Origin of the sequence: Pseudomonas sp. NPDC087346 (assembly GCF_044744235.1) — a bacterium.
Classification (GTDB): Bacteria; Pseudomonadota; Gammaproteobacteria; order Pseudomonadales; family Pseudomonadaceae; genus Aquipseudomonas.
This window is the reverse complement of sequence record NZ_JBIUXX010000016.1, coordinates 1-47,868: the sequence shown is the minus strand read 5'-3', so window position 1 is coordinate 47,868 and position 47,868 is coordinate 1. Positions and strand designations below refer to the sequence as shown.

The 47,868-nt window shown below is 52.8% G+C and carries 49 protein-coding genes and 2 pseudogenes; 23 read left to right on the top strand and 28 right to left on the bottom strand.

From position 1 onward, the window contains the following. Positions 1-182: 182 nt before the first annotated feature. Positions 183-1,703: a nucleobase:cation symporter-2 family protein gene (locus ACIOZM_RS12405; protein ID WP_401213880.1), complete on the bottom strand. Its 1,521-nt coding sequence runs from the start codon at positions 1,701-1,703 to the stop codon at positions 183-185. 255 nt (positions 1,704-1,958) lie between these two features. Between ACIOZM_RS12405 and ACIOZM_RS12400 the strand changes: the two genes are divergently transcribed. Both ACIOZM_RS12400 and ACIOZM_RS12395 read left to right on the top strand, forming a co-directional pair. Continuing rightward, on the top strand, positions 1,959-2,243 hold the full coding sequence (locus ACIOZM_RS12400; protein ID WP_401214026.1) for a BrnT family toxin: 285 nt from the start codon (positions 1,959-1,961) through the stop codon (positions 2,241-2,243). Positions 2,244-2,246: 3 nt separating this feature from the next. After that, entirely contained in the window at positions 2,247-2,573 is a 327-nt protein-coding gene (locus ACIOZM_RS12395) for a BrnA antitoxin family protein (protein WP_401213878.1), read from the top strand. Positions 2,574-2,576: 3 nt separating this feature from the next. On the opposite strand, the gene ACIOZM_RS12390 is transcribed toward ACIOZM_RS12395, so the two are convergent. Next, the gene (locus ACIOZM_RS12390) at positions 2,577-3,404 is read right to left on the bottom strand and encodes an arylamine N-acetyltransferase (protein ID WP_401213875.1); all 828 of its coding nucleotides are present in this window, start codon (positions 3,402-3,404) and stop codon (positions 2,577-2,579) included. Positions 3,405-3,504: 100 nt separating this feature from the next. Then, the gene (locus ACIOZM_RS12385; RefSeq protein ID WP_401213872.1) at positions 3,505-4,299 is read right to left on the bottom strand and encodes an exodeoxyribonuclease III; all 795 of its coding nucleotides are present in this window, start codon (positions 4,297-4,299) and stop codon (positions 3,505-3,507) included. A 127-nt stretch (positions 4,300-4,426) separates the two neighbouring features. Between ACIOZM_RS12385 and ACIOZM_RS12380 the strand changes: the two genes are divergently transcribed. Beyond that, positions 4,427-5,014 carry a GNAT family N-acetyltransferase gene (locus ACIOZM_RS12380; protein WP_401213869.1) on the top strand — a complete coding sequence of 196 codons (588 nt, stop codon included), beginning with the start codon at positions 4,427-4,429 and terminating at the stop codon, positions 5,012-5,014. Positions 5,015-5,098: 84 nt separating this feature from the next. Next, a complete protein-coding gene (locus ACIOZM_RS12375; RefSeq protein WP_401213867.1) occupies positions 5,099-5,398 on the top strand; it encodes a hypothetical protein in 300 nt (99 codons plus the stop codon). Positions 5,399-5,614: 216 nt separating this feature from the next. Here the strand turns inward: ACIOZM_RS12375 and ACIOZM_RS12370 are convergent, their stop codons facing one another. Next, positions 5,615-7,183, bottom strand: a complete 1,569-nt coding sequence (locus tag ACIOZM_RS12370) for a diguanylate cyclase (protein ID WP_401213864.1) — start codon at positions 7,181-7,183, stop codon at positions 5,615-5,617. A gap of 299 nt (positions 7,184-7,482) precedes the next feature. Beyond that, a complete protein-coding gene (locus ACIOZM_RS12365; RefSeq protein WP_401213861.1) occupies positions 7,483-8,148 on the bottom strand; it encodes a ribonuclease T2 in 666 nt (221 codons plus the stop codon). A gap of 164 nt (positions 8,149-8,312) precedes the next feature. On the opposite strand from ACIOZM_RS12365, the gene ACIOZM_RS12360 reads away from it, so the two are divergent. Then, positions 8,313-8,798, top strand: a complete 486-nt coding sequence (locus ACIOZM_RS12360) for a hypothetical protein (RefSeq protein ID WP_401213859.1) — start codon at positions 8,313-8,315, stop codon at positions 8,796-8,798. Between the two features lie 3 nt (positions 8,799-8,801). Here the strand turns inward: ACIOZM_RS12360 and ACIOZM_RS12355 are convergent, their stop codons facing one another. Continuing rightward, positions 8,802-9,656: a LysR substrate-binding domain-containing protein gene (locus ACIOZM_RS12355; RefSeq protein WP_401213856.1), complete on the bottom strand. Its 855-nt coding sequence runs from the start codon at positions 9,654-9,656 to the stop codon at positions 8,802-8,804. A gap of 102 nt (positions 9,657-9,758) precedes the next feature. Here ACIOZM_RS12355 and ACIOZM_RS12350 point away from each other — a divergent pair, with 102 nt between their 5' ends. From ACIOZM_RS12350 to ACIOZM_RS12325, 6 genes are all read left to right on the top strand, one after another. Next, positions 9,759-10,400 carry an FMN-dependent NADH-azoreductase gene (locus ACIOZM_RS12350; protein ID WP_401213853.1) on the top strand — a complete coding sequence of 214 codons (642 nt, stop codon included), beginning with the start codon at positions 9,759-9,761 and terminating at the stop codon, positions 10,398-10,400. Between the two features lie 90 nt (positions 10,401-10,490). Next, entirely contained in the window at positions 10,491-12,188 is a 1,698-nt protein-coding gene (locus ACIOZM_RS12345) for a copper resistance system multicopper oxidase (protein ID WP_401213851.1), read from the top strand. Between the two features lie 2 nt (positions 12,189-12,190). Further along, complete coding sequence (locus tag ACIOZM_RS12340; RefSeq protein ID WP_401213848.1) at positions 12,191-13,060, top strand: copper resistance protein B; 870 nt, start codon at positions 12,191-12,193, stop codon at positions 13,058-13,060. 32 nt (positions 13,061-13,092) lie between these two features. Continuing rightward, the gene (copC, locus tag ACIOZM_RS12335) at positions 13,093-13,467 is read left to right on the top strand and encodes a copper homeostasis periplasmic binding protein CopC (protein ID WP_401213846.1); all 375 of its coding nucleotides are present in this window, start codon (positions 13,093-13,095) and stop codon (positions 13,465-13,467) included. A gap of 3 nt (positions 13,468-13,470) precedes the next feature. Then, positions 13,471-14,331: a copper homeostasis membrane protein CopD gene (gene copD, locus ACIOZM_RS12330; protein ID WP_401213844.1), complete on the top strand. Its 861-nt coding sequence runs from the start codon at positions 13,471-13,473 to the stop codon at positions 14,329-14,331. 60 nt (positions 14,332-14,391) lie between these two features. Continuing rightward, positions 14,392-15,177 carry a transporter substrate-binding domain-containing protein gene (locus tag ACIOZM_RS12325; RefSeq protein ID WP_401213842.1) on the top strand — a complete coding sequence of 262 codons (786 nt, stop codon included), beginning with the start codon at positions 14,392-14,394 and terminating at the stop codon, positions 15,175-15,177. 147 nt (positions 15,178-15,324) lie between these two features. Here the strand turns inward: ACIOZM_RS12325 and ACIOZM_RS12320 are convergent, their stop codons facing one another. The 3 genes from ACIOZM_RS12320 to ACIOZM_RS12310 all read right to left on the bottom strand — a co-directional run bounded on the left by ACIOZM_RS12320 (position 15,325) and on the right by ACIOZM_RS12310 (position 16,835). Continuing rightward, on the bottom strand, positions 15,325-15,540 hold the full coding sequence (locus ACIOZM_RS12320) for a hypothetical protein (protein ID WP_401213839.1): 216 nt from the start codon (positions 15,538-15,540) through the stop codon (positions 15,325-15,327). Positions 15,541-15,656: 116 nt separating this feature from the next. Beyond that, the gene (locus tag ACIOZM_RS12315) at positions 15,657-16,355 is read right to left on the bottom strand and encodes a hypothetical protein (RefSeq protein WP_401213836.1); all 699 of its coding nucleotides are present in this window, start codon (positions 16,353-16,355) and stop codon (positions 15,657-15,659) included. Between the two features lie 117 nt (positions 16,356-16,472). Then, on the bottom strand, positions 16,473-16,835 hold the full coding sequence (locus ACIOZM_RS12310) for a DUF6124 family protein (protein WP_401213833.1): 363 nt from the start codon (positions 16,833-16,835) through the stop codon (positions 16,473-16,475). Positions 16,836-17,273: 438 nt separating this feature from the next. Between ACIOZM_RS12310 and ACIOZM_RS12305 the strand changes: the two genes are divergently transcribed. After that, entirely contained in the window at positions 17,274-17,822 is a 549-nt protein-coding gene (locus ACIOZM_RS12305; RefSeq protein WP_401213830.1) for an AAA family ATPase, read from the top strand. A gap of 29 nt (positions 17,823-17,851) precedes the next feature. Here the strand turns inward: ACIOZM_RS12305 and ACIOZM_RS12300 are convergent, their stop codons facing one another. The 6 genes from ACIOZM_RS12300 to ACIOZM_RS12275 form a co-directional block, all read right to left on the bottom strand. After that, positions 17,852-18,514, bottom strand: a complete 663-nt coding sequence (locus ACIOZM_RS12300) for a hypothetical protein (protein ID WP_401213828.1) — start codon at positions 18,512-18,514, stop codon at positions 17,852-17,854. Positions 18,515-19,169: 655 nt separating this feature from the next. Beyond that, positions 19,170-19,850, bottom strand: a complete 681-nt coding sequence (locus tag ACIOZM_RS12295) for a TerC family protein (protein WP_401213825.1) — start codon at positions 19,848-19,850, stop codon at positions 19,170-19,172. 169 nt (positions 19,851-20,019) lie between these two features. Next, the gene (locus ACIOZM_RS12290) at positions 20,020-21,297 is read right to left on the bottom strand and encodes an OprD family porin (RefSeq protein WP_401213822.1); all 1,278 of its coding nucleotides are present in this window, start codon (positions 21,295-21,297) and stop codon (positions 20,020-20,022) included. Between the two features lie 247 nt (positions 21,298-21,544). Further along, positions 21,545-22,933 (bottom strand): MmgE/PrpD family protein, encoded by a 1,389-nt coding sequence (locus tag ACIOZM_RS12285; protein ID WP_401213819.1) that lies wholly within the window; start codon positions 22,931-22,933, stop codon positions 21,545-21,547. A 13-nt stretch (positions 22,934-22,946) separates the two neighbouring features. After that, positions 22,947-24,359: a Na+/H+ antiporter NhaC family protein gene (locus tag ACIOZM_RS12280; protein WP_401213816.1), complete on the bottom strand. Its 1,413-nt coding sequence runs from the start codon at positions 24,357-24,359 to the stop codon at positions 22,947-22,949. Positions 24,360-24,670: 311 nt separating this feature from the next. Further along, entirely contained in the window at positions 24,671-26,053 is a 1,383-nt protein-coding gene (locus ACIOZM_RS12275) for a M20 family metallopeptidase (RefSeq protein ID WP_401214023.1), read from the bottom strand. A 152-nt stretch (positions 26,054-26,205) separates the two neighbouring features. Here ACIOZM_RS12275 and ACIOZM_RS12270 point away from each other — a divergent pair, with 152 nt between their 5' ends. Next, entirely contained in the window at positions 26,206-27,135 is a 930-nt protein-coding gene (locus ACIOZM_RS12270) for a LysR family transcriptional regulator (protein ID WP_401213813.1), read from the top strand. Positions 27,136-27,169: 34 nt separating this feature from the next. On the opposite strand, the pseudogene ACIOZM_RS12265 reads toward ACIOZM_RS12270, so the two are convergent. Together ACIOZM_RS12265 and ACIOZM_RS12260 are read right to left on the bottom strand one after the other, a co-directional pair. Continuing rightward, positions 27,170-27,686: pseudogene (locus tag ACIOZM_RS12265) on the bottom strand (DNA adenine methylase); the annotation flags it as partial. Beyond that, positions 27,681-28,281, bottom strand: a pseudogene (locus ACIOZM_RS12260) (site-specific integrase); the annotation flags it as partial. The pseudogenes ACIOZM_RS12265 and ACIOZM_RS12260, both read right to left, overlap by 6 nt. A gap of 794 nt (positions 28,282-29,075) precedes the next feature. Here ACIOZM_RS12260 and ACIOZM_RS12255 point away from each other — a divergent pair. Both ACIOZM_RS12255 and ACIOZM_RS12250 read left to right on the top strand, forming a co-directional pair. Next, a complete protein-coding gene (locus ACIOZM_RS12255) occupies positions 29,076-29,369 on the top strand; it encodes a plasmid mobilization protein (protein WP_401213810.1) in 294 nt (97 codons plus the stop codon). Beyond that, positions 29,366-30,520: a relaxase/mobilization nuclease domain-containing protein gene (locus ACIOZM_RS12250; protein WP_401213807.1), complete on the top strand. Its 1,155-nt coding sequence runs from the start codon at positions 29,366-29,368 to the stop codon at positions 30,518-30,520. The genes ACIOZM_RS12255 and ACIOZM_RS12250 overlap by 4 nt, the downstream gene beginning before the upstream one ends. Here the strand turns inward: ACIOZM_RS12250 and ACIOZM_RS12245 are convergent. Both ACIOZM_RS12245 and ACIOZM_RS12240 read right to left on the bottom strand, forming a co-directional pair. Further along, the gene (locus tag ACIOZM_RS12245; protein WP_401213806.1) at positions 30,513-30,977 is read right to left on the bottom strand and encodes a hypothetical protein; all 465 of its coding nucleotides are present in this window, start codon (positions 30,975-30,977) and stop codon (positions 30,513-30,515) included. The two genes, ACIOZM_RS12250 and ACIOZM_RS12245, sit on opposite strands and share 8 nt — an antisense overlap. Beyond that, complete coding sequence (locus ACIOZM_RS12240; RefSeq protein WP_401213804.1) at positions 30,974-31,633, bottom strand: hypothetical protein; 660 nt, start codon at positions 31,631-31,633, stop codon at positions 30,974-30,976. The genes ACIOZM_RS12245 and ACIOZM_RS12240 overlap by 4 nt, the downstream gene beginning before the upstream one ends. A gap of 100 nt (positions 31,634-31,733) precedes the next feature. Between ACIOZM_RS12240 and ACIOZM_RS12235 the strand changes: the two genes are divergently transcribed. Then, on the top strand, positions 31,734-31,973 hold the full coding sequence (locus ACIOZM_RS12235) for a hypothetical protein (RefSeq protein ID WP_401213801.1): 240 nt from the start codon (positions 31,734-31,736) through the stop codon (positions 31,971-31,973). A gap of 89 nt (positions 31,974-32,062) precedes the next feature. Here ACIOZM_RS12235 and ACIOZM_RS12230 read toward each other — a convergent pair whose 3' ends face one another. After that, the gene (locus ACIOZM_RS12230; protein ID WP_401213799.1) at positions 32,063-32,188 is read right to left on the bottom strand and encodes a hypothetical protein; all 126 of its coding nucleotides are present in this window, start codon (positions 32,186-32,188) and stop codon (positions 32,063-32,065) included. A 62-nt stretch (positions 32,189-32,250) separates the two neighbouring features. On the opposite strand from ACIOZM_RS12230, the gene ACIOZM_RS12225 reads away from it, so the two are divergent. Beyond that, positions 32,251-32,676, top strand: a complete 426-nt coding sequence (locus ACIOZM_RS12225) for a hypothetical protein (RefSeq protein WP_401213797.1) — start codon at positions 32,251-32,253, stop codon at positions 32,674-32,676. Here ACIOZM_RS12225 and ACIOZM_RS12220 read toward each other — a convergent pair. Further along, the gene (locus tag ACIOZM_RS12220) at positions 32,665-33,111 is read right to left on the bottom strand and encodes a hypothetical protein (protein WP_401213794.1); all 447 of its coding nucleotides are present in this window, start codon (positions 33,109-33,111) and stop codon (positions 32,665-32,667) included. The two genes, ACIOZM_RS12225 and ACIOZM_RS12220, sit on opposite strands and share 12 nt — an antisense overlap. 175 nt (positions 33,112-33,286) lie before the next feature. Here ACIOZM_RS12220 and ACIOZM_RS12215 point away from each other — a divergent pair, with 175 nt between their 5' ends. From ACIOZM_RS12215 to ACIOZM_RS12205, 3 genes are all read left to right on the top strand, one after another. Next, positions 33,287-34,267 (top strand): hypothetical protein, encoded by a 981-nt coding sequence (locus tag ACIOZM_RS12215; RefSeq protein ID WP_401213792.1) that lies wholly within the window; start codon positions 33,287-33,289, stop codon positions 34,265-34,267. Between the two features lie 68 nt (positions 34,268-34,335). Further along, positions 34,336-34,677 carry a hypothetical protein gene (locus ACIOZM_RS12210; protein ID WP_401213790.1) on the top strand — a complete coding sequence of 114 codons (342 nt, stop codon included), beginning with the start codon at positions 34,336-34,338 and terminating at the stop codon, positions 34,675-34,677. Continuing rightward, positions 34,664-35,323: a hypothetical protein gene (locus ACIOZM_RS12205; protein ID WP_401213787.1), complete on the top strand. Its 660-nt coding sequence runs from the start codon at positions 34,664-34,666 to the stop codon at positions 35,321-35,323. The genes ACIOZM_RS12210 and ACIOZM_RS12205 overlap by 14 nt, the downstream gene beginning before the upstream one ends. Before the next feature lie 2 nt (positions 35,324-35,325). Here the strand turns inward: ACIOZM_RS12205 and ACIOZM_RS12200 are convergent, their stop codons facing one another. The 7 genes from ACIOZM_RS12200 to ACIOZM_RS12170 all read right to left on the bottom strand — a co-directional run bounded on the left by ACIOZM_RS12200 (position 35,326) and on the right by ACIOZM_RS12170 (position 45,320). Next, the gene (locus ACIOZM_RS12200) at positions 35,326-37,692 is read right to left on the bottom strand and encodes a phage tail protein (protein WP_401213784.1); all 2,367 of its coding nucleotides are present in this window, start codon (positions 37,690-37,692) and stop codon (positions 35,326-35,328) included. Between the two features lie 33 nt (positions 37,693-37,725). Beyond that, positions 37,726-38,526: a phage BR0599 family protein gene (locus ACIOZM_RS12195; protein ID WP_401213781.1), complete on the bottom strand. Its 801-nt coding sequence runs from the start codon at positions 38,524-38,526 to the stop codon at positions 37,726-37,728. Next, complete coding sequence (locus ACIOZM_RS12190; RefSeq protein WP_401213779.1) at positions 38,483-40,015, bottom strand: hypothetical protein; 1,533 nt, start codon at positions 40,013-40,015, stop codon at positions 38,483-38,485. The genes ACIOZM_RS12195 and ACIOZM_RS12190 overlap by 44 nt, the downstream gene beginning before the upstream one ends. Beyond that, positions 40,012-40,953 (bottom strand): hypothetical protein, encoded by a 942-nt coding sequence (locus ACIOZM_RS12185; protein ID WP_401213777.1) that lies wholly within the window; start codon positions 40,951-40,953, stop codon positions 40,012-40,014. The genes ACIOZM_RS12190 and ACIOZM_RS12185 overlap by 4 nt, the downstream gene beginning before the upstream one ends. After that, positions 40,950-41,822, bottom strand: a complete 873-nt coding sequence (locus tag ACIOZM_RS12180) for a hypothetical protein (RefSeq protein WP_401213775.1) — start codon at positions 41,820-41,822, stop codon at positions 40,950-40,952. Before ACIOZM_RS12180 ends, ACIOZM_RS12185 begins: the two co-directional genes overlap by 4 nt. Before the next feature lie 35 nt (positions 41,823-41,857). Continuing rightward, positions 41,858-44,605, bottom strand: a complete 2,748-nt coding sequence (locus ACIOZM_RS12175) for a phage tail tape measure protein (protein ID WP_401213772.1) — start codon at positions 44,603-44,605, stop codon at positions 41,858-41,860. A gap of 307 nt (positions 44,606-44,912) precedes the next feature. Continuing rightward, entirely contained in the window at positions 44,913-45,320 is a 408-nt protein-coding gene (locus ACIOZM_RS12170; protein WP_401213769.1) for a hypothetical protein, read from the bottom strand. 105 nt (positions 45,321-45,425) lie between these two features. Here ACIOZM_RS12170 and ACIOZM_RS12165 point away from each other — a divergent pair, with 105 nt between their 5' ends. Genes ACIOZM_RS12165 through ACIOZM_RS12155 form a run of 3 tightly spaced genes read left to right on the top strand, consistent with a single transcriptional unit; the run spans position 45,426 to position 47,770 of the window. Beyond that, positions 45,426-45,773, top strand: a complete 348-nt coding sequence (locus ACIOZM_RS12165) for a hypothetical protein (RefSeq protein ID WP_401213768.1) — start codon at positions 45,426-45,428, stop codon at positions 45,771-45,773. Beyond that, entirely contained in the window at positions 45,767-46,384 is a 618-nt protein-coding gene (locus ACIOZM_RS12160) for a histidine phosphatase family protein (protein ID WP_401213766.1), read from the top strand. Before ACIOZM_RS12165 ends, ACIOZM_RS12160 begins: the two co-directional genes overlap by 7 nt. A 9-nt stretch (positions 46,385-46,393) precedes the next feature. Beyond that, a complete protein-coding gene (locus ACIOZM_RS12155) occupies positions 46,394-47,770 on the top strand; it encodes a hypothetical protein (RefSeq protein WP_401213763.1) in 1,377 nt (458 codons plus the stop codon). Positions 47,771-47,868: the final 98 nt, after the last annotated feature.

The window sequence follows — 47,868 nt, the reverse complement described above, 5'->3', positions numbered from 1 at the left end:
TAAATATCCTGGTTATTTTTTGCCCCCCCCTAAAAAAAAAAAAATCGCCCGCGTGCCCCAGACCCACCCCTAAAATGTTACCCCTTTATGTGCTGCGGCACGCTGCGATCTTTTGATCTTGACCAATGAAAAAGGCCGATCTGCATTTCTGCAGATCGGCCTTCTTTCACTCAGTACAACCGTCAGACGTGCTCACTGCTCTTCGCATGAACCTTCGGCGCACCGTGCCCGTGATCGGTATCCACCTCGACCACCGGCACTTCATTGCCATCGCAGTCGTGCAGCTTGCCGTCGCTGAAATAGTCGCCTTCGCGCAGCGCCGCCAGATCCTGATAACGCAGCACCCGTTCCGCCGCCTCGGCAAACACCGACTGTTGATTCGAGTTGCCAAGCGTGAAGTGGTTGAACGTCAGGTTCAGCACGATCGCCATGATCGCCGACGAGCTAATGCCCGAATGGAAAATGGTCGCGAACCAGCTCGGGAAGTGATCGTAGAAGTTCGGCGCGGCAATCGGGATCATGCCGAAACCGATGGAGGTCGCAACGATGATCAGGTTGACGTTGTTACGGTAATCAACCTTGGACAGCGTACGAATACCGCTCGCCGCCACCGTACCGAACAGCACGACGCCAGCACCACCGAGCACCGAAGTCGGCACCGCGGCAATCACCCGGCCCATGAACGGCAGCAGGCCGAGAATCACCAGGAACACACCGCCAGTCGCCACCACAAAACGGCTCTTGATCCCGGTCACCGCCACCAGCCCGACGTTCTGGGCGAAGGCGCTTTGGGTGAACGAACCGAAGATCGGCGCGATCATGCTCGACAGCATGTCCGCACGCAGACCGTTGCCCAGACGCTTGGAGTCGACCTTGGTGTCGATGATTTCACCGACCGCCAGAATATCCGCCGAAGTCTCGACCAGCGTCACCATGACCACGATGCACATCGACAGGATCGCAGCGAAGTGGAACGTCGGCATGCCGAAGTGGAAAGGTGTAGGGAAACCGAACATCGGGCCCTGAGTCACGGTGGAGAAATCCGCCATGCCAAGGAACACTGCCACCACCGTGCCGATCACCATGGCCAACAGGATCGACAGACGCGAGATGGTCGAGCTGCCGATTTTGCTCAGCAGCAACACCAGCACCAGCGTCAGTGCCGCCAGACCGATGTTTTCCATGCTGCCGAAGTTATCGGCGTGGCTGTTGCCCCCCATCGCCCAGCGTGCGGCCACTGGCATCAGCGTCAGGCCGATGGTGGTGATCACGATGCCGGTCACCAATGGCGGGAAGAATTTGGTGATTCGCGAGAACACCGGGGTTATCAATAATCCGATCAGCGAGGCCGCTATCACCGCGCCAAGGACTGACTGAAAGCCACCCTCCCCGCCGCTGCTGACGATGGCCACCATCGTCGCCACACCCGAGAACGAAACACCCTGCACCAGCGGCAACTGACATCCGAAAAACGGCACTCCCAGGGTTTGCAGCAACGTCGCCAGCCCCCCTGCAAACAGTGAAGCGGCAATCAACAAACCAATGTCCGCCGGCGACAGCCCGGCTGCCTGACCGATGATCAGTGGCACCGCGACGATACCGCCATACATGGTCAGAACATGTTGCAGGCCGTAAGCCATATTCGCGCCGACCCCGAGATTTTCGTCCTCGGGCCGTTGGTGTGAAAGATGGGGCGTTTTCATGGTGGGGGGTTCCCTGGTTTTTTGTTATGCGCACACTGTATGCAAGAGTCACAACAAATGTCCATAGAGTTGTATACAACTTATCGGTCACATTATGGATAGTTAGCCACCCAACCTTCTATCCCGGCGCTTCCATCCCCCACAAATCCGGCAATACATCTGTGCCGGGCAGTGCTTTTTATCCCACCAGGCTGAAGTGTTCATGGCGACCAGCGGTGCAGTCGCGCTCTTTTTTATACATATAAAGTATGCATAATTAAGTCATTCGACATTCAGTTCGACAAAAGCAAGAACGCTGCCAACAGACTCAAGCACAAAGGCGTGAGCCTTGCAGAGACCGAACCGGTATTTCACGACGAACGAGCACTGACCCTTGAGGACAATGACCATGACGAGCAGCGCTGGATCACCCTTGGCCTTGATGGCAAGGGACGTTTGCTGGTCGTTGCGTACAGTTATCGCGAACCGAATGTTGTGCGAATCATTTCCGCGCGCGTCGCTACACCGAGCGAACGGCGCCAATATTTTCTGGAGGCTTGAACGATGAAAGACCAGTACGACTTCACCGATGCCAAGCGTGGCGCTGTGGCATCCGCCAAGGGCAAGACCCGCATCACCATCATGCTCGACGACGCGGTTATCGACGCGGCGCGCACGGTGGCGGAAAGCGAAGGTTTCGGCTATCAGACGGTGATCAATAACACCCTGCGCCGCGCCCTGCTCGATAACGCGAATGCGCCGGCTGAACCGGAGCGAAGCGGCAAATTTATTCCAGGCATCACCGCCGCCGACCTCAAAAGCCTCGAAAAGAAATTGTCGGCAGCGGTCGGCGAAATCCGTCGAGTGTTGGAGCCCGACGCCAAGCCTTAAGCGTCAGGCGACGCTGATAAAACGTTCGAGCGACTGGCGCACCGCTGGAAGGTTCGGCACGCGAAGCCCGAACTCGCGCTCCAGCACTTCAATCAGTGCCTGGACACTCGTCAGCTCACGACGCTCGCTTTCGGCACCGATCCGGTGGATCGCGAAGCTGCCGTTGTTCAGCGTCCGCCGCCAGCCGTCGCCGGTGCGTGCGACCATCAGGCGTTTGGCGAACGGCGAGTCAGGATGGGTCGAGACGTACCAGTTGCCGATGGCGTAATCGATGTCTTCCTGCCGTTGCAGATCGAACAGGTACATCGACCGCCATTCACCGGCCACGTTGGCGCGCAGCATGTAGCCGTCGGCCTGCTTCTCGATGCGATAAGGTTCGTGTGGTGTCGCTTGCTCGGCCTCGGTATCCAGAAGCAACGGCGCGGTAGGCACCATGCCACCGAAACCGACGTCGGTGATGTAGCGCACGCCGTCGATCATCACCAGACTCAAGCGATGAGTGCGAGCGGTCCAGGTGCCTTCAGGCTGGGCCATGACCACGCGCCCGCTGATGCCGCGTGCATCGAAACCGAGTTCCTGCAACAGCGCCAGAAACAGGCTGTTGAGTTCGTAGCAGTAACCGCCGCGACCGTCATACAGGACTTTCTGCTCCACCGATGGCAGATCGATCGGCACCGGCTGACCAGTGATCGTCGAAAGATTTTCGAAGGGAAACACGCCCGTGTGGCGCAACTGCAATTGACGCAAGGTTTCAAGTGTTGGCGCCGGGGGAGTTTCGAATCCCAGACGTTGCAGGTACAAGCTTGAATTGGTCAAGCGTGGTTCGCTCATTGCTCAGTCCCTTCGCATGTGACTGCGGATCGCTCCGCCAATGGCCGACATGTATACGGGATCAGGCATTGCTGCCGACAATTGATTTCGCCAATCAGCCCTATCGCCGCTTGCGCGAACCGATGCGAATCCAGGTCGGCGCATGGTCACTGGCATGCGGTTCGTTGCGCACCCAGGCGTCTACTCCGGCCCCGTGCAAATAAGGGCTCAATGCCGGATTGAGCAGTAAATGGTCGATGCGCAGTCCGGAATTTTTCTGCCAGTGCTGGCGGAAATAATCCCAGAAGGTGTAGAGCCGATCTTCGGGATACAGATGCCGTAACGAGTCGGTCCAGCCTTGATCGAGCAAGCGCTGATAACACTCGCGGCTCTCCGGTTGCAGCAACGCATCCTTGAGCCATGAGCGAGTGTTGTAGATGTCCATGTCGGTGGGCACCACGTTGTAATCGCCAGCCAGCACCACCGGGTGATCGCTGCTTTGCAAGTCCTTGGCGTAGGCGATCAAGCGTTCGAACCACGCCAATTTGTAATCGAACTTCGGCCCCGGTTGCGGGTTGCCATTGGGCAGGTAAAGGCAACCGACCAGCACGCCGTGCACCGCCGCTTCCAGATAACGGCTTTGGCTGTCGTTGGGATCACCCGGCAAACCGCGTCGACTCTCCAGCGGTTGCGCATCCCGCGCCAGGATCGCTACCCCGTTCCAAGACGGCTGCCCCTGCCAGATCGCACCGTAACCGGCGGCTTCCAGCTCAGCGGCGGGAAAGGCGCTGTCCACCGACTTCAACTCTTGCAGGCAAGCGATGTCCGGTTGCTCGCGCTTGAGCCATTCCAGCAGGTTCGGCAAGCGTGCGCGCAGACCGTTGACGTTGAAGGTGGCGATCCGCAGGTTTTTCATCGGCTGACGCTCCTGTCGGTGGGTGTGAAAATTCTGACCTGTAGCCGCTGTGGTGGTTGCATTGGATCAACTCGCTGCGGCGTAATAGTCGCTCGCCATTTGCCCGTACTGCCGAGAATCTCAGTCCATGCACACCACGCTCGAAGGCCAGGGCATTATTCTGCGCCCGCTTGAATATTCCGACGCCGACGCCCTGCTTCACGCTGCCGCCGATGGCGAATTGTGGAACCTCACCGTCACCGTCGTGCCTTCTGCAAACACCATCGACAGCTATCTGAAAAAAGCTCTGGATGGCCGCGAGGCCGGCACGGTGACGCCGTTTGTCATTGTGTTGCAGGATAGCGGCGAAGTGATCGGTTCGACCCGTTTCTGGAAGATCGACCCGCTTAACCGCAAGCTGGAAATCGGCAGCAGCTGGATTTCGACACGCTGGCAGAAAACCTTCGTCAACACCGCCGCCAAATACCTGATGCTGCGCCACGCCTTCGAAGTGCTCGATTGCGTGCGGGTGCAGTTCACCACTGACGAAAACAATCAGAAATCACGCCATGCAATCCTGCGCCTCGGCGCGCAACAGGAAGGCATTGTCCGTCACGAGCGGATCATGCCGGATGGACGCAAGCGCAACTCGGTGCGGTTCAGCATCATCGATGATGAGTGGCCGCAGGTTCGCGAGGGACTGGAGCAGAAACTGGCGGCGTTCGACGCACGCTAGACCGACCGTTTGTCAGCCGACCGGCACCAAGCTTTGTGGGGGTCAGACAAATGTCAGGTAACCAGCCCTTTCTGGAGACTTACCATGACATCTCGTAAATTGACTTCGCTCTTGCTTGCCGGCCTGCTGGCGACAGCCTCGGTCGGCGCTTTTGCTGCCAATGACAGCACTGATGCAACGGGCACCAAATCCGGCGCAACCAGCGGCTCGACCATGCCACCGGACAGCACCCCCGGCGCGCCGAAGGGCGGCGACAGCTCCGATGGCGCGGGCTCGGGAACTGGCACTAACGGCGGCAGCATGGGATCTGGCTCGGGGGCCGGCGGTGGCACCGGTTCGGCAGGTGGTGGAACTGGCGGCGCGGGGGGTGGCACTGGCAGCTGAACGAACAAGAGCAGGTCATGGTGATAGCTGTGGCCTGCGGCCAACCTCATGCGTCGGATCAGCCACTATCTAGGGCGACTGATCTGACGCTTTCGCGGGCAAGCCCGCTCCCACAGTGTCCGTGGTGTGAGCGAAAGTTTTACCAACACCCTGAAAACCTGTGGGAGCGGGCTTGCCCGCGAAGGCGTCAGCACATTCAACAACTATGTCGCCTGATCAACGATCCGAACGCATCAGCTCGGCAAAACCACCGTCCATCGACAGCACTGCAGCGCGATTGCGCCCAGCATTTTTGGCTTGATACAACGCAGCATCAGCGCGCTGGATAAACACTTCCAGACTGTCATTACCGCTCGGAATGAACGAATAGCAACCCAGGCTCACCGTCAGATACCCGGTCGGTGAACCACTGTGAGTGATGTGCTTGTCCATGACGCTGCGGCGAATCTGCCCGGCAATCGCCAGCGCGCCATTGATGTCGGTATCCGGCAACAACACCGCAAACTCCTCGCCACCATAACGCACCGCCAGATCTGCCTTGCGTTGACAGCAACCCTTCACCACTTGCGCGACCTGGGTCAGGCAATGATCGCCCGCCACATGTCCGTACGCATCGTTGTAACGCTTGAAGAAATCGATATCGAGCATGATCAGGCTCACCGGGCTCGACTGCCGTGCACCACGGGCAAACTCGACTTCCAGCGAACGCTCGAACAGCCGCCGATTGGCCAGCCCGGTCAGGCTGTCGTGAGTCGCGATCTGCTCCAGCGCCAGTTGGGCCTTGCGCAGGTTTTTCTCGATCCGCTCACCATCCCGCACCTGATGAATGAACACCCAGCCGAACAAACCGACACCGAGAATCACCAAGGCAATAATCACGCTGGACTGAAATGCGCGCTCGTACCACCCCTTGAGAATCGTGTCCCGCGATGACGCAGCCGCGACCACCAAAGGGTATGAACCCAATTGCCGATAACCGTAAAGCCGCACAATGCCATCGACCACCGAGGTGATCATCGCGGTGCCGGAAGTCGCTTGGGGCAGCAGCTCCCGATAAATCTTGCCTTGCGCCAGCGACGAGCCGATCAACGCTTCATCGAACGGCCGACGGGCCAGCAGCGTGCCGTCGGTCAAGCCGAGGAACATGATGCCGTTGTCATCGAGGCTGAAGCTTTTGAAGAACTGATCGAAGTACGACATCTTGATCCCGGCCATCAACACGCCCTGGAAGTTGCCGAGGCGATCGTTGATGCGTTTCGAGATGGGAATGATCCACTCGCCGTTCTCGCGGCTGCGGATCGCCGGGCCGATGTGCGCCACGGTCGAGACGTTCTGCTGATGGAACTTGAAATACTCGCGGTCGGCCACGCCATTGCCACGCGGCAGATCAGTGAATGACGTGATTACCCACTGGCCCTGCTGATCAAACAGGAACATCCCGTGCAACTGCTCCAATTGCTGCACACGACGGGCGAAGGTCTGCTGCAAGCGAGGCTTCTGCCCGGCGCCATAACCATCGTCCTGAATCCAGTCAACCAGGCTGGTCAGCACCAGATCGGCGGCGAGAAACGTGTCCTCCGCCTGCTGCCCCATCGCCCGGGTCAGGTTGGCGGAAGCCATTTGCGCAGTGGCCAGATCCTGGCGTCGCGACTGCTCCAGTTGCAGATACAACAATCCGAACAGGCACAAACATACCGCAACGATAAACAGCGCTGCCGCTTTACGCAGTGGCAGGCGTTTTAGCGTGCCGGGGGCCTGATGCGGATCGTGCGTGGGGATAGGCAAAAACATGTCCTGGGCAGGTGCGTCCGGGGTCGCAGCCCCAAGTCCTTACTTTTCGTGAGCGTAGCCCACCGGGGTGTTCACGGCAAACCAGCGCCGATGGCACATCCCAACCCAGTTGATATCGGCGCGCACCGGATTTGGATAACGGTGGCGCAGTGATTTATTTTCACTCAGAAAAACTGTGGCGAGGGAGCTTGCTCCCGCTGGACTGCGCAGCAGGCCTTTCTTTTTGAAAGAAGGGCCGCTTCGCGCCCCAGCGAGAGCAAGCTCCCTCGCCACAGGTCACGCACTTAAGTGGATCAACGCGACGGTGGAACCCGGATATCCCCTGCCCGGCATTGGGTTTTCACGCCTTTGCCGCACGCGCCAAACTGCAGATCCTTGCCCATGCACACGCGCACTTCCGACAGTTCCGGGCCGCTGCAGATCACCGCGATGCCGTCTGCTGGAATCCCCGGGTTGCTTTTTCGAAACAGGTCGGCGATTTCCTGTGCTTCAAAGTAATACGAGGTGCTGAACGGTTGCAGTTCCTCAGGGATGTTTACTGCTGCGACGGCTTTGTCGGCGGCGTCCAGATAGCCCATCGCGCCGAGGCCGCTGCACGTGCCGTGCTTGGACCATTCGTGATCGAGCAGTTTCTTGGTCGGGAACAGCGTCAGGCCTTTGCTGGTTTCAGCAGCCGACAGCGTGGTCAACGGCGGGCAGGATTCCGGCCAGCCGCCGTTGGCGTATTGCGGCCACAAGCCGTGCAGCACGAAGCCGTAGCCCTTGCCGGAGCACTGGGTATCGTCCTTGTGCGTCAGACAGAAGGTCGGCGACCACGACAGCGTCAGCAGGTAGTAATCAAACACCCCCGGCACGGCATCCGCTTGCACCTTGCTGGCATTCGACTGACGCGCCGAACTCATACCGATGCTGCCGACCGTCAGCGCAATCAGCGCCATAATTGTAAAAAGTTTTTTCATCCTTCCCGCTCCTTGGGACGCCTGCGTCCGTGGTTTTGGTTCCTGACCAGACTTGGCCAGCGCTGATTTGGACACGCTTTTGTTGCAGGCGCATGACGTAAGGCAAAGCGTACCGTGTTGAAAGGTCTACGATTAATAGGCAGACATCAACAAAGGAATCCGAAATGAGTAAAGCAGACGAACTCGCCGCGAAGCTCAAGCAAACCCGGCAAACCCACGCGGACGAAATCACCTGCGCCGAGCTTGAGATCGACTGCTGGCCCGCACAAGTCTACGACCTGTACCACCGCATCGAAGCCTGGCTGCAACCGGTGACCGAAGTCGGACTGAAGATTCGGCGAAATCCTACGCATGTTTGCGAGTTCTCCCCCGACGGTGAAAGCCATAACTACGCCATCGATCAACTGGTCATCGAAGCCAATCAGCACAGCCTGACTTTCGATCCCATTGCGCGATTCACCGAAGACGGTGCCGGACGCGTGCAGATCAACTTACCGGGCAAGGACACTTCGCTGCTACGTACGGTCGATGAGCATGGCGAAAGCCATTGGTGGTTACAGTCGATCGAACCCGGACCACAACTGGATGCCATTGCGCTGACAGAAAACAATCTGTTGCTGTTGATAGAAGAAGGCCTCGGTCTGCAATAAGGATTACTGCCGTCGCACCGAGCAATAATCGATGATCACCTGCGACACGGCGGCGATCATCTGCGGGTCGGCATGGGTGGCGGTATACAAACGAAACTGCACATCCGGCAAGGCTGGCAAGCCCTGCTCCGCCCCCAGTGCTGCCAGCCCCTGACCGAGCTGACTGGCGGCCATCGGCGCCACGGCAAATCCGGCCAATGCGGCGGCGCGCAACCCGGCGGTACTGCTGCAAAGCATGGCTGTGCGCTGGGTAATTCCGGCCTGGGCCAAGCGAGTCAATGCAGCCTCGCGATACGGACAAGGCTCGGGGAACAGCGCCAGCGGTAACGGCGTCGGCAATTGCATCAGCGGTTGCGCCGACCACGCCCACACTAGCGGTTCCTGCCATAACAACAGCCCCGGCTCGCGGGACTCGCACATTGAGCCGATCACCAGTTCCAGATCGCCCTGCTTCATCTGGTTCAGCAGCGTCCCGGGAATGTTCACCTGTACATCGAGTTCCATCCCCGGATGCAACGCGGCGCACTCCTGCAAGGCGCGTAACAGCCGCGCCTCGACAAAATCCTCAGAGACACCGATGCGCACCCGCCCCTGAAACGGTGTCCTCGTGAGCTGCGCCCAGGCATCGCGGTGCAACGCCAGAATCGTCCGCGCATAAGCGATCAGGCGCTCGCCATCCGGCGTGAGCTGCTGCGAACGCGTGGTGCGCTTGAGCAGTGGTTTGCCGATCTGTTCTTCGAGGCGCCGCAGATGGCCGCTGACCGCTGATTGCGTCAGGTGCAGTTTTTCCGCGGCGCGGCTGAAGCCGTCCTCGTCGACCACGGTGACAAAGGTCTTGAGTAGCAGAGCATCAAACATAGTTAGTTATGTGATCAATGGCCGGTTTATTTACGATTTATAGTGAGAAGCGAGCTATGTTGCAATGCCCGGCATTCCCAACCGAACGCCGAGAACTCTGACATGACCACCCTTCTGCACATCGAATGCTCGCCACGCAAACAGCGCTCCGCCTCACTGGAAGTCGCGCGCAGCTTCATCGAGCGCTATCAACAGAACCACCCGCAAACGCAGGTCGAAACGCTGGACCTGTGGAATATGTCGCTCGCCGATCTCGACGAAGAAGCGATGAACGCAAAATACGCCGTGCTCGCCGGCACGCCCCTGACCGCGACGCAACAAACGGCCTGGGGCCAGCTCAAAGCCCTCGCCGCCCCGCTGTATCGCGCCGATGTGCTGGTGCTATCGGTGCCGCTGTGGAATTTCAGCATCCCGTACAAACTCAAGCACTTCATCGATCTGGTGTCGCATCAGGACATCCTGTTCAGCTTCGATCCGCAAAGCGGGCTGCAAGGTTTGCTGGTCGGTAAAACCGCCGTGGTCGCCTACGCCCGCGGGCTGGATTATTCCGCGCAGTCGAGCACACCGGCCGAACGCTTCGACTTTCAAAAACCGTTCGTGGAAGCCTGGCTGAACTTCATCGGCGTCCAGGATGTGCACGCGCTGTTGGTTGAGAAAACCATTCTGGGCAATGAAGTGGATCGCGATTCACGGTGGGCAGCTTCGCTTCAGGCACAGCATCTGGCGGACAGCCTCACGCGCTGAAACTGTCAAAACTGTAATCCGCCCCTCAGCCAACTGAAAGCTGCCGGCCATTAGCCTCCCCGTCATGGATCAAACGGGGACTTTCAGCGCATGCACTTCAACACTTCAAGACGCACCTTCGTCAAAGGGCTGGCCGCTGGCGGCTTGCTCGGTGGCCTCGGGCTGTGGCGGGCGCCGGTCTGGGCGCTCGATGCGGCGGGCCAGTTGAATGAGCTCAACGGCACACAGTTCGAGTTGTTCATCGGCGAAACCCCGGTCAACTTCACCGGCCAGCCCCGCACCGCGCTGACCATCAACGGCGGCGTCCCCGGCCCTTTGCTGCGCTGGCGCGAGGGCGACACCGTGACGCTGCGGGTGCGCAATCGACTGAAGGACAGCACGTCGATTCACTGGCACGGCATTTTGCTGCCGGCGAACATGGACGGCGTGCCCGGCCTGAGCTTTCACGGCATCGAGCCGGGCGGCGTCTACGTCTATAAATTCAAGGTGCGGCAGAACGGCACCTACTGGTATCACAGCCATTCCGGGTTGCAGGAGCAGGCCGGCGTCTACGGCCCGCTAGTGATTGATGCCAAAGACCCGGAGCCGTTCCACTACGACCGCGACTATGTGGTGATGCTCAGCGACTGGAGCGATGAGGACCCGACCAGTCTGATGAAGACTCTGAAAAAACAGTCGGATTACTACAACTACCACAAGCGTACCGTCGGCGACTTCATCCATGACGTCGGCGAAAAAGGCTGGGGCGCCACCGTCGCCGACCGCACGATGTGGGCGGAAATGAAGATGAACCCCACCGACATCGCCGACGTCAGTGGCGCCACTTACACCTTCCTGATGAACGGCCACGCCCCCGATAGCAACTGGACCGGCCTGTTCCGTCCCGGCGAAAAACTGCGTCTGCGGCTGATCAACGGCTCGGCCATGACCTATTTCGACATACGCATTCCGGGTTTGAAAATGACCGTGGTCGCGTCTGACGGCTTGCACGTCAAACCGGTGACCGTTGATGAATTGCGGATTGCCGTGGCCGAAACCTATGACGTGATCGTCGAGCCCGACGCCGAGGCTTACACCCTGTTCGCCCAAGCCATGGATCGCACCGGGTACGCTCGTGGCACCCTCGCCACCCGCGCCGGACTGGCAGCGCGGTTGCCGCCACTGGACCCGCGCCCGTTAGTGACCATGGACGACATGGGCATGGGCGGCATGGATCACGCATCGATGGACATGAGCGCCATGGACCACTCCACCATGGGCCCGATGCAGTCGCACCCCGCCAGCGAAACCGACAACCCGCTGGTGGACATGCAAGCCATGAGCACCGCGCCGAAACTCGACGACCCCGGCCTCGGCCTGCGCAACAACGGTCGCCGCGTGCTGACTTACGCCGACTTGCGCAGCACCTTCGAAGACCCGGACGGCCGCGACCCGAGCCGCACCATCGAACTGCACCTGACCGGCCACATGGAGAAATTCGCCTGGTCGTTCAACGGCATCAAATTCTCCGACGCCGAGCCCCTTCGCCTCAAGTACGGTGAGCGGATTCGTCTGGTGCTGGTCAACGACACGATGATGACCCACCCCATTCACCTGCACGGCATGTGGAGCGATCTGGAAGATGAAAACGGTGACTTTCAGGTGCGCAAACACACCATCGACATGCCCCCGGGCACCCGCCGCAGTTACCGGGTAACCGCCGACGCGCTCGGTCGCTGGGCCTATCACTGCCATCTCCTCTACCACATGGAAATGGGCATGTTTCGCGAAGTGCGGGTGGAAGAATGATCATGACTCGAAACTCAGCGTTTTCCCTGCTGCTGATCGGCAGCTCTGCGCTTGCCGCCAATGACATGCAAGGCATGGATCACAGCCAGATGCCCGGCATGGATCACTCGGCGATGCAAAGCATGGACGACGGCATGATGCAGCCCGCCGCACCGACCGAAAGCCGCACGCCGATCCCGCCGCTGACCGACGCCGACCGCGCAGCCGTGTTCACCAGCCCCGGTGGACATCAGGTGCACGACAGTGCCATCAACACCTACTTTCTCGCTGACAAACTCGAATGGCAGGACGCCGACGATGGCGGCGCTCTGGCCTGGGATTTGTCCGGCTGGATCGGCGGTGACATCGATCGTCTGTGGCTGCGCTCCGAAGGCGAACGCAGCAACGGCAAGACCGAACACGCAGAAGTTCAGGCGTTGTGGGGCCACGCGATTTCGCCGTGGTGGGATGTGGTCAGCGGCGTGCGTCAGGACTTCAAACCCGGCGCGCCACAAACCTGGGCCGCGTTCGGTTTGCAGGGCATGGCGCTGTACAACTTCGAGACCCAAGCCACGGCGTTTATCGGTGAAGCAGGCCAGAGCGCCGTGCGGCTGGAAGGCGACTACGACATTCTGCTGACCAATCGGCTGATCCTGCAGCCGACCGCCGAACTCAACGTCTACGGCAAAAACGACCCGCAACGCGGCATCGGTTCGGGTCTCTCGAACACCGAGGCCGGCCTGCGCCTGCGTTATGAAATCCGCCGCGAATTCGCGCCCTACATCGGCGTGACGTGGAACCGAAGCTACGGCAACACCGCCGACTACGCCCGTGAAGAAGGCGAGGATCGCAGCGAAACGCGCCTGGTCCTCGGCGTGCGTTTGTGGTTCTGAATCCCCATCAAAAAACAACACAGAGGTCTTGCATGCGCACGTTGAAAATCACCCTCGTCCTCGCCAGCGGATTGCTCCTGAGCACGCTCGCCCAAGCCCATCCAAAACTGCTGTCATCGACCCCGGCCGAAGGCGCGGACGGTGCCGCACCAGAGAAAATCGAGCTGCACTTTTCCGAGAACCTGACGACCCAGTTTTCCGGGGCCAAACTGGTGATGACCGAGATGCCCGGCATGGCGCACTCGCCGATGCCGATGAAAGCCAAAGTCAGCGCCGGCAGCGATCCCAAATCCATGCTCATCACCCCACTCGCGCCACTGCCCGCCGGCACTTACAAAGTCGAATGGCGCGCGGTGTCTGCAGACACTCATCCGATCACCGGCAACGTCACGTTCAAAGTGAAATAAGCGATGGGCGAACTGATCAACATCATCCTGCGTCTGGCGTTGTATGTGGATTTGCTGCTGTTGTTCGGGGTGGCGTTGTTCGGGGTTTACAGCTTTGAACGAGGTCTTCGGTTCAAGCCGATGTTGCGCGGGATGGCGTTGATCGGTGCGCTGCTGTCGGTGGCTGGATTGCTGTTGATGACCAGCGCCATGAGCGGAGAAACCGAGTTCACCGCGCTGTGGCCGCATCTGCAAATGATGCTGTTTGAGACGGATGTCGGACTGGCGTGGACAGTGCGGATTTTGGCGTTGATCGTTGTGATGATCCGGCCAGGATTGTGGATCGCGTCAAGTGCCAGCGCAGTCGCCCTCGCCTCGCTGGCCTGGAACGGTCACGGCGCAATGGACGAAGGTGTCTTGCACTTTCTCAGCGACATTTTGCACTTGCTCGTGGCGGGCGCGTGGCTGGGCGCCATGCTCGCACTGGTGTTGATGGCGCGAGGGCTGGTTGATGAAACGCGTATTCGTCTGCTCGCTGATGCGGTCAAACGCTTCGAATGGGTGGGTGCTTTTATCGTAGTAATCCTGACCGTGAGCGGCGTAGTGAATTACCTGTTCATCGTCGGCCCAAGGCTGGATGACGTATTGCTCGGCACCTACGGAATACTGCTGGCGATCAAGGTTTTTCTGTTTGCCGGGATGCTGGTGTTGGCCGCGTTGAATCGCTTTCACCTTGGGCCGTCATTGCAGCAATCGTTGCGCGATGGACAGCATGCCGTCGCGGCGAACGCTCTACGCCGAAGCGTTCTGGCGGAGCTGGCGATTGCACTGCTGATCATCGCTTTGGTGGCGTGGCTAGGCACGTTGAGCCCGGACGCGGGATGACAGCCGGGAAAAGCTTTCACTACACTGGGCCCACCTTCCCTTTCGATAAGCCCGATCTCAATGACAATTCAAAAAAGCACATTGATCTTCTGCGGCCTGCTGACATTGGCCAGCGCTGCACAGGCGCAAGAAGCGCCATCCCATCTCGATAGCATCCAGCAACAAGGCCAGCTTCGCGTTTGCACCACCGGTGACTACAAGCCCTACACCTTCAAACGCACCGACGGCGATTTCGAAGGCATCGACATCGAGATGGCGCGCTCGCTGGCCGACAGCCTCGGGGTCAAAGTCGAATGGGTGCAGACCACCTGGAAAACCCTGATGCCGGACATGCAGGCCGGCAAATGTGACATCGGCATGGGCGGGATCTCGGTGACGCTGGAGCGGCAGAAAAAGGCCTACTTCAGCAACACCCTCGACGTCGACGGCAAGATCCCGCTGGCGCGCTGCGCCGAGCAGAGCAAGTACCAGACTGTCGAGCAGATCAACCAGCCGAATGTGCGACTGGTCGAACCGGCCGGTGGCACCAACGAAGCCTTCGTCCACGCCTACCTGCCCAAGGCGCAACTGGCCCTGCACGACAACGTGACGATCTTTCAGGAACTGCTCGACGGCAAGGCCGACGTGATGATCACCGACGCCTCGGAAGCGCGCTATCAACAGAAACTCAAACCCGGTTTGTGCGCGGTCAATCCGGAGCAGTTCATGCAGTACGGCGAGAAGGCTTACCTACTGCCGCGTGATGACATCAGCTGGAAAATGTACGTCGATCAGTGGCTGCATTTGAGCAAGGTCACTGGCAAGTATCAGAAAGTCATTGGCGAATGGCTGGCGGTGCCCCAATAACCATTATTAACCCAGTGGCGAGGGAGCTTGCTCCCGCTGGACTGCGCAGCAGGCCCCAGCTGTTGAAGTTAAAGGCAGGGGCCGCTTCGCGACCCAGCGGGAGCAAGCTCCCTCGCCACAGGTTATTTGTTCTTCAGCCATTCAATATCAGTCGTCATGCAACATCCCGGAACTGTACTGATTAAGGCTGCTACCAATACTGTTGCCACCGAACTTAAGCGTATTGGCATTGCTACGCCCTTCCGGCGACTGGCAATCCGAGGAAAAACAACTGGTGGTGGTCAAACCACCGGAGCCCGAACAGGCGCTCAATACCGATACAGCTGCAGCGATCAACAGCACTTTTACGACATTGGCGCTCATGGCACGGCTCCCCTTGGATGAAACACGACGATCTTGTGTCAACATCCTAGGCCTGCGCCGCACACCGCAACATGAAACTTTCGCGCTCGACAGCGCGGGTTCAGGTCGGCCAGTCGTTACTCGTTCATATCCTTGATCAGATAGCTACCGGCAATCTGCGAAACGCCAGTCAACGCCGTACGCAGCAACTCCGGCTCGGTGCGATAACGCAACGGCTCGTAACCATAGGTGTTGGCACCATTGAACGGGGTGATTGGCTCGTTACGCTGCCAGATCAACTCGCCGCCGCGCTTCATGGCAGCGTTTACAGCAATCGTCGGATACACCACGCTGCTGAAACCTTGTGTCAGAGAAAACCCCCAACTGATAACGGTCAACTTGATCTCGGCATCGGCCGGCTCGTTTTCAGCAACGATCTTGAAACGACCACTGGCAGCCAGTTGATCCTCGAAACTCTTTTTGACCAACTTGCCCAGGTCGATATCAGCGCTTTCCATGTTGTACAGAATCGCCTCAACCGTAGACATCGACGCCAGATCCCCTGCCTTCAAACCGGCCGCAAACCCGGCGCCGCCCAGCGCTGCTGTACCCACCTTCCCCGCACCAGCCGCCAGTCCGACGCCGGTACCAAGACCGGCGCCTACCGCCGCGCCCCATGCTTGTTCACGACCCATGTAAGTCATTTCCTTGGTACTCCACGTTACCGGGAGGACCTTCACCGTGTGGATTTGCGTACGGTATTCGGGTTTGAACTTCTGGTTGGCGCAGCCTGCGAGGAACAGAACAGCGAACATAACGACGACTAGTTTTTTCATGAGCAACTCAAGATGCAAAAAAGGTATGCGTAAGTTGTCGTCACTGTGAGGAAATTCTGAAGAAAAACTCCCCGTGCATGGCAGCGGCCGGAGCATCTGCCAAGCAAGGGTTTGCGCTTAAGTTTTAAGTTCGACGTTATCCAGTGCCTGATTCACGGCCAACTCTCCCAACATCACGACTTGCGCGATGCCTTGCAATGTCTTGCGGTGCGAGACGTCCAGCAACGCCGCAAAATCACTGAGCATGACGGTGGCCGATCCCAGGGATTCACTGGCATTGGCGAGCAGGGCTTCGGTGTCGCATTTCGGGTTGGCGAGGAACATCGGTTCGGGGACGTTGGTGCTGGCCATAATTGAGCTGGCCGGGGCGAGATAGTGGTCGAGGGCGCGTTCGGCGGCTTCGTGGAGTTTTTTCGAATCGATGGATTCGTAGGGGGATGTGGGGTCTGTTTCTGGGGGATTGGGTGTTGGTTTGAACATGGTGTAACTCCTGACGGATGAACGAAAAGGAGCCATCACTCTCGCTACCAAACGAAGGGTGGAGGCCATACGCAGGTTGGTAGACCGGTCGTCAGGAACCCCGGCGCATCCGAAGATGCCCCGCGCATGACCACCATAAAACAGGGGCGAGAAAAGCCACTGCAAGACAGTAGTCTTGTGCTTCTGACGGAAACGGGCTACCAAACCCGATCACTGTTTTTCAGTGACCAGAGAACAATAAAACCCGCGCCCTAGACGCACAAGCCGGCGGATTCTGTCTTACGTGTAGGGGGTGGCGCAAGCCGTTGTAGGCAAGAGATGGCAACGACAGGCTTCATTTAAACGACAGCAAGTTTCACCGTTTAAAACTCACAATCCGCCTTTAACCGAACCTGCAAAACCTGCACAATCGCCGACTTTTTGCGACAAGAAGTCCCCATGCAACGGATTGTAATTCTCGGCAATGCCGGCAGCGGCAAATCCACACTCGCCCGCCAACTCGGCAAACGCCTGAACCTGCCCGTCGTACACCTCGACACGCTGTTCTGGGAACCCGGCTGGATCGAACCTGACGCTGAACAATTCCGCGCCCGAGTCCGCGACGCCGTCAGCCCGGACACCTGGATCTGCGAAGGCAACTACGCCCGCCGCACCTTCGACCTGCGCCTCCCCCGCGCCGACCTCATCATCTGGCTCGACACCCCACGCCTCACCTGCCTTACCCGCGTGATCAAACGCAGCGTAATGAACCGCCCTCGGCCTGATCTTGCAGCTGGGTGCTCAGAGAAGCTGGATCGGGAGTTTTTGACGTTTTTGAAGTTTGTCTGGACGTTTGATCGGGATTATCGGCCGGGGATTGAGGCGGTGCGGTTGGCTGTGGGGGCGCAGGTCCCGGTGGTGCGGTTGCGAGGGAGTGAGCAGATTGGTGCGTTTCTCGATGGTTTTTCCGTAGCGATGCAGACCTGCGTTGAAAAAGCCCCGCAATAACGGGGCTCAATACACAAAAAGAGCCGATTCTAGAACGATTCGACTGGCTTCTTGGCTTGTTCAATCAGCTTGTTTTCATCAAGTTTCGGAAACGAGAACTTGATCATGATGGTTAAATCTTCACCTTCGCCACTGACAATCAAATCTGCACCCCGGACGTTTGCTGGCGCGGCCTTCATCAAAGCAGGAACACTGGTTGCGCCCTTTATCGATGCAGCCCCTTCAACAAAGGAGTAGGTCAAATCGTTGGCGTTTAAAGCAACACTTTCATAGTTCGTGAGTTTGGCGGTGTATTCGTCCCTGCTTTTTGATTTGGCTGCGAGGTCGATGAGATCCAGAATGGATTTCCCATCAGTCAACGCAACAAGACCAAAACTCTTGGCAAGAGCACCGATCGCACGACCGAACAGGTCACGATCATAAGGGGCGAATAGCGTCACCATCATCAACTTGTCACCGCTGAAAACCAGGCCGGCGGTAAACTTCTGATCAATAAAATCTACGTCATCAATACACCTGGCGGTCGCGCCTACATCCGCCGAGCAGTCATAGAAACCACCGGCTTCGGTGTAGCTCGCAATGGGGGTGTCGTACGCGTAACTCTTGAACAGATTGTCGGCTGCCGCGGCGTTCTGCATACCGACAACGATGCCTGCCAAGGACAGAGCTAAGGCGTGTAATTTCTTCGACATGGATTCCGTTCCTGGATGGGTATGGACATTGATAGCCACATGCCATCAACCATCAACCATCAACCATCAACAGGATTTGTCTTCCTCCAATCCCACAAGGTGACTTGCTCCAGCGCGGGTGCCGCAAACTCAGACCGGAAAAGACTTAACGTTTTGCCCAAGAGCAGTTGATCCCCTGCATCAAGACTGAAGCAGCCCTCCTTTGACCAATCCTGATAAACTGCCCACCTCTCCAGCCCCACCCAATTCAGAACCGCCAAGGTCCCCTATCACCGCCACACCCGCCCCACTATCCCGCCGCTTCTCCGTGGCCCCCCAATGATGGATCGGACGCGGATTTCAACCAAAATCGGAGACACGTTCAGGGTGGTGGGCGATGGATCAAAACGCCGACTATATTAAGCAAGGTCTCTCCAAGCTTTGGAGAAAATATCTCCGAATCTCATATGCAGTACGTATTGATTTGGTTCTTCACCGTATATCCCACTATAAGAATATGCGACGCTCCATTGAGAGAAAAATATCGCGATGGATTTATGGGGCAATTAAAATCCGGTAATCGGCCATAGTAAGAGTCTATTCAAACGAATAGCACACAACAATCAGTTTGGAAAGCCTTGAAGCTTCAGAAGCACATACCAACTCTGTGGCGAACTTAAGTATTAGCTGTTTTCTGACTTTGGCCTAACAACCTACCAACAGCCAAAACTATCGTCGTACCGACCATCCCCCCAACATAACATGACCATCCAGGAAGCGATGGCAGAGATGAGTCGCTCACCGCCATCCCTCCGGCAATCCATCCAAGCAGTGCAGCACCAAAAGTAATCACTAGGGGATATTTTTCTATAAGATAAAGAACGGCCTTACTCCCCCAGATTATAACTGGAATACTGATCACAACACCAATCACTACTAGCGTGACATTTCCTTTAGATGCTCCAGCCACTGCAACAACATTATCCATGCTCATGACAACATCCGCCACTATAATGGTCCTGATCGCCGACCACAAATTTTGGGTCGAACTGGAACCTTCACTCACCTGTTCATCACCGCCTATTAAAAGTTTTATCGCGATCCATCCGAGCAATAAAGCACCAACCAGCTTGAGAAATGGCAATTCCAACAAATGCAGGGCAAACACAATCAATAGGACACGTAAGACAATCGCCCCTAACGCTCCAATAATGATCGCTCGATTGCGCTGTATTGATGAAAGCTTGCGACACGCCATCGCAATTACAATTGCGTTATCTCCACCGAGCAATATATCGATAACCACTATTTGTGCTAAAGCGAACCAAAAACCGGGAAAACTGAAAAGTTCGACCACAGCAACCACTCCACAACAGCGATAAGAATTTCAGCAACCGAATGTAATTTTTTACCTAAAAACACAATAGAACACGCAACCCAAGATAAACTAATCTGCTTAATAGCAAAGTCAAGGAAACGTTGCCGCGCAAGCTCCATAGATAGTTCTCTACCTAGGGAGCCGTAATTTAAAAAATCGGAATTGTATAGGCGAAATAAAGCCGATTCTCATCAGTATCACGCGCAAAACTGGACTCGAGATGAGCATTCTGCCACTTAATACTTAGATTTTTTAGGGGCCCTGTTTGGAAAACGTATGACAAAGATGAATCGCGCTCCCATTCATTTTGCTCACCGCGAAGCCGGTTCACCCTCGCCTGATCCCCTCGAAAATAACTTGTAGAAACCATCAACCCAGGAAGCCCCCACGACGAGAAATCGTAGTCGTAGCGGAGATGCATAGTACGTTCTTTGGTCTGAGAAAAATTGCTCGACTGAATTTCAGAAAAGAGATACGAGTTCGCACCATCTAAATAAGCCAACGGGGTGTCACCAGTTAACTTTTGAAGTCCGCCACTGAAAGTATGCCCCCCTACAATATAAGCAATCCTAGTGCTAAGGGCTTGGTTATCTACCTTTCCAGCCCTCGCCCCCCCAGACTCAGCAGCATTGAAGTATCTGGCCTCAGCTTGCACTTTACCGTCACCCAAAGGAAAGCCATATTTCAATCCAAAAAATTGCTGCTTCATAATATTATCAAGGTCACTATAATAGTACGTACCTAAAAGCTGCGGAGTAAAACTATAGTCACCACCGACAACATAGTAACGATCACTAGTAGCACTAGTGTACGCTCCAGATTGACTAGTCAGTTGGAGAGGCTGGTAATCGGTTGAATCTCTATATTTCTGCTTATTAATCTGAAGCGCATTAAGTGTAAAATTATTGAAGTCTTTTGAAGTAATCATTGCCCCTTCAAAGAGCTGAGGTGAGATGCGGCTAATATTGGGGCGTATCAGTGGCAAACTAGGTTGTAAAGTTCCCACACGCAACTCTGATTTCTCAAAACGTAATTTTGCTGTTAGCCCTAGCTTCGAGTATTCGTCTTTTGCACGCCTAGCATAAGATGGGTCCCCTTTTTTGGCGTACCGATCCTGAGATAACAACCCCGTACCTGTACGATCTGGACTCGAATCAAGTTTTACACCCAGAACGCCAAAGGCATCCAATCCAAGGCCGACGATACCATCTGTAAAGCCTGAACTGTAATTCAGTAGAAAGCCTTGCGCCCACTCCTCACGCTTGTTTTGCCCGGCACCCTCTCGGTAATCTCGATTGAAGTAGTAGTTACGCAACTCAAGGTTTGCTTTGCTGTCCTCTATAAAATCAGCAAACGTCGCCTGCGAACTTCCCGAAGCCAATGAGGCAACAGCAATACTTAGGATTTTATTGTTGGAATTTATCATTTCCCGTTCCCTTAGCATGAAAAATCAAAAAACAGATACCCCTAACGCAAACTCATGCGTGGAGCTTCATCAAAGCCAATTACAACCACCTCAGAACAGAAAGCACCGAATAACACTTAGCGAATTAGCGCTATCAAGCCAAAACATTTAATCATACAAGCCAAGATTCTATAACTTCACTCACGACCTGGGCTACAAATCGTGAGCAAGTGACTCATTCAACCCAAACAACTAAAGTGACGTAGAATCACTTAGAGCCAAACGACAGCATATCAGTAAGAGTTCTTATATTACCGATCCAACTCACCCCTCTGAGCAACTCAATTAGAGAGGAAATATCGGCCTCGCTCATTATGCCTTGACAGCAACCTTCAATTTTCTGCCGCCGCTCAACATCGTTAAATGGCTCCTGTATTAACCCTTTCGCATACACTCTTGAACGTTCATAAATTACGCCATTTTTTAGCGTGATTTTTACTAGGTGTGGTGGACGTTCGTCTGGATCATTTGGTTCATCCTGGAATGAGCGCGACTCCATGTGCACTAGCTTCATTAGCTCCTTTACCTTAGGACGAGTAATAGCTTCCGATGTAAAGTCAGCCAAGCAAACCTTTCCCTGCAAGAGTATCAACGCAACATTGTAATTCATTGAGAATCGGGCTTTGAACTCGTCCTTTGGATCATCGTATCTGAGATTTTTTTTATTACTTGCACCCACCAAAATATCTATAGATTGGATATCTTCGCTATCAAACTCATGTTGAGACTTTATTTCAAGAATAGAATCCAAAGTATTATGCGCAGATCCGCAGCAGGCGTGTCGCTTAGGGGCCAAACCAAATTCTTGCATTGCTAATGGGTTGTCGAGTTTTTTAAGTGGTTCACTCCAGCCACGTGGATCAGGTCCTCCGTATAGGTGAAGAAATCCCTGGGGATCTTCTAGCACATTGGGATTACCTTCTATTCCTGCTTCAGCCAACCTTGCTGCTTTCACCGCATTCGATGCACCGAAACCGCATTGAAGTGACTTAACCTCGGTGCCAAACTGGGCCTTGTTACCAGCGGCCATACTTGTAGCAATACTCATCGCTGCTATTGTTTGGCTAAGATTGAGGCCTAAAAGTCTTGCACACGCGCCGGCGGTTCCGATACAACCGATAGTAGCGGTTGGGTGCCAGCCGGTGAAGTAATGCGACCGATTTACTCCCCGCCCTAAAAGAGCATGCAACTCAAGCCCAACTATATATGCATCAATTATTTTTTCCCCGCTGGCCTCAATCTCGTCTGCCAAAGCAAGTAAAGCTGGAACTATAACCGCAGAGGCATGAGTTAAAGCAGGGTAATAATTATCGTCAATTTCTAAAACATGAGCTGCAGTACCATTGACCAAAGCTGCGCCTGGAGCCGATAAATAAATACTACTACCAACTACTTTCGCATCACCTACGCCCCAAGCCTCTGCGGCGGTTCGAGCTTTAATTGCCACAGCATCCACTGACCCAGCTATCATGCATGCAATTGTGTCGCCTAGCGCGTGCTCGACGCGCTGTACAACCTTTGGAGGCCAAGTACTGCCACGCTGAGTGATCCATTCAGCCATGCTGACAATCAACGATTTGTTAATATTTTCTTCCATTTCAACTTCCCACCTATACAAAATAAAGAAGCACGGCAAACATAAGAGTGCAAGGCACAAGCAACACCCAGCCACTAAGAAGCATGTATCTCAAGTTTTCATAACGAGCCATCCCCATGCAAGTAACCATATTCGGATTTGGGAATGGCCCGTAGGTATCGCCTTTCGATGAAAAAATTAGAACAATGATCCATGCGGCGGATGTAATACCCATCTGGTCGGCCAACCCACCAAATAATTTATCTACTAAAACCACCACCGCTGCAGATGCACCTGGCACTGCTATCAAGCCGATCATCGACACTATCAATACAAACAAATATGGTGGAATACCCAGCAACTCAGAATGATAACTTTCAACAAGACTCTTGAATGGTCCTAGATCATCAATCACATTGAATAGTGTCGCAAGCATCCAGAACAGGATGAATATATGAATCAACCCACCGGCACCACGATAAAAAGATTCAATAATCTTCTTCGGCGATAGCCCAGCGGCACATCCCGTCACAACAGCCATTAATGGAAGCGTCAACAGCGGAAGCGTCGTGCCTGCACGTGTATATGCCGCATAACCAATAGTCAATAACAGTGTCACGCTGAACACTACGGTAGCAAACTTTCCTCTACTAAATTCGCCCTCATCGTCTGACTCAATAGCAGGGTAGAAGTCTCGCTCTACAACTGCGCGTTTTTGAAGCCTAAGAAGTACAGGAACTCCAACTAGAAAAGATAAAATCGCAAGCGGTCCTGCCCCGTAAGTTAAATATTGCAAATAGCTGACTTTGGCTGCCTGCATAATGGCGATATTTGAGCCTGCAAAAGGGGCTAAAGCTAAACCAGCGCAGCCACCATACAAAAATGCAACTGCGGTTGCACGACGAGTAATACTATATTGGGTTGCAAATGCGATGAGAATTGGACCAGCAACCGCTAGGGCGCCGCCAATCGTACCGAGCATAAATACGATAAGCATACTTGAGAGCATGATACTCACAATAGCAGCTCGCTCAGACCTAATCCCGATTCCATTCAAAACAACTTTTACTATCGTATGCGCAACACCTGTCGTTTTGAGAACTTCTCCTAGCCCCGCCCCCATCAAAGTAATTAAGCCTATAATCGTTACATTATTTGAAAGAGAACTCCCAAGCATTACACCGATATCAATTGGCTGCGGCTGGAGTATGGCAAATGCGGCAGCCAATGCTACAGCAGTTGCCAGAACGATATCGAGACCAGCAATACACAAACCAGCATACAAAAGTATCGGAACCAACCCCCATACGGTATTCCCCCCGCCTTTCATCCCGACTAGCGCGCACAAAGCCAAACTAAAAACTACAACAACAGTATAAAAAAATGACGACCTGATTCGAAATCCAAAAAACTTTCGCACGAGTGGATCAGCACAGATTTTATCCACGACAAATTCCTCTACCTAATCGCATGCTGGCTCTACTCCAACACGCATTAACATTAGCCCGACTCTAGAAATGTCAGGTGTCATAATCGATAGTTAAAATGTCACCCATCATCAAAACAAAAAAAAGTCAAGTACAATCAGGCAGAGAAAAACAGCAAACCTAGACAAAACACCAAGAGGGACAGAATCTTTAGGAGCAAGAACATTCGAGCCATCGAGAGCATCACAAAACTTTTTCAAAACACACCTCGTGCTTTATTATATTTATTGGAGTCTTCAACATCCATCGATACTAACTATTGCTCCCTATTTCATTTCTTCACACTGATAGCCCCTAGTTCCCAGAATACGTGAGTCATAATCTCTAGCCCTTCTTCAATTATTGAGCTTAGTGCGTGTTCATTGGGAGCATGCTGAGAGCAACCGGGGTACGAGTGAGGAATCCAAAGTGTTGGGAGTTCGAGCACGTTTGCGAAAATGTCATTTGGCAACGTGCCTGCTAAATTGGGAATGACGGCGATTTTTTTTGAAGTCGCCATAGAGATAACGCAGCTAGCCCATTTGGCCCAGTGATGATCGGGATCCAAACGTGTGGCAGGGCTTGAGCGGCTGACCTTTATCTGAACGTGCTCAAAGCCGTGATTATCTAGATGCTCACGTACAGCAGATTCAAGCTGCTCCCACTTGGTACCAACTACGAAACGCAATTGGCAAAACGCGGACGCTTTCGATGGAATCGCGTTGACGGGCCTTTGTGGATTTCCCGCTGTCATCGCGAGTACCTCCAGCGTATTCCATCCGAAGAGTTTCTCTCCCAGAGACAGGCCTGGCTCTCCCCAACCCTCGTCGAGTTCTCTTCCCAGAGAGTTCTTTGTGATTTCCAAGTCCGCGATGGACTGCCGCACAGAATCAGGAATTTGAGATGGCAGCAGACCTGCACATTTGATACGACCAGTAGAATCCACCAAAGCAGAAATGGCATTTGCCAACACGATGGCCGGATTCATCATCACACCGCCCCAGTTTCCTGAATGCAGTGCTTGTTCTCGCGCCTGAACCTCCAGAGAAAAGATTACGGAACCTCTAGACCCCAGAAATAAGGTAGGGCGTCGTGCATTCAATCGAGGGCCGTCTGAAGCTAGGAAAACGTCCGCATGTAATAGCTCTTTATGCTGCGTACAAAACTCACGCAGTCCAGGTGACCCACACTCTTCACCTGTTTCAAAAAGCATTTTTATGTTGAAGCCCAGCTTTCCATTTCTTGCACTAATTACGGACTCCAGCGCAGCAAGGTTAATGCTGTGTTGCCCCTTGTTATCAGCAGTTCCGCGTCCGTACCAATGATCTCCTTCTATCGATAACTGCCACGGGCTACGCCCCTCCCCCCATTGTTCAGCATGCCCTGGGACTACGTCGCCATGCCCATATGAGAGGACAGTGTGCAATTCATCAGACTCATGCCGCTGAGCAAATAACAGTGGGCAACCTTTTTCCGGGTTTTCCATGAGTTCGCAGGTAAAACCAAGGCGGGACAAGTGCGCAACGATTTCAGTTACCAAATATGCCGCAAGGGCTGGATTCTCTGCAGACGACTGACTGTCGCTTTCGATCGCCACCCGACGGCGAAGATCCCCCTCAAACCTCCCATCAGAGAGGTAGGTACGAGAGTTGGCCAGTGCTTCTGATTTACTCATTTCAAACCCGCTGCTGATGGAATGTATTGCCAATATAAGATCAAGAATCAATTCTTGAAATTGCCGTTTTTCAACGGCATCATTCCAAAAAATCGAACGCACAACGTTTGGTCTGAAGACAAAAAGCAATTCATCATTGAAAGGTGAAGCAGATGGAATACAGATACTTTTTAGCGGTTGCTGAAACTGGATCTCTAGCTGAAGCGAGCAAACGCCTTCACATTGCAACAAGCGCTATAAGTCGGCAAATTGTTATTCTTGAAGAGCATATAGGAACTAAACTATTCGACCGACAGGCCCGCGGAATGTACTTAACTGCAGCGGGACATACTCTCGCCGAACATGCCAAGCGTGCCAGGCTTGATGATGAGACAGTTTGGGTATCAATAAGAGATAACGATTTTTCACGCGCTCGCGTAATCCGATTAGCTTCGACCGAAGGACTATCGAGATATTTTCTTCCAAAAGTTATGGCAAACTTCTTAAAGCCAACATCAGAAATAAATTTTGTAATAACCGTTGCATCCCCCTCAGATTGCATAAAAATGGTCAACGATGGCGATGCAGATATCGGTTTAATATTTAGCACTGCGCCGATACAAAATATAAAAATCGAATACTCCTGTCGCTCTCCAATATGTGCCTTGATGCGGATAGGACACCCACTGGCAAGTTCAAAACAGCTATCCCTGGCTGATCTCAACGCTTTTCCCGTGGCTGTCACTCAGCAAGGAACCACTCAACGACAGCTGTTTGACTTGGTATGTCAAATGGAGAATTTGAAATTTTCTGAGGTACTTGTTTGCAATTATTCTGGCGCCATTCATGAGTTCGTCCGCCAAACAGACGCAATTACGCTTGGAAGCGAAATCAGCCATGGCGGGATGCACCAGGACGGACTTACCTCAGTAAACCTGACAAATTTTCAGCTTTCACAACGAGACATCTTAGTTTTAACCATGCCGAAGCGAACACTCCCCCCCGCGGTACACGATTTCTTAGAAACATTGAAATCTCACTTGCAATTACATGGAATCCTACGGCCTGATCAATCAAAGAAACACGGAGGAGAGAACTCCTAATGCAGGAAACATTCTCAAACTAAAAAACTCTTTTTTAAAAATAAACTTTCAGCACCCTAGGCTCCCTGTTCATGATTACTAGTTCGCCACTAGTCTCAGCCTTTACCTGCCGCTGTTAGGTCGTGGTATAGCGAATATCCAAGGTCTCGAAGTGAAAACCTTCGAACACGCGGCGGATGTCCGGATGATCATTGATGCTGACCATCACCTTGCCTTTACAGCAGCGTATGAAGCCAACCATCCGGTCGTAGCGTTCAGCGCATTCAAGCAAGGGGAGGCTTTCAAGGTAGGTGCCGGACAGGCGCTGCCACGCGACCGAGAGGTTTTCCTCGATGCGCAGCAAGTTGATGGCCGGTGCGGTGGTTGCCGTGCCGAACGTCTGACCGGAGATCTTGTCGGCGAAGGCATGGTGCTGCAGGTAGAAGAATCGCGCGACGCGCTGGATGTCGGTGAGGATTTCGGGGCGGGTCATTTTCTGCCATTCGAACACCTGCCGCGAACTGAGCGCACATTTGAACTGTGCGGACGAATTCTTCGAGGTGGTTCTGTATCTCGAAGAAATGCGCCATAAGCTTGTCCAACTCCTCCAGCGTCGGCCGGCACTTACGCTCCTTGCTCTTGCTCACCATGCTTAGCTTACAAACACCTTGCGCGCACTATGCATCGCTAGCGGACCTATCTCATAGCCCCACTCAGGCTGCGCCACAGACAACACCGCACCCAAGTGCGGCAGATCATTACCGACCGTCTGCGCCTGAACGCTTCCGCCTTCTTTACTCATCCGTCACTGTGTGAATTCTACGTGCTTCTGACTGGTCAGCGCCGAGTCGACGAGGTCGCCCAACCAATTGTCCTTTATTGCATTGAGTGTTGCGCTCTTTGTCTTACCAAGCGCCCGAATCTTTTCGTACTCATCCAAGTACTGCTCGATCATCTTCCTTATCGTTACACCCTTGCGGTTCGCGCGCTCGATTGCACCAGGCTCAGCCAACGCCGTCTCCCGACGCTCTGTCCAAGCCTGCGCGATCAGCTTGCGGTCGAAGGTTGGGCTTTCCTGATAAACTGTGCGCCCGTTCCGATTGATCCGTATTTGCGCCGAAAGGCCGTCGAGTTGTCCTTGCGCTTGCGTGATGTGATCGTGCCCATTTCCAGTTGCTACATTTGCCGAACTCGCTTGCTACATTAGTTGGCAATCAACCTCGGTAAGCAAAGGAAGTGGGTAAAAACCGCTGTATAAAAGATCAGTACCAATGAATTTCGAAAAGCCTGAAGCGACCGTAAACACTAGCCCCGCCCGTTCCGAGCCGTCTCGCCGCTTCAGTGTGGCGCCGATGATGGATTGGACTGCATAAGCAAGTTTTCCGTGGCTTACAGATCATGTCGTGTGTAATAGCTGTGCAATCGCACGCACACCATCGCTACATCTCTTCTCCACCTCCCATCCGGCTGGACTGATGCTGACTGGACAGACCGATCACTCGACCCCAGCAATCCTGGCACTACCGACTGGCACTATCCATTTTCCCCTGACTCACCTGGTGTGATCCCGGCCTGAATTTCTGATGCTGGTCAGCACGCTGACCCTCCATGCGACTTTTACAAACACCCACTGCGAATTCGCAAGAGCACACTGCGGTTTCGCACTCCACTACTGCGAAGGTCACACTAACTGATTGCGAATTCACTCTAGTGACTTGCGATTTCGCACTCCCATACTGTGATTTCGCATTCACACCTTGCGAAAGTTGCGGTATACAAATAAATAAATAAAAAATAAATAGCAAAACACTATCAACACCCAAAGCTCCATTTGCATAATGAGTCTAGAGCTTGTTTATAGCCAGTTGTGTCTATGTCAGACAAGTAAGACTAGATACTCACATCCCTCCGGGTGTTGCGTTAAAGGGCTCGATAATTAGAACAATAAAAGGTGAGCCAAGATGAAAACTTTTCAGAGACAAACCAAAGAATCACGCATCACCCTGCGACTAAACAAAACTGAGCTCGATACTCTGAATGCCAAAGTCGCTGAGGCTGGCTACAAGTCCGCCGGAGCGTTTATTCGGGACTACGTTGCCAACGGTCAAGTTAAACCCAAAGTCACCCAGGATGTCGTCCAGATCGCCAGGGAGTTGATGAACCTCGCATCAATGATCAACGCCGACCGCCCAGGCAGTGAGCTCTTGGAGAAGGTGAAGTACATCGCTCAGGTAAACCTGGGAGGTGTGAAATGATTGGCAAGATTTTTCCGAAGTCAGCAGGCTCTTTCAAGAACCGCATTCGATACATCTTCGGCTGTACGAAGCACGACCACGAGATCAGCGGCATCCGTACCATCAGCTTCAACACAATGAGCCGCGATCCTCTGCCAGGCGTCCTGCAAGGCAACGAATCAGACCTGTCTGAGATGATCAGGGAGTTCGATCAGGTAGAGACGCTCAGGCGCTTCGCTATTGACTCAGAGAAAGCCATTAAGCCGGTCTTCCACGCCATGATGTCCTTGCGCCCCGGAGAGTCCCTGACAACCCCGCAATGGCGTCAGGCGGTCACGAAGTACATGACAGACTTAGGCTTCGATGAGAGCAATCAATACGTCGCCGTGATGCACCAGGATAAGGATCATCAACACGTTCACATCGTCGCAAACCGCATCCGCCTGGACGACACCTTCAGCATGGTCAAAGACAGCAACGAGCGAAGCATAAGCCTTGAGTCAGTGTCCGGCATCGAAGACGGCTTCAACCTGTCGAAAGCACCGAAGCCAAAGGACACATGGGGCGTCTCGATCTCTCACGCAGAACTCCAAGCCTCGATCCGCGACAACGACCTGCCCTTGAAGCACAAGATGATCGCAAAGATCGCAGGCGCTATCGAAGCCACCAACCAGGCTCAAGGCGACATGTTCACGTTCACCAGGTTGCTCAGGAAGCAAAAGGTCTATATCAACCTCACCCTCAACGAGGACGGTCAGCCTAAGGGGATCTCGTTCGAGTTTGATGGCAAACATATAAGCGGCAGGCAGCTAAAGCGCTCCAGACTCACGTGGCACAAACTAATTACACAAGAAGGAATTAACTATGACCCAGAAACCATTTCAGAACTTCAGGACGAAATTGCAAGAAGAGATAGCGAAGAACAAGAAAGAGCTAGAATCTACTACTATGAATTCATCGCAGTCAGCGGGCGCAGAAGAAAGCCAATTTACATCAAGTTCACAGCAAGGGATTACGAAGTTCAAAAGATGATCAAGGAAATTCTGGAACTCATCGATGCTATATTTGACGCGCTATTCAAGCCTCAGGAGTGCAGGCTCAAGCGAAAGTACATTGAGTATGTACCTGGACAGCAATTAAATATTTCCGACGAACTAGAGCTAGCTATTTGAGGAGGCGCTTGTAGTAGTTCATTAGTAATCTGGCGTCGAGCAACGCATGATGCGGAAGCTCGGGCGCATCTTCACCCGGCACGTCTTTATCATTGAATATGTCAATCAAATTGAGTGGTCTATTGGATACATTAATCGGCCATTTTCCGTTGTGGTAAGCGATATCACAGAAGAACTCCCAGTCCCATGCGGGCGCGTCAGACATGATTTCGGCATTATCGAAGCGACCCAGGAACGCCAACAATTCCTGCCTTGCAGCGTCCAGTGAAATTGAGGCGCTACTTCCAGTTAGCTGTGGCAACACCCTCTCAACAACGAAATCACTGCAGTCAGCTAGGACGTAATTATCGCTAAGCTCGAAGTAGAGCTCTTGATCGTCTTCAGCAACCAGCGCCATAGAGATGAGCCTGGCGGTAGCATTGAGCTGTGTGAATTCGCAGTCCACAACAATTTTCATAGCGGCTCCCCACGTGCCAGCTCGTGTTTAGCTATCATGTCCATTTCTACCTCCCAAAGCCGTACAAACTTCTCCCAATCGTACGCATAATTCCCACGGATCGTAGCTGTCGAGCCCGCGCTAGCTTGCTGGAAACGTTCGCACCAGGGTTCTGGAATATCATCGTGAGCGACGTAGTCAATCCACCCAGGTACTGAGGTGACGGGCACCATCGCCACGACCTCATGAATACCCAGCGCAAACGCCTCCCCAATGGGATCTGTCTCGTCTGCATCCCTGATTGCCGACAGTAATTTCAGGAATGGCTCAGCCGACTTAGATCCCGGCTCGATCAACTCTAGTCGCCACATCGCATCCCGACGGTTTCGCTCACGGTCGTAAAGCCTGCGCCAAACAACCCGAAACTCATCGAACTCATGCTTGAGACCTTGGGTAGTTTCTCTATCAGCCAACAGGAGGCCAACAACGTCTTCAAGTCTGAAGTCAACAATAGAATCAAGGCTATTCGGATGCACGCCACGAAGTGCCAGTGTGTATGCAAATCTTGTCAATTCATCTGTAGCACCAGACCTCTTAAATCTATCGTCAACTGACTTATTTTCTAGATACAACTTAGCTACGGGCTGCGCATTCAAAATACTTCTGAAACCTTTCATAGCATGCAGTTCCTTAACTCCACAATTCCAATGCTAGTGTTTGCTGGCAAACCTTGCAAGCAGTACAATGTAGGTTATTGGTCTTGGGTCTATTTAATTCATGGATAGTAAATATAACAGCGTGGCAGATCAGGTTTTGGCTCTAGCTGAGGAGCATGGAATTACCGCCGAACTGGGTCGCATTGACAACATGGCCAATACCTTCTCAAGGCTATCTGGAGATGATGTGAAACTTAATAATATTGAAGTTCTGCTAATTCACTTAGTGCGGAAGGAAGCCATCAGTCAGGAAGAGATGTTTTCTTTGCTCGAAGGATACCTGGATGAGTCGAAGTCATGAGTTCAAGATCTCTTATCTATGAGGCGGTTGTTCGCGAAGTGAAGCATGAAGTCTATGTTGAGGGGCTCGTGTTCGGCATTGTCGACGACTCAACGAAAGACGGCGACCGTATGACTACCCACCGAATCCGTAAGGCCTGGGTAGATGGTGACGGAATCGGCGCTGTCGACAGCCAGGGGAACGAATTCCTCGTAATCGACGTTGATCAGACTCATCCATCGGCTCCGACTAGCCTGCATCGGTTGTTTGCGCTCGCGTATCTCAGCCGGAGGGAATCATGAGAATCAACTGGTTTGTGCCTGTACGAGCGCTGTGGAGCCTGCTGGGGTGGGTCGTGCATCAGATCAATGTTTGGGGTGGAATTCTGATTTCGATCCCCCTGATTCCCCTAATCTGGTTTTTTGTAATGATGATGAAGGGAGCTCGCCGTGTGGGCAGGATGATAAAGCGGGCTTTCAGCCCCTCTGACCACGTGCTCAGCGAAGTCGTAGCGGACGAAGCTGGCTGGATCTATGGCCAAGTGGACGGCGACACGACTGCTTTCGGGCTTTTCGCAGAGATGCACGTCGAAGCACGCTTGGTCAAAGAAGGCATGGTGCTCCGTGACCGCAACGGCAAAACCTTCCTCCTAACGCACTTCGAAAAAGGCCAGAAACCTGCGCCCCTGGCCACCTTGCTGGCTGAGTCGTTCTTACGAGAGTAAATGCCTCAGCTGTTCTCTCGATAGACGCATGATCTCCGGCACTGTGTATACCTTCCTGGACACCAGTGCCTTGGCGAGATCATATGCATCCATGTCCCCACCAACGCTCCCCACGGCTCCCATGAGAGCGAGTTGGTCGTACTCCGATAGCTGCGCCTCTCTCAAAGCTTTTTCGGCCTCCGACTTAGCCAGCTTCGCTCGAACTTCAATATCCAGTTCATCGGCACGCCTTTCTGCACGATTTGAAAGTGCGCGTAAGCCGGCTTCGCCGAATATTTCGATTACATCCAGCGCAATATCAATAACTTCCTGAAGTTCCTGCGCATCATCATGTTCATATGAAAGTCCGCACCCACAATCTTTTCTATGTAAATCCCCACTTTTAATAAGTGCGTCCGCGATAGCCTGGTGATTAACTGAAATCTTGATGCCCATTATTATTTTCCTTTTTTTGGCTCATTTATAAACATCATATTGAATTGGACTCGCCGACTCAATAAATAAATGCAATCTATATGAAGGTAGTTTGATGTCAAATAGCCCGCCCATGCTATTGCGCTGCCTGGAACCCCTTATATAATGGGCTTATACAGAGATTTCGGAGCTCAAGATGAGCAAAAAGCTGTCGGCATTACTTGTCGCAATCGCATTCCTTTTGTCTAGCGTAACTGCAATTTCGGTTGCGCTTGCTATGTATGCGTTGATTGAAGATAAGAAACTGGCCCTCCTATTTGCGACTGCAGCCGTGCTATTGGATATCTTCAAGTATCTGGCGTGGCCGATTGCTGTCCGGGTTTTGCGCGGTGTGAGTGCAGCACTTACTATTACCTGCGCCCTGTTGCTTTCGGGTGTTAGCGGCTGGGCTACTTATGATCGACTGATGACTTCGATTAGCGTCAGCAAGGCCACCCATGAAGTGATGACTACTGAGCGTGTAGCCGCACTTACAACAATGGCTCAGAAAGACTCAGCATTAATCTCCCAGCTTGATAAAGAGATCTCTGATTCAGGGGCGCAGGCTAACGATCTCCGCGCTCGTGGAATGGTTTCTAAAGCCCTGGAACTTGAAGAATCAGTAAGTTCTCGTGCGGCAGCTCAGCGCGCTCAGGCACTAGCACGCCTTAATGCAGGCTCACTGGAGATCGCGCACATCAAATCTGGTGTTGCTAAAGCGTCGAGCCTGCCACCGCTGCTTGCGCAGTTTCTGTGCCTGGGCTTCGCAATGGCCCTGGAGATAGTACCGGCACTCATCCTGGCTGGCGTCAGAAGCGCTGGACGCTCTAGGACGGGTGTTGTAGCCTCAGGCGCTAGCGAAACGCCATCATCGGAAGTTAAGGTGACTGGCATGCCACAGGAGGTGATGGAAACGCCAGAAACGCCGAAAACTGGAGAAACGCTGCCGGATTCCAACGCAGAAATCCTGAAAACCCTGGTTGTTCACGCAAAAACCTTGGCACCCGGCACGCCGGTGAAGCTCAAGGAATTCGCGAAAAACTCACGGATCGGGAACCTCCGAGCTGGTCAGATTTTCAGGAACGCAGAGAGTTTGGGAATTATTAGAAAAACCACAATTGGGTATGTAACTGCGTAGTAAAAACGCTTTTCACGCTAGTTGCCTACACGTAGCATTGATGCAAACTTACAGAGCAAGGGAGTTGTATGCGTATCTATCGAGTGGTATGGGCAGTATTTATGTTTAGCGTCGTCGCGCCAGGTTTTCTACTCGCGTCTGCGACTGAGCTTCAAACATTCAGCGAGACAGTAATTTCTGCACGCAATTTGCTGCACGGCTATCATGCCCCATCTCTAGTTATGGACTTGCTCGGATATCCAATTGCGATAATGGCAACGATCCTACCTGGCTCTAGCACATTACTTCCCTTCCTGGGTGAAATGATCTGGGAAAATGTTGGAGTATTCCTCCTTGGCGCTGCACTGCTTAATGTTGAGCCCCCATTCTATAAGCGTGAAGCTGAGGAATTAGAACATGCTGCGGCGTAAAACTTTCGCTAAGTTCTTTGCTTTTATGTGTGTGTTCTGGGTTGTCGGAGAAATTTTCCTGGGCTACAACAGAACCCTCATGGCTGACACATTTACCGGCAATGTGTATCTGTATACTCAGAATAACGGAGCAAAGCTTCTAACGCCGCTCCATGCAAAAATCAAGGTAGATATAATCGACAAGGGTTTCATCTACGACCGAGTCAACGATATTTCAAAGTCCGGACTTCGAATTAAGTTTACCGGCGATACAACCGTCCTGAAGCAGTACGGAATTGATCCCGGCATGATGATAGAGGACTCTCAAGGTGGTCTCTGCGAAATCAGAAAATCCGACTCAGGGGTTCAGCAACCACTTTTCCTTGCAGGCATGAAAACTGAGCATGTGGCTTGGGAGACAAATTATGAGTCCGCACATCACCTGACTTTCTACAAAATCCAAAAAGATGATGTTGACTGCAAGACGATACACCTGGGCATTCTAAACTCAACAAGTATCCAGATCGTCATGGACAACCTGAACGGACAAGGAATGATCTTTGCGGATCTAGAACGCGACAGTCATATACCATTCATTCAGCGAATGGTGATGAAGCTTCGCTCTGATTCTGATGGTGAGAAAGCTAAGTTTCTGGTCAAGAACTAATCTCACCGGGTCACGCTTATCCCAGCGGCGACTGAATCCGTAAACCCTGGCTTTTGAGCACTGATCTCAAAAGTCAGGCTGCTGTAATAGCCCCCACCATTAAGCACAGCTTCATCAGCAAACGCCCATGATTCACCAGTGATCCCGCTGACAGTTTTGACGACACTACCGCCAGATTTCACGACCACCTGGTAGGTCGCATCCGTCACCTGAGTCTCGTCGTTGCCATTGAACACAACCGCAGGCAACGCCCCATCACGCCTCCGCCAGGTAACAGTTGCAACGCCTGAGATCTGCCTGCCCTCAAGCCCATTGACCCTCACACGCCCAGGCGTCCATGGGGCTAGGTTGGCACCGGCAACACTGTACGAATGCACGACAGCCTCATCGACATCGAGCACTCCAGTTTGCGTCCTGGGGAGCATTCTGAGCGACACAGACTCACTCTTCGCATACTGCCAGTCAGTCACTCCAAAACCCTCGGAAACAGCCCATGCGCGAGCTCCCGCTGGGTGCGCCAAAGGCTGCGTGTTGAATAGCCCACGGTTGACCAGACCAAGATTCACAGTCGTTGAATTGCCAGCCACAGCGTTCTGATACGAGATCCACTCTTTTCCCAGGGCGCTGACGATAAGCATCAACCCCAGGCCCTGACGAACCTCTTCCTGCGTGATCGACGACAGCTCTGCAGATGGCCCCGATAGCACAAGGCTCACATCCGTCCATCCAGTACCCATGGCTTTCGTAGTCGAGAAAAGAGGCGTGAAAGGCATCGCCCCTGCGTCGACGTACCCGCTATCAACACCCCCTTTGACCTGCAGTTGGTAGTCCAGCGCAACGCCAGGATTTTCAGCAACAACGAGCACGCTGCTCACCGTTTGGTTTGTCGTCAAAATCGTCGGAGCATCGATGATGTCGAAGCGCGTGATGTCCGTGGCGTCGAAGGTTGGCTTTGTCCATTGGCGCTCGGAGCCATCGGCGTAGATACTCATAAAGACCCCAAAGACGTCCTGCACGAGCGTGAGCCTGACTGGGCTATCACCCGGAGCGCCAAGGTCAACACCGGTTACCCGCATAACCAAGTTATCGGCACCCACTGCAGGCCAAGAAAGTCTCACGACATCCCCGACTTCGGCATTGAACGCGTGCCTAAAACATTCAGCGGTGCAGGTCGCTAGGGGCACAGAGATGCTGGACATCTCCCGCATTGCAATCTCTGAGGCCAGCTTGCGGTTGCTGACCATTGGCATCTGAACCGTCTGGCCATCGCTGTCGCCCTTATGAATTCTGAGAGCATTGTTTTGAGCGATCACCGTGCGCTCAGTGAAGTCATCGTCGATGCTCGTGTATTTGAGCTTCACTTCGTTGATTGCAGTCTCTAGAGACCCCCTGGTGAAGCCACTGAGGTTTCGAATTATCGAGGCATTGAAGATGGGGAGATCATCAAATTCGTAGTCGTTACGGATGAGTTTGAGTTTCAGGGCTCCCGTCCTCGGATCGGTCTGGAGCGAACCCTGAATCACACGCTTTATGTCGTCGATCACGTCTCCAGCGGTAGTCGATGAATCGATCACTACAGAGATGCCCATGCCTTCACTGAAGAGCGTTTTAGCGGCGGACATGAAAGAATCCAGGTCGATTGACGAGTAGCCAAGGTCTGCGCCGTAGAGTCCGTGCGTGATCATTTCGTAGATAAAAAAAGCAGGGTTTGCGTCGAGTCCAATTTGTTCGTAGTCGCTGAAGCGCTCATCCGGGGATTTCGGAAATCTTGAGACGACGAAGCTGGTTGCTTGCGGGCTCGACGAGTTCCCAATGTACATGCCCTCCATTACGCAATACGACACGCCACGGATCGCAGACACGAGGTCGCTCCCAACCTTACCAACCAGGTATTCATTCGCCGTCTGCGTCAAAGCGCCTGAGTAAAACCTCATCGTCCCAGAGATACCACCAGAGCCATTCGTGTCACCGCCGAATAGAGCGGGCTTGTTGATTTGGATAGGGCCACCAGTGCTAAGCCCTGACCAGGCAATATCGTCACCAAATTTGATTTCGCGTAGCTGGACGTCAGGGCCGTGGCAGATGCCGAGCTGCACCCCCATGAAGTAACGGTAGCCAGTGACGGTTTTTTTCGAGCTGAACATCCCCTTGGTGACTGTCTTGATCGCAGTATTACGCAGGTCTCCATACCACAGGACGTTCGGCCCCGAGATCCTTCGAGTACCCGCCAGAACCTGAATTGGACGCTCTGCGGCAGACGGGAAACTGAAGTCCTCAAGACCTGCTGCTGTCGGCTTTTCGGTTTTAGGCTGCATCCTAGCGACCATGATCATCGATAGGACGAACATCGCCATCATGAAGTAAACCATGCTTACCTTCTTATTATTCTTATGGGTATATTATTAGTAAACTTGAAAAGGGTTATCAGTCGGAATAGTCAGGAACCCCAAAAAATTAGCGAAGTTATCAAAGGAATGGCACGACGCCGCAGAGTGATCGCACCCTTTAGCGACTTGAATAGCATCACCAACCTTGAGTCCATCAATCGGAGACATAAGCTTAAATGCATTACCGGAACAGGATGTGATCATGCGGAAATCACTTCCGTTCTTTGATAACAAACCTGTGATGTAGTAGTCGTCCTCGTTTTTCTTACTGGCTACTTCGACCGTGAAGCCGTTGTCTTTGATTGCAGTGACGGTCGTGTCTTCTTGCCAATCCTGAATCTGCAAGCCGCACCTGGTGTCATAGAGGTGGTGGTTGCACTGGCTTTGGTAGCCGCAGCGAAGCACTTGGCGTGTGAGGGATCTGGAGACAGGATTGCAGGCCAAGGACGCGATGGAGTTGTTCCAGGTTACGCTCGTGACTTCTCCTGCGAAAACGTTGATCGACTCACCTGGGAGGTCGCGCTGTGTTTGAAAAACCTTGATCGCAACGTGGTTTGACGGCAAATGTGAGCGGAACAGCAAGGGGACTGGGGAGTCGCCGGGCATGTTCAGTGTGAGCTGATTCTTGTAATCCTCAGCGGTACGCTGAACTTTTTCGCGTTTGAGGCTCATGGGTTTGTAGATCAGACCGTCAGTGTGGAGGTGCTGTCTGCTGCCAGACGTGTAAGCGTACTTTTCCGTACCGTGTTCAAACAGGAAGAGTTCGATAGGTCTAGATAGTGATAGCGCTTGCTGTATCGATTGCAGGGTCAGCATAAAGTAATTGCCTGATATTTTTAGTTATAGTCGACACTTCGTTGGTGTCGAAGATGTATCGGAATTCGTCAGAATCAAAACGAGCAAGGTAAAGCGGTACGATTGTTTCGATATCGCTGATTTTAAGGTTGTTCGTGGATTCTTTTGTTGTGATTGTTTCGGTGCCGTCTGGGTTGATCGTGGCGATCAGGATTGTCCTGTAAATAGTAGTTCCATTGTACAGTTTAATTGCGACTATTGGGGTGAGCGAACTGTTATTGGCAAAGTTGCTGTATCCACTGTTTTTTATTCTGATTTTGTATGTTGGTACGACAATGTCTTCGCTGAGTTCGAAAGCTTGTCCAGGGCCTTCGGTGTAGAACTCGCCCTGGGCGCCGTTCATGATCTCCGCGAAGTCCTCAAAACGCTTACGTTCCTGCTCGGAGAAAAAGGTAAAGGTTTGCCCGAGGATCTTCACCGTGCCCCTGGTGCGGTCGTAGATGCTGCGTGCTCCGATGAGAGGATCGAGGATCTCGCGGCGGCGGTTATACTGAGTCGTGACATCCTTGGAGCGATCCGGTCTGAACGGGAAGATTGGTCGGGCGTTCAGGCGCTCGAAGTCGTCGACTGGCGTTGGTTTCTGGATCTGCGTTTCGTCGAGATCGAAGGTGACTGTGTGCTGGTCGAAGCCCCGCAGGATAGAGGTGGAATTCGACTCGTCAGAGGGGTACGCGATACGCAACGGGACTACGATTGCCGACTCCGAGAAGTCATTCTTAGCAAGAGTTACTAGGGCCACTTCCAGGCCTTCCACTGACTCCACGGACAGAACTTCGTGACGATCATTTTCTGATATCAGGATGGTTTCTGAGCTCGCCAGGTGTGCCGACAGATCAGCCAGGGAGATGCGTGCGTCCCCAATCGAGATGCCACGGGACAATCGGCACTGCAGGGGCCACAGGGGGATGAGCATGTTTCCAGTGGACGTAGCTAGCTTGTTATCAAAATGATATTGCTGCTCATCAATCATGCTGTACAGATAGCTCAGCGAGCATCGCGGTGTATCGCGAAGAGCTACGCGTTGCTCAGTGCCATCAAAAGACTCGATAACCTCAGTCAGGTACTGAATGCTCATTTCTGGCTGAGTCGACCAGTCGATGCGCTCAGGCATTACAACGGACATCGAAGCGGCAAGCCTGAAGCTGTATTCAGATCCAGACCCGAAGTCGAAAGACGCCCTGTAGTCGACGAGTCCATTTGCTTGGTTCAGGAAAACCTTGTAGTCAACCGACTCGAAAGACGCCAGTGCGCCCGATGTTATCCCTTCGAGCTCGATGCCGAACGCCCCCGTCTGCGTTACGCCAGCCAACTGCATTGGCGATGTGGATGAGTGCCACAGCTCGAAGCGAAACTCTGCACTTGGCACAACAACCCCGGCGTCGATAGAGGCTGGGGTTAGGAAGACGTTATCGAAGAAATAAGTGCCGAAGCTCTTGCCGATTTGGTTCATGACGCAGCGTCCAGCAATACGGCAATGCCGAGGTTAAAGTGAGGGTAATTACGATCAGTCGGGAACGCCTTGACGTACTGCGGAAACACCAGGAACTGATGAGCTCCCAGCTCGTAAGTAGCCCCAGGCTCGAAGGCATCCATCGGCACAAAGAACAACTCTGGCAGCTCGGCAAACGGTGCAAATCCACCAGAGAATTCAGTGAAAAGAGTGATTGGGATCAGCCCATCCAGCCCACCCACCAAACCCTTCGCACGCGACACTGTTCCGACGTTTCCGTACTCAGTACCATTTTGGTGAAAGTGCGGAACACCGATCAAAGCTCCCTGACTACTTGGTCTCAGCGGCCCCCACGTCCGGCCACCAACATCCCATCCCGACCACTCCGTGTGTGCTAGGCGAACGCCAAACGTTGCGTACGCATTCGCAAACAACGGCTGTTTCTGGCTGCTCAAGTAGCTCTCTGTCGACGTCACAAACTGACCGCCCGAGCCCGGAGATAGCACCGGCAACATTCCGAACGACAAGCACGAATACAACCCTCCTGCGCGCTCAGTGACGAACATCACCAAATCATCGCCGATAAAGAAATGACATGTGCCGGCGCTTTCGCCAGATTCCACACAGCTTTTTGGAGAAGACTGAAAACCTGGTTGACTGACGAAGCCAGCAGTGTCGCTGTACCCGCTCGCAGCTGAGACGATAACCCCGTGCTGGCCGATGCTGCTGGCTGCGTAGTAGTCGACGTATGGGCTCGACTCTCCAAAGCTACGAAGGCAGAAGAATGAGGAACCCTTTGATATCAGGAGCTGGATACCAATCCGTGGGTCTGCGAAACCCCCATACCGGTTCACAACCCAGCCTTCGATTTCAAGACGTTGCTTGATGACAGCAACCAGGTCATCGGCTGATGCATAGCGAGATGAGTAGTGCCTCATACCAGCCTCAGCCCATAAGTCTCTGTGACCTTGGACACGTTCGGCACGACCAGGTAATCAACCCCATCTACGGAAATTAAAGACTCAGCAGCACGCCCCTGGGGGATCGCGAAAACACCATCCAGGCATCCCTGCCACATCCCGTCATCGGCATTCAGAACATCGGTATCAGACCCACGGCCAGAGCTAATAACCAGGGACGGGTACACCACTGCACCGCCGTCGATCTTGCCCCGCAAACGGTGGTACTTACCGTCGAACGGATGGATAAAGGAATATGAATACGAGTACGGAAACTCGCTCTTGAACGATGTATCGCCACCGGAATTCCCTCCCACGATCTGCCAGGCACCGCTAGGCAAACAGACCTTTGGGCAGTATTGGTTGCCACCAGACATAAATGGGTAGGCAGACTCCTTAGACCCACCGAGCTCCCCAGATCCACCGATGAAGCACGGAAACGAATACACCTTGTTAGAGCCGAACGGCAGGATCAGTCCTGTATAGAACGAATAGTACGATGCCCCCGATTTGATGACTCCGCACAAGCGCCGAGAATTCACCAGCGTCCAGACCTTCACCAGCCCAGCAGGCAGGACAAAGCGAGGAAGGAATGGGGAGTACGAATAGCTGAACCCACCCGATTGAGATGCAACAGGTTGATCAGGATCGAAAACCTGGAATGCCTGAACCTCAACAATTCCAGCGCCGATCACAAACGCAACAAACCCAGCGCCGCCAGGTAACCCGAACACTTTCTCAGAAGAAGTATCTCGTACTACTGTCCAGCCATTTGACGGCAAAATATCAGCACATAAAGATGAAAGCCACTCGGCACCAGTGGCGTAAGTTTGGATAGCTACTGTCATTGTTTTTATTCTTATTTGTCAGGAGCTATATATTATCACAAATTTTTAAGTTCAGCCCTATTAGCCCTCATGAAGTTCATAAACACACGTTCACCATCTGGGCCTTCAAGAGCACTTGCAATAGATGGGGCATCAAGAACGTTGTTGATTATAAAGCGCGGAGATTGATCTGCCTGACTCTTGCCCCCCTTGCCATAATTATCCCTGTGGCGCGGACTGTTCTCGGTTAATACTTCTTCACCTTTTTTACCAATTATCAGGGCCTCATCCTTAGTTAATCCTAAATTGGGCATTTGACCGATAATCCCCCCGGTATGGAACTTCGGCAGTCCACCGGTAGAGCCTCCAGAGCCCCCGAGATTTCCCAGCATGCCCATCAAGCTGCCAGCCCCAGAACTCGCCCCTCCGGTGTACGCAGAAAGCATCGACTGAATAGCCAGCTGTATCAGCAGCTTCGCAATGATCTTCGATACCTCTGTCAGCACGCCTTGGGCAAAATCAGCAAACGCGTCCTTCGCAGATTTAGTACCAGAGATGAAGTCCGTAAAAAGCCCCTCAAGCCCGCCCTGCAGGCTACTAGATACTTTATCAGTAAGGGTCTGGAGATCGAAGACCTCTGCACGAGCGTCCTGTGCGGCTTTCTTGACCTTGTCCAGATCTGCGGGATTGCCAGTTACCTCGGCAGCTTTTGTTCCTCGTTCCTCAAGTTTGTTCGACTGATCCAGGTAGTCGAGCGGAGATATCTGATGCTTCTCAAGCTTTGACTTCAAAGTCGCATACTGACGCTCGATCTCTTGCATCTCTGCCTGAGCTTTCTTCGCGCTGATCAACTTCTGAATCGCCGTGGAGTCGTCGCCCAATGACTCCATGTTCTTAATTGTGTCCTTGAAATCCGACTCGATCTTTTTGATGTCAGCGCTGAAGAGGTCGCCGCCGATTGCCAGGAGCTCAATCTGTGCGTCAGCTTTAATCTGAGCCAGTTGCTGCCTTATCTGTCCAACCTCTGCGGCCCGGTCGGCTTTGAGCAGAGCCGATTGGTTTACGAGCTCTGCGCCAATCGTTGCCTGGTCGGCTCGCTTGGAGGTGATCTCGGCCTCAAGTTGGTTGATGGTGGCCAAGATGCCAGGCCGGTCATTTAAGTTTTGGGTCGCGCCAAGGAGCTTTTGCTGACCAGCAAGGCTGCCTTGGAGAGCCTTGATGTCGACTTCCAGAGAGCGCTTTTTCTGCTCGCTCAGCTTCTTTGCGGCTTCCATCTCGATACGGAATTTTTCATCAGCGATCTGGACTGCTGACAGGTTTTCGAGGCGAGCACGTTCCTGGAGCCCAGAGAGCTCGACCTGCTTTTTCGTATCGATCTTGGAGATCGTGATATCAATTTCTTTCTTCGCGAGATCAGCCTGTAACTGAGCTTGGGTGGCTGCGATTTGGGCTGATGCGGCAGCATTTTTGGTCTGGAGCTTAACGATCTTGTCCTGGTCGGACTTGTCCTTTCGTCTCGCTAACTCAGCATTTGTTTTGTCTTCGTTTTCAAGAACCTTGGCCTTGATCTTTGCCATGGTTTCTTCGGTTTGTTTCTGGTAGTCGCCATCATTCCAGACTTTGAAGTTTTCAAGGCCAGACTTGTGGGCTTCGTCTTTCAGTACCTGAAGTTGCTTGATCGTCTCGCTGATGCTTTTGTTTTCAGTAGCAACCTGGATGGGTTTACTTGACGATTCCTGGAGCCCGGAAAGAACACCCTGGAATTTCGAGATCTGACCGGCAGCTAAATCGAGGTTGAACGTGTTGGCAAACTGCTTCATCGGCTCGATAAAAGTGGAGTTCAGGAACTCCAGGTTTTTTGCGAATGCCGCTCTGAAGATGTTTACGAGGCCGTTGGCACTTTTCGTGTAGATCGAGTCGAGAAACTGGAATTGCTTCAAGTTAAACTCGGCGAAGGAAAGAACTACTTCCTTCATTGCACTATAGGCAACCACGAACGCGTTCTTTACCTGGGTGGTAAAATTTAGGCTGGCTACAACGCCCGAAAATACATCAAGGAAGGTCTGCCCAATGTCCTTGACAGGTGCTTGAGTATCTTTTGAGATTCCGACTATGGCTTCAGTCACCATCTCTGTCAGGGCGGTCAACTCAGGAGCGATGTTTGCGACGATTTTGTTAAATGCTGTGCTACCAACTTTTTCAAGCTGGACGAATGACTTCCCTAGCTGGGAAACAGTCAGAGTGTCTACATCCGACAGGGTAAGATTTAGTCGCTCAGCCTCGGCGCGAAGCCTTTTGAATTCAGCCCCACCGTTGCGCAGAACTGGAAGAAGGTTCCGCAGGGAGTCAGACCCGATTTGGTCAAGGAATGTGAAAGCTGAGTTATCAGACATTCCCTTAATCGTCTCGGAAATTTTGTCGAGCTGTTCCAGAGGATTGAGCTTGTTAAATTTCTCGGCGGAGATGTTCAGGACTTCAAAGAAGTCGACTGCGCCACCAGAGCCAATAGAACTGAATTCCTCAACTTTGATTCTGACTTCATCTAAAGCATCCAGAAACTGGTCAGGTTTGACGTTTGCGCCATTAAATGCTGCGTACTGCGCTGCAGTTAGGTCTTGCATAGTTACGCCGAGGCGCTTCGCAGCGAAGTCCAATTCAGTCATCTGCTCAATAGCATCATGAAACTTGAATGCGAGACCAACGCTAGCAGCCAGTGCCGTAATTTTACTGAAAGAACTTGTGAGTATGTTGGATGCTTCGTCCTTAGCTTTAAGGACTAAATTGATTACAGCATTACTAGCCATATTTATTGCTCTCCGGCAATTTTCATCATCAAATCGTTAAACGGTTTTGAATCCCCTGAAACGCAAGATATTCGACTCAGGTGATTTCCATACATCTCCCCAAATAGCTGCTCGCGGCTAAGTTCTTTTTGAACTACAGCAATCCTGAACAGCTTTCGAATGGAGTATTTGTATGGATTGAGGGCTGGGGTGTTGTGTCCCCTAGATATTAGGAACTCGCAGTTAGAGACAAGAACGCCGATAAACGTATCTAACTCGTCACCATCCTCAGCGCTCTCTTTGCGTTTCCTCTCTGCTTCAAAGTCTTTTACTTTTTCAGCAGCTGTACGATTGTCGGCCCGAGTTTGATCAGACTTTTTTTTAGACCGTCAGGAAAAGTAAGCGAGAAAACTGTAGCAAGCAGTTCAACCTGGGTCATCAGGGGAAGGTTTTGTACGTGCGCAGCAGCATCAGGTTCTTTACAGCCAAGAGCGATACACGCAGCACCAAAGCCAGGAAACTGAAGCATGATGCCCTTCGAGTTGTCGGTATCCTTGAGGTCTTCTTTGGCATTCTGCAAGAAGATAGCGCCCAGGATTTTGCCGTGGCTATCCACCAAGCGGACAAAGTCCTCAGTTGTTAATCCATACACATCAAAGGATACTTCCGACTTATTTTCAACAGTTTGACTAATGACAACTTTCTTAAATGGAACAACGAGGTCGAGCAGAGACATTTGAAGGCCTTTCTTATTATTATTTTTATATACCCATCATATCATTTCGATTGACACAGATGGGCGGGCAGTCAAGAATGCTTTGAGCTCAAAAGGCATGAGGCCATGATGCATAAGATTTCAGAATTGACGCTTGCTGAACGTGATGATTATGTTTGCCGTCAAAGTGTGGCTGTGCTGCAAGTTAGCGGGTATGACATGCCTTCGGGAGTTGCACTGGATTACCTATTGGATTCTGAATCGCAGGATGGTTATCGGTTTGATGTTCTGGACTGCGTGTTTAACTGCATCTCGTTTATTCTTGAGCACAAGCGAGACGATGCAGAAGTAAAAGAAGCTATGGAAAATATGCTGATTCAGGTGGATGCGGAGCACGTGCATCGTCTGACTGATCGGTTGTTCAAGATTGCCAAGAGTGCGGCTAAGGATGATCTGGAGCCCATCGAATGCTGAAAGTCAGGTTTATTCGACATGGTGAGAGTGCTGCGAACGCTGGCACTGCAACGTCCGATCCGGCCCTCATCCCGCTGACTGACCTGGGCTGGGCGCAGGCGCGGGCTGTAGCGGATTCGTTCGATGTAGCGCCCGATCTGATCGTGATGTCGCCGTTTGAGCGCGCCCAGGATACTGCGCTGCCTACCATCCAAAAGTTTCCAGGGTGTCCGGTTGAGATTTGGCCAGTAGAAGAGTTTACATACCTGTCACCGTCTAGGTGTGCCAACACGACTGCTGCTGAGCGGAAGCCATGGGTAGACGCCTACTGGGGTTCGGCTGATCCGGATTTCGAGGATTGGCCTGGTACAGAGTCGTTCAGTCACCTGATCAGGAGAGCCAGGACTGTTTTGATTCGCCTGAACACCATGACCGGTGAGGGAGTGGTCTTTGGACACGGTCAGTTTATGCAAGCAGTACGTTGGCTCGTTACCTATTGCCCAGAAATGATCAACTCAGACTCAATGCGTGATTTCAGGGTTTTCGATATTAGCAACCCAATTGCTAATGGTGAATGTATTGAGTTCAGGTTCGATGGTCGCGCCTGGAATTTAGTAGTCGATAATAAATAAGGGATTAAAATGAGCAAATTCGCTATGAAGCCAATGGACGTTAAGCGTTTCAGTGCTCTGGTTGGGCCGTCTAGAACTCCAGGCGCGGCGTATATAAGCAAAGAGCTGGCCTGGTTTAGTAATTCCGACGAATCAATTTTGGGATCTATACTGTTAGATATCGAAGATACTGAATTTGTCTCAATTCTCTTAGGACGAGATGAAGTCGGTAGATACCGTTTGTTTGATTTAAAGCACGGGATGAAATCACCTAAAAAGGCTGAGGATTGGCTCGCCAAACGAATGGAGCATCATACTGCCACTGGCAAAAAGGTCTTTGAGCAAGGGGATGCCACTGGCGAGGCAATGGATCTGTTCACCCCTATCGTTGCGGATAAGAAGCTCCATCCATTTTTTTTGAGACTTCGAGACGAACCGTCCTTCTCTTCTGCAAAGGAGATTATCGCTGAGATGGCTCCGCACTTTGTGGATATTGATGGTAACTACGTTGAGCAGTTCCAGTCTACGGGCTTCGATGCGAGGCTGTGGGAGCTCTACCTAAACGCCTACATTGTGGAAGAAGCTCTATTCTTCGACCGAGAGCACTATGCTCCTGACTTCCTAGTAAAGAAGTTCGGAAAAACCGTTGCCATCGAAGCTGTAATAGTGGGAAGGAAGACTGCTGTTACGGATGAAACTATAAATCGGCCAATCGAGGCAATGTCCCCTGAAGAGCTGATGGAGAAAACCAGGGATGAAATGCCAATTAAATTCGGCAGCCCGTTATTTTCGAAACTTAAGAAAGAATATTGGAAGCTGGATCATGTTGCAGGAAACCCTTTGGTCATTGCTATTGCCGACTTTCATGATAACCAATCAATGACATGGAGTGGCACAGCCCTATTGCAATACCTCTACGGAGTACGTCATGACTTCCACAGGGATGACGAAGGTAATTTAATTATTTCTCCATTGAAAATTGAGACCCACCAGGTCGGAGACAAAGTAATTCCATCAGGGTACTTTTTTCAGCCAGATGCCGAAAATATCAGCGCAATATTGTTTACCGCTGGTGGAACCATCTCTAAATTTAATCGTATGGGCAAACAAGCTGGATTTGGAAGTGCGTCCGTTATAATGCACAGGGCTGGAACTTACCATGACCATGATCCAAATGCCTCACTCCCTAAAATGTTCGGATATGAAGTGAACGAGACCTGTCAGGAGACTTGGGCAGAGGGGGTGTCAATGTTCCACAATCCAGATGCACTACACCCTGTTCCTAGGGAGCTTTTTCCATCGATTGCCCATCATAGATTCGATGACGGTCAGATCGTAAGTGACCTGCCAGAATTTCATACCTATGCGTCGCAAACCTTCATGCTAAACATAACCGACAAGAAATAAATTAAGGGGCCCGAAGAGGTCATACCCAGGAGATACATCGCTTGCGCTTTGGACACCATAGCGTGTCGTTGTATCGGGCTTTTGAGCATCAGACGTTA

What these genes read in the sequence shown, in the direction of transcription:
- ACIOZM_RS12270 (WP_401213813.1), top strand. Translation starts at nt 26,206, where the DNA reads ATGGAATACAGATACTTTTTAGCGGTTGCTGAAACTGGATCTCTAGCT.
- ACIOZM_RS12300 (WP_401213828.1), bottom strand. Translation starts at nt 18,514, where the DNA reads ATGTCGAAGAAATTACACGCCTTAGCTCTGTCCTTGGCAGGCATCGTT.
- ACIOZM_RS12310 (WP_401213833.1), bottom strand. Translation starts at nt 16,835, where the DNA reads ATGTTCAAACCAACACCCAATCCCCCAGAAACAGACCCCACATCCCCC.
- ACIOZM_RS12180 (WP_401213775.1), bottom strand. Translation starts at nt 41,822, where the DNA reads ATGACAGTAGCTATCCAAACTTACGCCACTGGTGCCGAGTGGCTTTCA.
- ACIOZM_RS12195 (WP_401213781.1), bottom strand. Translation starts at nt 38,526, where the DNA reads ATGCTGACCCTGCAATCGATACAGCAAGCGCTATCACTATCTAGACCT.
- copD (WP_401213844.1), top strand. Translation starts at nt 13,471, where the DNA reads ATGGGCGAACTGATCAACATCATCCTGCGTCTGGCGTTGTATGTGGAT.
- ACIOZM_RS12190 (WP_401213779.1), bottom strand. Translation starts at nt 40,015, where the DNA reads ATGAACCAAATCGGCAAGAGCTTCGGCACTTATTTCTTCGATAACGTC.
- ACIOZM_RS12405 (WP_401213880.1), bottom strand. Translation starts at nt 1,703, where the DNA reads ATGAAAACGCCCCATCTTTCACACCAACGGCCCGAGGACGAAAATCTC.
- ACIOZM_RS12365 (WP_401213861.1), bottom strand. Translation starts at nt 8,148, where the DNA reads ATGAAAAAACTTTTTACAATTATGGCGCTGATTGCGCTGACGGTCGGC.
- ACIOZM_RS12235 (WP_401213801.1), top strand. Translation starts at nt 31,734, where the DNA reads ATGGATAGTAAATATAACAGCGTGGCAGATCAGGTTTTGGCTCTAGCT.
- ACIOZM_RS12355 (WP_401213856.1), bottom strand. Translation starts at nt 9,656, where the DNA reads ATGTTTGATGCTCTGCTACTCAAGACCTTTGTCACCGTGGTCGACGAG.
- ACIOZM_RS12325 (WP_401213842.1), top strand. Translation starts at nt 14,392, where the DNA reads ATGACAATTCAAAAAAGCACATTGATCTTCTGCGGCCTGCTGACATTG.
- ACIOZM_RS12200 (WP_401213784.1), bottom strand. Translation starts at nt 37,692, where the DNA reads ATGGTTTACTTCATGATGGCGATGTTCGTCCTATCGATGATCATGGTC.
- ACIOZM_RS12155 (WP_401213763.1), top strand. Translation starts at nt 46,394, where the DNA reads ATGAGCAAATTCGCTATGAAGCCAATGGACGTTAAGCGTTTCAGTGCT.
- ACIOZM_RS12205 (WP_401213787.1), top strand. Translation starts at nt 34,664, where the DNA reads ATGCTGCGGCGTAAAACTTTCGCTAAGTTCTTTGCTTTTATGTGTGTG.
- ACIOZM_RS12245 (WP_401213806.1), bottom strand. Translation starts at nt 30,977, where the DNA reads ATGAAAATTGTTGTGGACTGCGAATTCACACAGCTCAATGCTACCGCC.
- ACIOZM_RS12285 (WP_401213819.1), bottom strand. Translation starts at nt 22,933, where the DNA reads ATGGAAGAAAATATTAACAAATCGTTGATTGTCAGCATGGCTGAATGG.
- ACIOZM_RS12185 (WP_401213777.1), bottom strand. Translation starts at nt 40,953, where the DNA reads ATGAGGCACTACTCATCTCGCTATGCATCAGCCGATGACCTGGTTGCT.
- ACIOZM_RS12225 (WP_401213797.1), top strand. Translation starts at nt 32,251, where the DNA reads ATGAGAATCAACTGGTTTGTGCCTGTACGAGCGCTGTGGAGCCTGCTG.
- ACIOZM_RS12395 (WP_401213878.1), top strand. Translation starts at nt 2,247, where the DNA reads ATGAAAGACCAGTACGACTTCACCGATGCCAAGCGTGGCGCTGTGGCA.
- ACIOZM_RS12385 (WP_401213872.1), bottom strand. Translation starts at nt 4,299, where the DNA reads ATGAAAAACCTGCGGATCGCCACCTTCAACGTCAACGGTCTGCGCGCA.
- ACIOZM_RS12215 (WP_401213792.1), top strand. Translation starts at nt 33,287, where the DNA reads ATGAGCAAAAAGCTGTCGGCATTACTTGTCGCAATCGCATTCCTTTTG.
- ACIOZM_RS12255 (WP_401213810.1), top strand. Translation starts at nt 29,076, where the DNA reads ATGAAAACTTTTCAGAGACAAACCAAAGAATCACGCATCACCCTGCGA.
- ACIOZM_RS12375 (WP_401213867.1), top strand. Translation starts at nt 5,099, where the DNA reads ATGACATCTCGTAAATTGACTTCGCTCTTGCTTGCCGGCCTGCTGGCG.
- ACIOZM_RS12305 (WP_401213830.1), top strand. Translation starts at nt 17,274, where the DNA reads ATGCAACGGATTGTAATTCTCGGCAATGCCGGCAGCGGCAAATCCACA.
- ACIOZM_RS12240 (WP_401213804.1), bottom strand. Translation starts at nt 31,633, where the DNA reads ATGAAAGGTTTCAGAAGTATTTTGAATGCGCAGCCCGTAGCTAAGTTG.
- ACIOZM_RS12320 (WP_401213839.1), bottom strand. Translation starts at nt 15,540, where the DNA reads ATGAGCGCCAATGTCGTAAAAGTGCTGTTGATCGCTGCAGCTGTATCG.
- ACIOZM_RS12175 (WP_401213772.1), bottom strand. Translation starts at nt 44,605, where the DNA reads ATGGCTAGTAATGCTGTAATCAATTTAGTCCTTAAAGCTAAGGACGAA.
- ACIOZM_RS12170 (WP_401213769.1), bottom strand. Translation starts at nt 45,320, where the DNA reads ATGTCTCTGCTCGACCTCGTTGTTCCATTTAAGAAAGTTGTCATTAGT.
- ACIOZM_RS12380 (WP_401213869.1), top strand. Translation starts at nt 4,427, where the DNA reads ATGCACACCACGCTCGAAGGCCAGGGCATTATTCTGCGCCCGCTTGAA.
- ACIOZM_RS12165 (WP_401213768.1), top strand. Translation starts at nt 45,426, where the DNA reads ATGATGCATAAGATTTCAGAATTGACGCTTGCTGAACGTGATGATTAT.
- ACIOZM_RS12210 (WP_401213790.1), top strand. Translation starts at nt 34,336, where the DNA reads ATGCGTATCTATCGAGTGGTATGGGCAGTATTTATGTTTAGCGTCGTC.
- ACIOZM_RS12275 (WP_401214023.1), bottom strand. Translation starts at nt 26,053, where the DNA reads ATGAGTAAATCAGAAGCACTGGCCAACTCTCGTACCTACCTCTCTGAT.
- ACIOZM_RS12390 (WP_401213875.1), bottom strand. Translation starts at nt 3,404, where the DNA reads ATGAGCGAACCACGCTTGACCAATTCAAGCTTGTACCTGCAACGTCTG.
- ACIOZM_RS12290 (WP_401213822.1), bottom strand. Translation starts at nt 21,297, where the DNA reads ATGATAAATTCCAACAATAAAATCCTAAGTATTGCTGTTGCCTCATTG.
- ACIOZM_RS12340 (WP_401213848.1), top strand. Translation starts at nt 12,191, where the DNA reads ATGACTCGAAACTCAGCGTTTTCCCTGCTGCTGATCGGCAGCTCTGCG.
- ACIOZM_RS12230 (WP_401213799.1), bottom strand. Translation starts at nt 32,188, where the DNA reads ATGAGTCTGATCAACGTCGATTACGAGGAATTCGTTCCCCTGGCTGTC.
- ACIOZM_RS12315 (WP_401213836.1), bottom strand. Translation starts at nt 16,355, where the DNA reads ATGAAAAAACTAGTCGTCGTTATGTTCGCTGTTCTGTTCCTCGCAGGC.
- ACIOZM_RS12160 (WP_401213766.1), top strand. Translation starts at nt 45,767, where the DNA reads ATGCTGAAAGTCAGGTTTATTCGACATGGTGAGAGTGCTGCGAACGCT.
- copC (WP_401213846.1), top strand. Translation starts at nt 13,093, where the DNA reads ATGCGCACGTTGAAAATCACCCTCGTCCTCGCCAGCGGATTGCTCCTG.
- ACIOZM_RS12360 (WP_401213859.1), top strand. Translation starts at nt 8,313, where the DNA reads ATGAGTAAAGCAGACGAACTCGCCGCGAAGCTCAAGCAAACCCGGCAA.
- ACIOZM_RS12345 (WP_401213851.1), top strand. Translation starts at nt 10,491, where the DNA reads ATGCACTTCAACACTTCAAGACGCACCTTCGTCAAAGGGCTGGCCGCT.
- ACIOZM_RS12250 (WP_401213807.1), top strand. Translation starts at nt 29,366, where the DNA reads ATGATTGGCAAGATTTTTCCGAAGTCAGCAGGCTCTTTCAAGAACCGC.
- ACIOZM_RS12220 (WP_401213794.1), bottom strand. Translation starts at nt 33,111, where the DNA reads ATGGGCATCAAGATTTCAGTTAATCACCAGGCTATCGCGGACGCACTT.
- ACIOZM_RS12350 (WP_401213853.1), top strand. Translation starts at nt 9,759, where the DNA reads ATGACCACCCTTCTGCACATCGAATGCTCGCCACGCAAACAGCGCTCC.